Below are 44,309 nucleotides of genomic sequence, written 5' to 3' on the forward strand. Positions count from 1 at the left end.
TCCAGGACATCGGCAATGCTGCTACGGACATAAAAATCCCTGAAGAATTGTTTTCCAAAGCCTTCGCTTACTACAAGGAATAAACTTTTTATATACTTCTTTTTTACGTTTACAACTCTTTGAGTTCATCAGATTCGAAAATTCCTAGTTTAGGAACACTTTTAATAACTAACCATTATGAAACGAATTTTGATTGACTACAAAAAGTTGAGCCATGATGTGGCTGCAAAACTAATTGACTCCTATCCTGATGGTTACGGGGACAATGATATTATTACCATAAAAAAACCAAATGGGGAAGTAATCGATGCAGTGGAAGTCCAAACGGAAGACACCCTATATTTGGTGAAAATCAGTAAGAGCCTTTCTAATTTTATAGCCAGTTTCGAGGAAACTATAGAAAAGGAACTCGATAAGGAATTGATAGCTTCTGAATTTGAGCAGGATTCTTTTGAAAATTTTGAAACCACCTCAGAAGAGATGGGCGAAGATGAGGACTATTGATATCAATCCAAATAACGTTCTTGGATAATGTGAAGGTGATGTGTTTGATGCCCACATATAATAAAACCAAGGGCTCTAACACTCATTCTAGAACCACTGGCCAACCCTATTCTTTTTATGGCTTCATCGTCGAATGAGGCAAAAAGAGAAATCGTTGCTTCCCTGACCGCTTTGTACTCCTCAATTAAACTTTGCTTGGAACGGTTTGCTGCATTGGAAAAGGGCACGTAATTATCCTGATCAAAACCAGGCAAGGGTGTTTTGTCGTTCCTTGCAAAACAAAGCGCCCTGTATTGAAAAATACGTTCCGTATCGATCATATGTACCAATGCCTCCGCCAAGGACCATTTGCCCTCGGCATAGGCATAATTTAATCTTTCCTCTGGTATTTCTTCAAAAACGGACAAAAAAGTTTTTTTTCCGTTCTTTAACTCATCAAGCAATTCCACATTGCCCAGTGCCATGATATAGGTCTGGTAAAAGGGATTGTATTCAGAGGATGGAAGTTCTGATGGTACCATAAATATTGTGAGGTGCTTACAGCTCGTTGAAGATGGTGTGCATCAAACGTCTCTTATCGTTGATACTCTCTTCCAAGGAAATCATTGTTTCCGTTCTGCTTATACCTTCAATATCATCTATCTTAAAAATGATGTTTTTGGCATGTGTAGTGTCCCGTGCACGGATTTTGCAGAAAATATTGAACTTCCCTGTTGTAATGTGCGCTACGGTAACGTATGGTATTTGGCTCAATCTTTCCAAAACAAATTTTGTTTGGTGTGTTTTTTCCAAGAAAATGCCCACATAGGCGATGAATGAGTACCCTAGCTTTACGTAATCCAAGGTAAGGGAAGAGCCTTTAATGATTCCGGACTCCTCCATTTTTTTGACTCGGACATGAACCGTACCTGCAGAAATCAGCAATTTCTTTGCGATATCCGTAAAGGGTGTACGGGTGTTATCGATTAACATATCCAAAATCTGATGATCTATCTCGTCTAGTTTAACTTTGTTCATTACGTTGAATTTTGCAGCAAAAGTAGTTAAAAAAGGAAATTTACGTAATAAAAATGGTTCTTTTTTAAATAATATGCAAGAACATCCGATAAACTCCTTTTATTTATTGATTTTCAGAAGCAAATCGAGGATTTCTTTCTGGGAGGATTCAAACCCAAAATCCTTGGAATCAACACATTCTATGGTCAGGTGCCCATAAAAACCTTCCAGCGGCCCAATTTCAGCAATCTCTGGTTGAAAAATGATTTTTTTATTCTCCAACACTTCTTTATATCGAATTCCTACCGAATGTCCCTCTTCAAACTCGGAGTTCACCACTTCGGGATGCTTTACTAAAACATCAAAAAAAAGTTTGTCGTTATTTGGAATGGAGAAATAATCCCCTGTCTTAAAATCATTGATTCGGTCTTCCGAAATTATTCCAAGAACCTCTACGAGCGAGAAAAAAATAAGCTCCCTTGTTTTCTCACGTTCATAATCATCCGGATAATGCCCCGCTTCAAATAAAATGGTAGGCACACCCAACATTTGAAGGGTATCCCCTATACAATTGTCGTTGAAACCATCATCATAGCGTCCCACCTGCCCGGGAATACGGGTCTGGAGCATATGGTTCATGGCAGCAATCAATTTCATGGCCATTTCGCGGTTAGGCGTTATGTGCCGTTCCTTATTGCTAGCGGGCGATAGAAAAGATACTGTGGCCGGCTTGTTTGTTTTTCCCGCACTAAACAAGGTGCGTTGGTCATGTAGGTTAAAGCAGAAATCGGGTTGGAATGATTCGAACAATTCTCGAAAAGCAACGCTTTCAGGCTGCGTTAAATTCTTGGCATCGCGGTTAAGGTCAATATCGTTACTATTAACGCGTGTGTATGCATTGGCGCCATCAGGGTTCAGCATTGGCACTATCATAATGGCACACTCTTCCATTATATGTATTGCAGCGGGCTCATTAGAGTTTAAAAAGTTCACTAAATCCCAGACCGCTTTTGAGGTTGTGGATTCATTGCCATGCATTTGGGACCACATTAGAATCTTTTTCTCCCCCTTTCCCAATTGAAAAGCATCAATATCAACTCCATTGACAGATTTGCCAATACATTTCACAACTGATGGAATCTTAGCAAAACAAGGCCGTATGGATTCCATATTTATATATCGTCCTTGAATGGAGTTCTCTTTAAACAACGAATAGTTGAGCATAAGGTTTTCAATTGAAGTTTACAAAAGTAACCATAGTTATATTTACAAATGTGAATAGATTCAATTCGTATTTTGTATACAATTGTAATCGTTGTGATCTTGCAGATAGCCCTGGAGTTGCACAATGTAAACACTATAAAATTAATTGGTTATAATTATTTATATACCAACATTATAACGCGTATTATATGGAGAAACACATTAAACAAAAATACGAATAACGTCTTTGTTTTATGCTATATGAGATGTAATTTGGTATCTTTGATTTATAAAATTTACATTTGTGAACAAAGAAATTATCTCACGTATTGAGAGGGTTATTGAGCACCTAGAACTCTCGGTTTCTGCCTTTGCTGATTCGATTGGTGTGCAACGTTCAAGTATGTCCCATTTGCTGAATGGGAGAAATAAGCCAAGTCTTGATTTTGTCCTGAAATTGGTGGATACCTACCCCGAAGTTAAACTAGATTGGTTGTTGAAAGGAAAAGGAAATTTTCCTGAAACAGATAATATTGAAGAAGAACTTGTTGCTAATAAAGCGGATCTTGAAATTGAAAATTTAAAGATTGAGCCAATCAGAAGAGAATCTGTCACAGGACAAAAACACAACAAAGAGCCTTATAAAATAGTTATGTTTTATTCGGATGGTACTTTTGATACATTCAACGCAAAAAAGGATTGAACCTTTCCACTACATTCCGTTTCTTTGTGGTTATGATAAAACACTTCTATTTCGGTTTAATTGCGCTATTTTTTATAGCCTGCGGTCAACCCCCACAGCGCAACTGTACGGATTTTAAAACGGGCAACTTTACTTTTACCGCAATGGTAAATGGTGAAGAGAAAGAAACAACTTTTAGCCGAACATTGGATTTGGAGGTTGATGAATATGAAGGCAAGGTGGATTCCTCTTCGATTCGATGGATAAATGATTGCGAATACGTTCTTAAAAATTTAAATCCTAAGAACAAGGCTGAAGAAAAACCGATTCATATCAAAATATTGACCACAACAGAATCTTCATATACTTTTGAGTACAATGTTGTTGGTGACAATCGAAAATTTAAAGGAACGGCACACAAAATAGATTGATAATCTTCCAAGTTTTTTTGGCCGGGTACTAGTAAAACTAGTTTGGCCTTTGATAAGCGAGTTCAGGACTTGCTTCCTTATGTTTTTTGAACAATCGTTGTTGCTGTTTCACGGTAAGCGTGCTTCCATCGTGACTCCAACCTGGAGGTCCAAAAATGTACATCAATTTATGGGAAAGCTTTTTGGATTTTTTTACATCGTTCCAGATATCCTTGAACTCATGCGTAAGGATAACCATGGGGTTGTATGAGTTTGGGGCGTGGATTACACCGTATTTCACATCAATATCATCGTCCAGTTCTTTCCAGGTACCAAACATTTTATCAAAGATATTCAAGAATCCTCCGTGGTTCTTGTCCAAATACTCTACGTTTTGGGCGTGATGCACTTGGTGCATGGTATGTGTATTGAATATTTTCTCCAAAAATCCAAGTTTTGGAACATAAACGGTATGTAGTTGAAATTGCCATAAGGCTTCAATTCCCAAGCAAACTACAACCATTTCTGGAGGAAAACCAATTGCGGGCAACCACATATAAAAGAAAGGTTTATACAAAATGGTGAACCATCCATTCCTGATGGCCGTCCCTAAGTTAAAGTTGTCGGATGAGTGATGAACAATATGTGCGGCCCATAAAATGCGAACTTCATGATTTGCCCTATGGAACCAATAGTACGTGAAATCATCACCTAATTGACACAAAATCCAAACATACCAAGCGTATCCAAAGGATTCATAACCCATAATATTTGTTCTTACCCCATCCACTACTGGATTGAACAATTCATATGTCCCTTCAAAAAGAAGAATGGCAAAGGCCACCTTGAACAATGGGCCCAAGATTGCAGATCCAATCCCCATAAAACCGCTCGCAGCTAAATCCTTCCAATTGTAAAGATCATGATTATGGTCATGGTCATGGGTTTTGCTATACGTAAGTTCTAGTAAAATGAAAGCAATAAAAACTGGTACGCCATATACCAGCGGGTTTGTAAAATCCATAAAGATGTATTAAGCAATCTGTTTGGTGTGTAACTCAATTGGGGAAATTAGCTATAAAAAGCATTAAAACAAAGTAGTTTGATCAGAACTATCATTCTTTGTCCCTATATCAGTATCATCATTGTTTATTTGCTCTTCGTCGATTACCTCTATATCCTCTGGCTCTTGCTCTTCGGGTTCCTCGTAAGGAAGTGACTCCAAAACATTAATGTTCTTGACCTTATCCGGAGTCAATTGATTTCCGAGTGCCTTGATACCTTTAACCGATATAAACTCCTCTACATTAACCTCCAGATTAGGTTTGGCTTCTTTTCCTCTTGGCTTGATAAACTCAATTTCCAACATCGGCCTCCAGTCGGTAGAAACCAGCTCTAAATGAGATTTTGGGTCCTCGTCAATGACCACTTCTTCCTTATTGAGGTTTTCCACCAAAAAGCGTTTTAGGTAAAAACGTTCCTTATCGCCTACATAATGCACTACCGAAATCGGCTTGTCCGGATTCCATTTTTCAAGCACGATCATGTCGTCGTTAAAACGTGTGAGCAAATCGGGTGGAATTGTTTTTACGATTCCTTTCTGGTCAATTACCAGCAACAGGTCATCGCCCCTAAACTCCCCGAGCAATTCCCCTCTTCCGTCAACATTGAGTCTGCTTACCACATCATCGAACCAAATTTTTCTTGGCTTTAAAGTGGACACCCCTTTTTCTTTAAGCTCGATGCGCTTTACGGGATATTTAGTAACTAAATTTCCTTTGGATGTTCTTCCTTTAATGAGCACATCCGAAAAATCGATATCCCATTTCAATTTTTTGATGCTTCCGGATTGACGTAACAGTACAGTGACCACTTCGGCCTCTCCATTTGGGTTAGCTGAAAAATATAGCACTTCAGAAGATGATTTGTCCCCGCCAAGATCATAGATCTTATCCCGTGTGATGCTGGTAACATTGAACCTCTTGATATAACTAGGGCCACCCTTCATGCTCTTGTAGATCATGTTGTAGATGGTTCGCTTATCTTTCTTTTTAAAGACCGCGACATGGATTATGTTTTTTCCGACAAAGACTTTCGAATCCACTTTGGTTACCATCATCTCCCCTTTTTGGGTAAAAACGATAATGTCGTCGATGTCGCTACAATCTGTAACGTATTCATCTCTTTTTAAAGAGGTTCCGATGAAACCTTCTTCCCGGTTTACGTATAGTTTTGTATTTCTGATGACTACTTTAGTAGCTTCAATTTCATCAAAAATTCTTATTTCGGATTGGCGTTCGCGACCAGCGCCATATTTCTTTTTGAGTTCCTTGAAATAGTCGATGGCAAAATCGACCAAATGCTCCAAGTGATGCTTTGTCTGGGCGATTCTATCCTCTAAACTTTCAATGAGTTGTTGTGCTTTGTCCAAATCAAACTTTGAAATGCGCTTGATTCGAATTTCGGTCAACCTGACGATATCATCCTTGGTCACTGCTCTTTTTAAGTGGGTAATATGTGGTTTTAACCCTTTATCAATGGCCTCGATAACGCCCTCCCAGGTTTCCTCCTCTTCAATTTCACGATAAATCCTATTCTCGATAAAGATTCGCTCCAAAGATGAGAAGTGCCATTGTTCTTCCAATTCATCCAACTGAATTTGAAGTTCCGCTTTAAGTAACTCCACGGTATTGTCTGTGGATCTTTCCAGCATTTCCTTTACACCGATAAACAACGGTTTGTTGTCCTCGATGACACATCCCAAAGGGGAAATGGATGATTCGCAGGCCGTGAAGGCATAGAGTGCGTCAATGGTCTTGTCCGGAGAGATGCCGTTGGGCAAGTGCACCAGAATTTCTACCTCGGCCGCCGTGTTGTCCTCAATCTTTTTTATTTTGATTTTCCCCTTGTCGTTAGCCTTCAAGATGGAATCAATTAAAGAGGAGGTATTGGTGCCGTAAGGTATTTCATTGATGACCAAGGTATTCTTATCCAAAGTTGAAATTTTGGCCCTTACACGGATTTTTCCGCCGCGCATCCCGTCATTATAATTGGTCACATCAATAATGCCCGCTGTCGGAAAGTCTGGAACTATGGTAAATCTTTTGCCTTGTAAATGTTTTATTGATGCATCAATGAGTTCGTTAAAGTTGTGCGGAAGTATTTTTGTGGAAAGGCCTACTGCAATCCCCTCTGCACCTTGGGCTAACAACAAAGGAAACTTTACCGGTAAATTTACGGGCTCTTTCTTTCTACCATCATAAGATAGTTGCCACTCCGTAATTTTTGGACTGTACACCACTTCCAAGGCAAACTTGGACAGTCTTGCCTCAATATAACGTGGAGCAGCAGAGCCATCACCTGTTAAAATGTTTCCCCAGTTACCTTGGGTATCAATAAGGAGGTCCTTCTGCCCAATTTGAACCATGGCGTCGGCAATACTCGCGTCACCGTGCGGGTGGTACTGCATGGTATGCCCGACAACATTGGCTACTTTGTTATAGCGACCATCATCCAGCTCCTTGAGTGAATGCATAATTCTCCGTTGTACGGGCTTGAATCCGTCTTCGATAGCGGGTACGGCACGCTCCAAGATTACATAAGAAGCATAATCCAAAAACCAATCCTTGTACATCCCGGTCACCTTGACCAGGCTATCTTGGGATTCGTCTTGGTTTTCTAAACTTTCATCGTTCAGTTCTTCGTTCTCTTCCATTTAGAAAGGCGGCATTATTTGGGTTGTAGTTGGTTTTCCTCGACAAGATCAAGTTCCACTTTAAGGTTGTTAATAATGAATTCTTGTCTGTCAGGTGTATTTTTTCCCATATAAAACTTCAAAAGGGCATCAATGCTCATGGCTTTGTCCAGCATTACGGGTTCCAAACGGATATCATCACCAATGAAATTTTTGAACTCATCCGGTGAAATTTCACCCAATCCTTTAAATCGGGTAATTTCTGCTTTTCCGGTAAGTTTTTCAATGGCTTGTTTCCGTTCCTCGTCGCTGTAGCAATAAATCGTCTCTTTTTTATTGCGGACCCTGAACAGTGGGGTTTGAAGAATATATAAGTGGTTTTCTTTAATCAATTCTGGGAAAAATTGCAAGAAGAAGGTAATCAATAACAAGCGAATGTGCATTCCGTCCACATCGGCATCGGTTGCGATTACAATATTGTTGTAGCGCAGGTCCTCCATGGAATCTTCAATGTTGAGTGCTGCCTGCAACAAATTGAACTCCTCGTTCTCGTAAACGATTTTCTTGGACATGCCGTAGGAGTTCAACGGTTTTCCCCGTAAACTAAATACGGCCTGCGTGTTTACATCCCTGGATTTTGTTATGGAACCAGAAGCGGAATCCCCCTCCGTAATAAATAAGGTAGATTCCAACCTTCTATCCTTTTTCATGTCCTGAAGGTGAACCCGGCAATCACGTAATTTTTTATTGTGTAGACTTGCTTTTTTGGCTCGATCCCTCGCCAGTTTTCGGATTCCCGAGAGCTCTTTTCGCTCTTTCTCGGCCTGAACAATCTTTTTTTGGAGTGCTTCGGCCGTTTTAGGGTTTTTGTGTAGATAATTATCTAGCTGCGTCCCGATAAAATCGTTGATGTAGGTACGCACCGTGGGCAAATCCCCTCCCATATCGGTGGAACCGAGTTTGGTCTTGGTTTGACTTTCAAAAACGGGCTCCATCACTTTAATGGAAACTGCCGATATAATGGACTTGCGAACATCTGAGGCGTCGTAATTTTTTCCGTAGAAATCACGAATCGTTTTCACAACGGCTTCCCTAAATGCGGATTGGTGCGTTCCACCTTGAGTGGTGTGCTGTCCGTTTACGAAAGAATGATACTCCTCGCTGTATTGGGTTTTGCTATGGGTCATTGCGACCTCAATATCATCCCCCTTTAAATGTATGATTGGGTAAAGAAAATCCTCATCATTGTTATTGTCCTCCAATAAATCCTTCAAACCATTTTCGGAATGGAATTTTTCGCCATTGAAAACAATGGTCAATCCTGGATTTAGGTAGACGTAATTTTTGAGCATGCGTTCCACATACTCGTTTCTGTATTTATATTTTTTGAAGATGGACTCATCTGGAATAAAACTCACTTTGGTTCCCTTTCTTCTGGAGGACTCTTCCAAAAGTTCTTCGTTGACCAGATTACCTGCTTCAAATTCTGCAGATTTTGATTGCCCATCCCTGTTGGATTCAACCCTAAAATATGTGGAAAGTGCATTTACCGCTTTGGTACCTACCCCGTTCAATCCTACCGATTTTTTAAAGGCCCTGGTGTCGTACTTACCACCGGTATTCATTTTGGAAACAACATCCACAACTTTCCCGATAGGTATACCTCGACCGTAGTCGCGAACGTGGACCGTATTTTCTTTGATAGTAATCTCAATGGTCTTCCCCGCTCCCATCACAAATTCGTCGATGGAGTTGTCGAGTACTTCTTTTAAAAGAATGTAAATACCGTCATCTGCGGAGGAACCGTCTCCCAATTTTCCGATGTACATCCCCGGACGCATACGAATATGCTCCTTCCAGTCCAGCGAACGGATGTTATCCTCAGTATATTGAGTATCTGCCATGAGTTAAGGGTTAATCATTGCAATATAAAATTTAGGAGCAAAAATAAAAGGGTGAACGGTAGAAAGTAATCAACAATGAAAAACAATAATTGTTAATATATATCAGCCTTTAGCCCGCTTTTTGCCTTGGATGGACAGGTATGTCACCCCAAAAATAACAACCAACATTCCAACCAACTGCCAATATGTGAGTTTTTCGTTCAAAAACACAAACGCAAGCAAAATGGTGGAAATAGGTCCCAAGCTTCCCAAAATAGAAAAATTATTGGCTCCCAATCTTTCGATGGCAGCTGAGACCAAAAATGATGGAATCAGTGTTGCAAAAATGGCCATGGCCAAACCGTAAGCATACACCGGCCAGGGATAGTCCATAAATTGCCAATTACCGGAAACTAAATAATGAATTATAATACAGATAGTGGATACGATCATGGCGTAGCATGTGAATCGGAGTACACCAAACTTGGGAATTAACCAACCGCTGCCCACTAGATAGGAAGCATAGGTGATGGCACTCAACAACACCAAAAAACCTCCCAATAGGACTTCGTTGCCGGAAACATCCAGTTCATCCCAAAAAGTAATGAGGACACCCACGTAGGTAATCAAGATGGCAATACCTTGCACTTTGGTTATCTTCTGTTTGAAAATCAGCCAACTAAGAAAAACTACTATTGTCGGATATACGAATAGAATAATACGTTCCAAGCCAGCTTTGATGTAATTTAACCCCTCAAAATCAAAATAACTGGCCAAATAGTAACCAACGAAACCAAACAAGGCAAGCCATGCATAATCTTTGGGTGAGATTTTTGCGTTTGATGACTTTTTTCGAATCAAGAATAATATCAAAATGTAGAAAGGGAGCGAAAAAAGCATTCGGAACAGGAGCAAATCCAATGTGTCGACATCGTAGCGGTATGCCAATTTTACCATGACGGCCTTGGAGGAGAACAATACTACTCCCAAAACCCCATATAGAATTCCCAAACTTTTACTGGACATATAGCAAAGCTATTTTATGTACAGAAAACAGCAAGGCAATATTTTCTTGGATTACAATGTCCAGCGCTTACACGTTGAACCTAAAGTGCATTACATCACCATCTTTAACGATGTATTCTTTACCCTCTACACGCATGCGTCCAGCTTCTTTTACTTTGGATTCGCTTCCATATTTTACGTAATCGTCATATGCAATCACCTCTGCACGGATAAAGCCTTTTTCAAAGTCGGTATGGATGACACCTGCAGCTTGTGGCGCGGTTGCACCAACGGGAATGGTCCAAGCGCGGACTTCCTTTACCCCTGCAGTGAAATAAGTTTCCAAATCAAGTAGTTTGTATGCGCCACGAATCAATTTGGCTGAACCTGGTTCGGAAAGTCCCAAGTCTTCCAAGAACATTTGGCGTTCTTCGTAGGTCTCCAATTCGGTAATGTCGGCTTCCGTGCCAACGGCCAAAAATATGACTTCAGCATTTTCGTCGGCCACAGCCTGTTTAACTTTTTCAACATAGGCATTTCCGTCAACAGCTGCACCTTCGTCCACATTGCAAACATACATTACTGGCTTATCCGTAATTAGTTGCATGGGGCGAACAAATTCTTCACGCTCATCTTCACTCAGCGAGATGGCACGAACAGATTTACCAGCCTCCAAACCTTCTTTCAACGCGGAAAGTACGGCTTCCTCTTTCTGGGCATCTTTGTTACCGGTTTTGGCGGCACGCTTTACTTTGTCTAGCTTTTTTTCAACACTGTCCAAATCCTTCAACTGCAATTCCATATCAATGGTTTCCTTGTCCCTAATTGGGTCTACGGAACCATCTACGTGAACTACATTATCATTATCAAAACAACGAAGTACGTGGAGAATGGCATCGGTTTCACGGATATTTCCCAAAAATTGGTTTCCAAGTCCCTCACCTTTACTGGCTCCTTTTACCAGACCCGCAATGTCGACAATTTCCACAGTTGCAGGGATTACACGCTCCGGATTTACCAATTCTTCCAATTTTTCCAAACGTTGGTCGGGGACGTTTACCACGCCAATGTTGGGTTCGATGGTACAAAAAGGGAAGTTCGCACTTTGTGCCTTTGCATTGGACAAACAGTTGAAAAGTGTTGATTTTCCTACGTTTGGTAATCCTACAATACCTGCTTTCATCTAATTACTTTGTGTTTTGAGGGTGCAAATATAAGTTGAAGTTTTGGTACTCGCGGTTAATAACCTTGAATGAGCAAATAAAGTCCCATAATCATCAATCCGATGATTCCAAAGATGGCAATCAATGACAGTAGGCATCCAGCCTGCTTCCAAATACCGTTGTATGCTTTCTCTTCTTTTTGCATAAAAAACCCCGAACATTGGTCCGGGGCTAAATTAAATGTTTTTTATTGCTTAACCATCGGGGTGCATAAACTTTTGCTTGCCCAATAGTTCTTCTTCTGTTTCTTCGTGGTCTTCATCGGGAACACAACAATCCACTGGACATACAGCTGCACATTGTGGTTCTTCATGAAATCCTTTGCACTCGGTACATTTGTCTGGAACAATATAATAAAGTTCATCGCTAACAGGTTCCTGAGCCTCATCGGCATTCACCTCTTTTCCGTTAGGTAAAACTACATCACCGGAAAGGGATGTTCCTTCGTTATATCTCCATTCGTCAGCACCTTCATAAATTGCCGTGTTGGGGCATTCTGGCTCGCAAGCACCACAATTTATACATTCGTCTGTTATAATAATTGCCATAATTTTCTTTTCCTTTTGGGCTGATTCTTGTCAGCATGCTTACTTTTGACAAAAATAAACCCTAGTAATTTAGTGTACAAATTTAATGGCACCAGATAGAAATACCATAGATGCTTTTGTTAAACTTGGAAAATACCTAACGGATTTTTGTGATAAATGTTATTCCAACGACCCGGAAGTTGACCAAAACTTGAAGGAAATCGTCGCACGGGCAGGTCATCACAACGGATGGTTTACCGAGGACAACGTTCTATTTTCTTTGCAACAATGGGGAGAATTGCTCACCGAGCAATATATTAAAGACTGGTTGGACAACTATTCCTTTCAAACGGAGAACGAACCCAAGACCGTTGGCATCGTTATGGCAGGGAACATTCCATTGGTGGGCTTTCACGACTTTTTATCGGTGTTGCTTTCAGGAAACAAGGTTTTGGTCAAACTCTCGTCCAACGACAAGGTGCTTCTGCCTTATTTGTCCAATTTTTTGATAGAAGAAGAACCTTCTCTTGTGGATAAAATAGAATTTGTGGACGGAAAACTGGAAAACTTTGATGCGGTTATCGCCACAGGTAGCAACAACACCAGTCGCTATTTCGAGTACTATTTTGGTAAAAAACCGAACATCATCAGAAAAAATAGAAATTCTGTAGCCGTACTTTCCGGTAGAGAATCCGAAGAAGAGCTAAAAGCGCTTGGAGAGGATATTTTTAGATACTATGGGTTGGGTTGTCGGAATGTGTCCAAAATCTATGTGCCCAAGGAGTATAATTTTGATGGTTTGTTCAATGCGTTGTTCCATTATAAGGATATCATCAATCAACATAAATACGCCAATAATTACGATTATAACAAGGCCGTGTATTTGATGAGCGAGTTCAAGATTCTGGATAACGGATTTTTGATTTTAAAAGAGGATGACTCCCTTACCTCCCCTATTTCCGCTTTGTTCTATTCCTATTATGATGATGAATCTACCTTGAGAAAGAAATTGCAAGAGATGGAAGAACAAATACAATGTGTGGTTTCAAGTGATGCAAAGGGGAACGATGTGAATTTTGGGGATACCCAAAAACCGAGTTTAAACGACTATGCGGACGGAATCGACACCTTGGAATTCCTATTAAAACTTTAAGATAATCCTAACCACAGGAAACGTTTTAAGATCCAACAATTTTTAAGACCTTTACCGCTTAAACCTAGTCAATGAAAAAGCACAATTTTAGCGCAGGCCCCTGCATTCTACCGGCAGAGGTTATGCAAAAAGCATCCCAAGCTGTACTGGAACTGGACGGCATTGGACTTTCACTTATCGAGATATCGCACCGTAGCAAAGAGTTTGTTGCCATTATGGAAAATGCCCGTTCCTTGGCACTGGAACTTTTGGGACTGGAAGGCAAGGGGTATCAGGCCCTTTTCTTGCAAGGAGGGGCGAGCATGCAGTTTTTGATGACCGCGTTTAATCTTTTGGATAAAAAGGCGGGATACGTAAATACAGGGACTTGGAGTCAAAAAGCAATCAAAGAGGCCCGTTTGTTCGGAGATATTGTAGAGGTGGCTTCATCACAAGAAGATAATTTCAAACATATCCCGAAGGGCTATGCCATCCCATCCGACCTTGATTATTTACATCTTACATCAAACAATACCATTTATGGAACACAGATTAAGGAATTTCCAAAAACGGATGTTCCTCTGGTCTGCGACATGAGCTCGGATATCTTTTCTCGTCAATTGGATTTTTCACAATTTGATTTGATCTATGCAGGTGCGCAAAAAAATATGGGACCTGCAGGAGCCACACTTGTAGTTGTAAAAGAAGATATTTTGGGAAAAGTTTCCCGAAAGATTCCTTCCATGATGGATTATTCGGTTCATGTGGCCAAAGAAAGCATGTTCAATACTCCACCTGTTTTTGCCGTGTACGTTTCTATGTTGACCATGCAATGGTTAAAAGATTTGGGTGGGATCGCAGCCATAGAGGAAATCAACGAGCGTAAAGCCAACCTGATCTATTCGGAAATTGAGTTGAACCCCGTTTTCTATGGAATTGCCGCAAAAGAGGACCGTTCAATTATGAACGCCACATTCAATATCACCGATGATGAATTAAAGGATGTATTTGATGATATGTGCAAAGAAGCAGGAATAAACGGTATCAACGGACACCGTTCCGTTGGCGGCTACCGTGCCTCAATGTACAACGCCCTTCCAATGGAAAGTGTGGGTGTATTGGTCGACATAATGAGCGAATTGGAAAAGAAAGGATAGTTTTAATGGTAAAAATTTTAGCCAACGACGGAATTGCCCAAGAAGGAATAGATCTCCTTGAAAAAGAAGGTTTTGAAGTTAAAAATACACGTGTTGCCGAAGGACAATTGGCAAACTATATCAACAAGAACAATATTGAAGGATTATTGGTGCGCAGCGCTACCAAAGTCGATAAAAAACTGATTGATGATTGCCCTGCCCTAAAGTTGATTGGTCGTGGCGGGGTAGGTCTGGACAATATTGATGTAAAATATGCCGAATCTAAAGGAATTCAGGTTTTCAACACTCCGGAAGCATCCTCGGAATCCGTAGCAGAACTGGTTTTTGCCCACTTGCTCAATGGGGTTCGTTTTTTGCACGACTCCAATCGCAATATGCCTTTGGATGGCGACAGTCAATTTAAACAACTCAAAAAAAGTTATGCAGCCGGTGTTGAACTCCGCGGTAAAACTTTAGGGATTGTTGGGTTTGGCAGAATTGGTCAGGCTACTGCAAGAATGGCGCTTGCTCTGGGCATGGAAGTTTTATTTACGGACCACTTGACCAAAGAAGCAACCCTGTCCCTTTCATTTTTTGATGGGCAGTCCGTTGACTTTACCTTAAAGAGTAGCGAACTAAAGGAAGTTTTGGCTAACTCCGATTTTGTGAGCTTACACGTTCCGTCACAAGATACGTATTTGATCGGGGAAAAGGAACTTGGGCTAATGAAACCTGGTTCGGGAATCATCAATACCTCCCGCGGGGGCGTTTTGGATGAAGTTGCCTTGGTTGAGGCCTTAGATTCCGGACACTTGGCTTTCGCGGGACTTGATGTTTACGAATCCGAGCCCAATCCAGAAATAAAAATACTGATGAACCCCAAAATTTCCCTGAGTCCACATATTGGTGGTTCTACCCTAGAAGCACAGGAACGCATAGGCATTGAATTGGCGGATAAGGTTATTAAATTGCTAAAAAAGTAGGTTTTTCAAGGGTGAATACCACATTCAATACCTTGTTTTTTGTACATTGTCATTCTAAACCTTAACACTAACACAATGTCAGGATTATTGGATTTGATTAACAGCCCAGTGGGCAAGCAGTTGGTCAGCGGAGTTGCTGGACAAACCGGACAGCCCGAAAATAAAACAGCAGAAGTTTTGAGTATGGCCATGCCCCTATTAATGGGAGCCATGAAAAGGAATGCTTCCACTCCGGGTGGAGCGCAAGGATTGATGGATGCACTTTCCTCAAAACATGATGGTGGAATTTTAGATGACCTCGGTGGCCTTTTTGGTGGCGGTGTGGACCAAAATGTGATGAACGACGGTGCTGGAATATTGGGCCATGTATTAGGTTCCAAACAATCACAAGTAGAAAACGCGCTTAGTGCGAAATCAGGTATTGATACCGGTTCCATTGCACAAATCCTAAAAATTGCAGCTCCTATTTTATTAGGGTATTTGGGGAGACAAACAAGACAACAGAATGTAAGCAGTCCTGAGGGACTAACAGGCTTGTTGGGAGGTTTAATGGGAGGAACCAAAACTGCCAATAAACAGCAATCCTTAATTGAGACTTTTCTGGATAGTGACGGTGACGGTAGTGTTATAGATGATTTGGCCGGAATGGTTTTAAATGGAGGCAATCAAAAAAAGAGCGGTCTCGGCGGAGTACTTGGCGGACTTTTTGGAAAGTAGCATACTTCACTTAACAATAATTAACGAAGCCGCTTGAATTTCCAAGCGGCTTTTTTTGTACATTATGTTTATGAAAAAGAAAGCTACACCCTTTATTTTGTTTGGTTTGATGCTAAGCATTGCCCTTAATTCTTGTACCTCACAAAAATCAACGTTAGATGTATCAAGTGAAGAAAAGGCCCTTTTTGATTCCAATGACGAAGAACCTGTTGAAATCGCAAACGACGAAACAGAGTATGAAATCATAATTATAGAGCCTGGTTTTAACACATGGCTCAATTCCATAGCTCGACCAGAAGGCTATTACTCACAATCCTTTTTGGAAAACAGAAACGCCGTAATGGTAATCAATTGGAACCAACGGGTACTCAACCCTATGCGATGGAACCCCAATCTATACGAAATGCAAATTAACTATGACCCAAGCATAGATTACGGTTATGAGGTCAACTACAAGCTATACAATTACTTTATTTATTTTCAACGGAAATATAATCAAAGGTTAGGTCCTTTCATTCCAAGGATTTAAAGTATTATTTTTGCATTGATTATAGCTTTAGTCTTCAATGCAAAAAATAAAACAACGTTGGGAAATCCAGAAGAACTGGCAAATCCTTTTCCCTACCCTTGGTACAATTCTCAATCTGCTTGCCGCTTACCTTGTTTCAAGAAGCTTATTACATGCTTTTGGCCTTAACAATACGGTGTTTGAATGGCCCTTCACCATAGGTGTCATGCTGATTATCCATTTTGTATTGATCAAGTTTTTTCTTTGGTGCTTCAAAAAGTTGGAGAACAAATGGAAAGTGGACTATAAATGGGAGATGATAGCTATTTTTATTGTTTTTGCCATTACCGGAAGTTTATCTGGAAAACTGGCCGCCCCTCTGGTCCATTGGATTGGTTTTGATAACGAAAATACTCATGGTGCCATCTATTGGACTCTTCGTATTCTTTTAATCTTTCCTATTTACCAGATTCTTTTGGTTGGTATTGGCTGGTTGTTCGGGCAGTATCAATTTTTCTGGAATTTTGAGAAAAAAATGCTGAAACGTATGGGTTTAGGAGTATTCCTTAGATAGTTTATGTTTTTTTTAACATAAAAACAGGTGTGGGCTTGGTTACTTTGCCAAAGTATGATGACCAACCTCCACAAACGCATACTCATATTAAGTTCCCTATTGATGGTGGCGGCAATTTTGGCTCCCTCCATTATAAAACTAGGGCACACTTTATACGGGCACAATCAAGAAAAACATTGTGTGGAGTATGGAACAAATCATATACACGATGGCAATCTGGAATGTGATTTTAATGATTTCACACTTGCCAATAAAGTACTTTTCAGCCTAGCTTTCACTTATACTCCGGTCGACATACCCGAAATCAAGTATGAGACCATAAATTATTCATTTTTTTACGAGCCGTGTAAAGCTTCCTTTCAGGCTCTTCGGGCTCCCCCATCAGTTTCGTAGTAAGATTTTTCGAGATTCGTAAACCTTTTATCATTTTACAATGAAACAATTTTGTACAACGATGCTATTGGCATTGTTACCCTTTTTATCATATACCCAGAACACATTGTCAGGAAACGTGGCCGACTCCGAAACCGGTGCCCCACTAGAACAGGTTTCCGTTTATATTCCGCAGTTGGAAAACGGAACAGTAACCGATGAAAACGGGGATTTCCTATTAAAAAACTTACCGGAAGGAAATTACAAACTAGTGATATCCTACATTGGATTTGAAACATATTCAACTTCTTTGGAAATAAATACAGGAAGTAATCAATTTGATTACCAAATGACTCCATCCGCCATAGAAATGGATGAGGTGGTACTATCCACTCCTTTTCACAAACTCCAACGTGAAAATGTGATGAAAGTGGAGCAAAAATCTATGGAGGAACTCAAACAACAAGGGGGAATCACACTTTCCGAAGGAATCACCAATATCCCTGGAGTTTCCTCCGTTTCAACAGGGGTCGGAATCGGAAAGCCCGTCATCCGTGGTTTGAGCTTTAACCGTGTATTGGTATATACCCAAGGGGTTCGACTTGAAAACCAACAATACGGTGGTGAACACGGATTGGGAATAAACGATGCAGGAATCTCTAGTGTAGAGGTTATCAAAGGCCCTGCGTCCTTATTATATGGTTCTGATGCTTTGGGGGGTGTACTTTATCTTAATCCCGAAAAATTCGAGACAGCTGGTGAGACTTCCGGTGATGTGAATATGAGATACTTCACGAATACCCTTGGTTACAATGCAAATGCAGGGTTCAAAACTTCTGGGGAAAAACTTAAATTTTTGGTCAGGGGCGCTTATGCTTCAAATGCCGATTATGAAACAGGAGATGGCGCCAGTGTCACCAACTCTAGGTTCAACGAAGCAGATTTAAAAACAGGTCTTGCTTATCAGGCTTCCAAATTTAAAACAGAGCTTAGATACAATTATAATGGTTCGGAACTGGGAATTCCAGAAGAGATCGGCGTACAAAACAATGATCGTGACCCATTGATGCCCTATCAAGAGCTATCGACCCACATTATTAGTTCCAAGAACAACTTCTTTTTCAAAAAATCGAGCCTTGAGGCCACCTTTGGCTATACCGTGAACAATAGAAAGGAGTTCGAAGAGCACCACCATGAACATGAAGACGAGCACGAACATGAGGAGGGCGAGGAACACGCCGAAGAAGAAGAACATGAAGAACATGAGGGTGAGGAACATGAGGAAGAAGGTCATGAAGGTGCGGCCCTTGATATGCGCTTGAGTACTTTTAACTATAACATACAATTTAACCCTCAATGGGGTAAAATGACCACAATCTTTGGGGTGCAGGGGATGCATCAGACCAATGAAAACTTTGGAGAAGAGGTTTTGGTGCCTAATGCTACTACAAACGATTTTGGGATTCTGGCAACCTCACATATCCATTTTGATAAAAGTGATCTTCAGATTGGATTACGTTACGACCTTAGATCTATCAACGGAGAAGCTAGTGGTGTAGAGGGAGACGAAGAGTACATTCCATCGTTGGACAAAAACTTCAATAGTTTCAATGCTGCTGTGGGTTATCGAATGGATTTGACCCAAAATATTTTGGGCCGTTTAAATCTCGCCACAGGATTTAGGGCTCCCAACTTATCCGAATTGGCTTCCAATGGCTTGCACAGTGGTGCAAATAGGGTAGAAATCGGTAATCAAGATTTGGACAGCGAGCAAAATTTTCAAGTGGATTTGGCACTGGAATATGGCAACAAACACCTTGAGGCCTATATCAATTCATTCTACAATATCGTGAACGATTATATTTATTTGGAGCCAACAGGTGAATTCCGTGAGGCAGACCCTGTGTATGACTTTCAACAGCAAAATGCCATTTTGTATGGTGGAGAGTTTGGGTTCCATTTGCACCCCCACCCTGTGGATTGGTTACATCTGGAAAGTAGTTACGATATAGTTTACGGACAGTTGGAGGACAAATCAAATCTTCCTTTGATTCCTGCCAACCGCTGGACCAATACGTTCCGGGTTGAGTGGAAAAAACGAAATCAAGATTATAAATGCTACGCTTTTGTGACCTTACAAACCAATTTTGACCAAAACAAAGTGGCAGATTTTGAAACGCCCACCGGCAGATACAATTTATTTAATATTGGTTTGGGTGGAGATATGAGAATTTTTGATCAAAAGGTGGGATATTCCATAACAGCGAACAACTTGTTTGATGAGAATTACATTTCTCACTTATCAAGATTAAAAGCAGATGGCATTGCCAACATTGGCAGAAATATCTCTTTTAGCTTAAGCGTTCCGCTTTAAAAAAAATACTTTTTAAAGAATGAATTAAAGGTCGACCTGTTTGGGTTGGCCTTTTTTCTTGCTCAACACATAAGTGTAAATCCATGTCAATGTAAAGGTCGGAATCACATCCAGTCCAGGTACCAACTCCTCTACAAAAGTAACCACACCGGCCGCCTGACCTATTTTTCCTTTATACAAGCGGGTCATGAGCCAACCTGCCACTGGGGCCCAAATTACATCGGAAAACTCTCCTATGCCTGGTATAACAAAGGATAGCATTCCAATGGCATCGAACAATAATCCTAAAAATAGGTTACGGTACTTTTTGTCTTTTTCTTCTGCCATATGGGAAAAATAGCAATTCCCATCTAATTGGAAAAGCGGATTATGACAAATCGGCGCTGATCAGCTTTAAAAACTCGTTTCGGGTCTCTATTTTTTCGAACTGTCCCCTGAATCCAGAGGTCGTGGTTACCGAGTTCTGTTTTTGCACCCCGCGCATCATCATGCACATATGGGATGCCTCAATTACCACCGCAACTCCTTTAGGTTTTAAGGTATTGTTGATACATTCCAGAATATCGTGCGTTAGGCGTTCTTGCACCTGTAATCTACGGGCAAACACGTCCACAACACGTGGAATTTTGCTCAAACCAACTATATGGCCGTTGGGAATATACGCCACATGTGCTTTGCCAAAAAAGGGCAGCATATGGTGCTCACAAAGAGAATATAATTCAATATCTTTAATGATCACCATATCATCATAATCTTCGGCAAACATGGCTCCCTTTAGTATTTCTTCTGCGTTTTGCTGATATCCCTGAGTAAGGAACAGCATTGCTTTTGCCGCCCTTTCAGGTGTTTTTATCAACCCTTCGCGAGTTGCATCTTCCCCAATATCGTCCACAATCTTGGAGAAATGATCTTTTACCTCATTGGTAATTTCAATATTGTACTCTTCGAGGTTCCTATATGGTGCCATTCTTTAGCTTTTTTGAAAAATAATTGTTTAGTTTTTTGATCTTGGGATCAATTATGATTTGACAATAAGGTTGTTGCCTGTGATCGTTATAATAATTATGATGCTCTTCTTCCGCCAAATAAAAAGGCTTTTCCTCTGAGATAGCAGTAACTATCGGTGATTCAAAAATATTTTCCTTTTCCAGTAATTTGATGAAATCCTCTGCCAATTGCTTCTGCTCGTTGGAAGTATAAAAAATTTCACTACGGTACTGGGTGCCTTTATCATTACCTTGCCTATTCAGCGTTGTGGGGTCGTGCGTGGCAAAAAATACTTCCAACAATTCGGCATACGATATTTTGGAGGAATCAAAAGTGATTTTCACTGCTTCGGCATGTCCGGTTCGCCCGGTACAGATTTCCCGATACGCCGGATTCTTGATATTACCACCCGTATATCCAGAAACTACTTCCTCTACTCCATCAAGCCGTTGAAAAACAGCTTCTGTACACCAGAAACAGCCCCCAGCAAAAATTGCAATATCTAATTGAGTGTCTTTTTGTTTATCCATTTTAAATCAAAGTTAAACAATATTTGTTCTTACAACTGATTTCTAACAAATATTTATGTATCTATTGGTCGAAGGTATAACCATAAACTTAATCCCGTGTTTCAAATGAAAAAGACTTTTGCCCAAACAGTAAAGCCCCCAATTACGCTTAAAACTTTAAAAGTTATGGAAATCGACTTAAAACGATCATCTTTGCGATACAACGGTAATGATTATCTTCGACCAGCGAAGTTGTACTTATGATAAAGGCCACAAATATTCAAAAAAGTTACGGAGATCTCAAAGTTCTGCAAGGCGTTGATCTCGAAATCAAGAAAGGTGAAGTTGTATCGATTGTCGGTGCTTCGGGAGCAGGAAAAACGACCCTACTGCAAATTTTGGGAACTTTGGATACCCCGACCAACAAGGGTGAAAGCACATTGTTGATCAATGATACGGACGTAAACCAACTCAACGACAAGAATTTGGCCAAATTCAGAAATGAACATATCGGTTTCATTTTTCAGTTCCACCAGTTATTGCCCGAGTTTACGGCACTGGAAAATGTATGCATACCAGCTTTCATCAAAAAAACACCCAAAGTTGAAGCTGAAAAACGAGCCAAAGAGTTGTTGGACTTTCTGGGATTGAAAGATCGCTATGACCATAAACCTAACGCACTTTCTGGCGGTGAACAGCAACGTGTGGCCGTGGCCCGTTCCTTAATGAACAATCCTTCCGTTGTTTTTGCCGACGAGCCCAGTGGAAATTTGGACTCAGAAAGTGCTGAGAATCTTCACAAATTGTTTTTTAGATTACGTGATGAGTTTGGACAGACCTTTGTTTTGGTGACCCACAACTTGGATTTGGCCGATATGGCGGACCGTAAGCTCACCATGGTAGATGGTTTGATTGTTTCCAAAGATTGATATGACCAAAGCGGAACTCAAAGAATTTCTGGATGCCAAGGTATTGGAATACAACCATCCCAAATTTTTAGAGGATGATCCTTTACAGATTCCACATATATTCAGTCGGAAGGAAGATATTGAGATCAGTGCATTTTTAACGGCTACCATTGCTTGGGGAAACCGAAAGAGTATTATTAACAATGCAACAAGGTTAATGGATTTGATGGGGCACACACCTTACGATTTTGTAATGAACCATTCCGAAGAAGATTTGGAGCGCCTCTCCCCTTTTGTTCACCGCACTTTTAACGGCATCGACCTTGTTTATTTTGTTGCGAGTCTTCAAAACATTTATAAGAATCATGGTGGTCTGGAGACCATTTTCACACAACACCAGACCAAGGATTCCATGCAGCCCGCCATTTCCAAGTTCAAGGAAGTTTTTTTTGAGCTGCCACATCAGAGTCGAACGCAAAAGCATGTTTCGGACCCAAATAAAGGTTCTGCAGCCAAGCGTATCAATATGTTTTTGCGATGGATGGTCCGCGATAACAGCACGGGAGTGGATTTTAGTTTATGGAAAGGTATTGACCCGGCCAAACTCTCCTGTCCCTTGGATGTACATTCCGGCAATGTAGCGCGTAAACTAAAATTGCTCAAACGTAAACAGAACGATGCCAGAGCATTACAGGAGTTGGACAAAAATCTAAGAAAACTGGACGCCACAGATCCCGTAAAGTACGATTTTGCATTGTTTGGGTTAGGGGTTTTTGAGCGGTTTTAATCCTCACCAAACCCATACCCAGGCTCAAAATCCAAGGCAATGGTCTCTCCTCCGTTAGCAATGGATTTGTAAATAGCCTCTACGATCATCATATCGCGTTTACCCATTTCACCTGGGGCCTTGTTGGGCTCATCAAATAAAACGTGTCGTGCAAAATCGTCCATTTGTAATTTCTGCTGACTTTCGTGCGGGAACTTGATTTCATCCCCATTTGAAGTAACACCGCTCAAAGGCCCATAATTATTGGCAGGTTGCAACCTAAACCAGCCATTGGTTCCAGAAACGTACATTGCATTGGCGTTAAAGTTGTGTGATGTGGTAATATTGCCAACGGCTCCGCTCGGAAACTTAAATTGGGCAGTGATGGTCTCGTCGGTATCTTTAAAATAGTCCGGTCTTGTACTAAATTCCTGTGCCGCTACCGAAATTGGATTCTCACCCGTACCATAAATTGTACTCTGCACCGCATATACGCCCATATTCATTAAAGCACCACCTCCTGACATTTGTTTATTCAAGCGCCACTGGTCGGGATTGCCTGTAGCACGGTAGGATGCATCCGCCGATACAAAAAGGATATCTCCAAAGGTTTTTTCCTTTACAAATTCCTTTACCTGTTGTGTGTAGGGTTCGGAATGCAAACGATAGCCCATACCCAACTTTACACCGGCTTTATTACAGGCGTCGATTATGGCATCACATTCGGCAACGCTGATTCCCATAGGTTTTTCACAAATAACGTGTTTGCCGGCCTGCGCGGCCCGGATACTAAATTCGGCATGCATGCTGTTGGGGAGCACCACGTACACCACATCAATATCCTCATTATTGGCGATATCATCAAAATTTTGATAGTTGTAGATATTCTTTTCAGGTATACCATACTTATCCGCCCACTCCTTTTCCTTAGCAGGGGTTCCCGTAACAATTCCTGCCAAATAACAATGTTGGGTGTCCTGCAAAGCAGGTGCCAACTGGTAGGTACTATATCCCCCAAGTCCTACGAGTGCAACACCCAATTTTTCCTTCTCTTGATTGGCGCCCATGGCACATGCAAAAGGTGCTGAGGACAGGAGTGCAGCTCCACCAATTCCTTTTGCGGTGAGACTACTAAAATTTCTACGGGTGATGGTTTTCATGAAAATAGATTTAGTATGGATACTAAAATTAAGAATTATAGCTGAATTCTAGTATTTACGATTGTTTTAACAAGGTAAGAACTTTCAAAATTCTTATTTTTATGGACTAGACTAATTCAACCAAATAATAATGAAAAAACTCTTACTACTAGGTATGGCGGTGTGCTCGTCATTCGCCTTTGCCCAAGAACGCAAACTTCCTGTAGACACAACAGTGACTACGCAACATGCCGTAACTATTGGCGGAAATCGTATCAACTACACTGCAACCACAGGGACACAACCTGTTTGGGACGAAATGGGCGAGCCCATCGCTGCCCTTCACTACACGTACTACACAAAAAATGATGTTAAGGACAGAGCTTCACGACCTCTTTTGATTTCTTTTAACGGTGGACCAGGTTCTGGCTCCGTATGGATGCACTTGGCCTATACCGGCCCCCGCATCCTTAAAATTGATGATGAAGGATACCCTGTTCAGCCTTATGGTGTTAAGGAGAACCCTTATTCTGTATTGGATGTAACCGATATTGTTTATGTAAACCCGGTGAACACTGGTTACTCTCGTACCATTCCTGAAACAGGAAAAGAAGTGGACCGTAGCAAATTTTTCGGGATCAATGCAGATACCAAGTATTTGGCCGAATGGTTGAATACCTTCGTATCCAGAAACAATCGTTGGAACTCACCAAAATATATTGTGGGTGAAAGCTACGGAGGCACCCGTGTTATGGGCCTTTCGTTAGCATTACAAAATCAACAATGGATGTATTTGAACGGCGTGATCATGGTTTCACCTGCCGATTATAAGGTGTTCCGTGACAACGACCCTGTTTCAAGTGCACTCAATATGCCATACTTTGCAGCAACTGCATGGCACCACAAAGCGTTGCCTTCGGACTTGCAAAGCAAAGATCTTTTGGAGGTATTGCCAGAGGTAGAGGAATTTACCATTAACGAACTATTGCCAGCCATTGCAAAAGGTGGATTTATCGAAGATTCAGAACGTAAATCCATTGCCAATAAAATGGCACGCTACTCAGGGTTGGACGTTCAAGATATTCTTGACCATAATTTAGATGTGCCGACCCAGTTCTTCTGGAAAGCATTGTTGAGAGAAAAAGGCGGATATACCATTGGACGTTTGGACAGCCGTTACTTGGGAATCGATAAGATGTTGGCCGGAACACGACCAGATTATTCTCCTGAATTGACTTCTTGGTTGCATAGTTTTACTCCTGCTATCAATTATTACTTGCAGGAAGAATTGGGTTTTAAAACCGACATTAAATACAATATGTTCGGGCCTGTTCACCCTTGGAACAATGATGATGATAGTGTTCGTGATGACTTGCGCCAAGCAATGGCCCAGAACCCTTACTTGAACGTTTTGGTTCAATCTGGATATTATGATGGCGCTTGTACTTATTTTGCTGCCAAATACACCATGTCTCAAGTGGACCCTAGTGGTAAAATGAAGGATAGATTCGATTGGAAAGGGTATCGCTCCGGACACATGATGTATTTGAGAAAAGAAGACCTAAAAACAGCCAATGATGACATCAGGGATTTTATCGTTAGGACACAGGCCAACGGAAAAAGTGCGAAATATTAATTCGTAGTGTTTAAAATAATTAAAGCGGTATGACCTAACGCGTTGTACCGCTTTTTTATTTGGTGCAATTTAATTTGAAATTTTCTATTTTTATCCAAAACCGCACATAGTGAAAAAACAAACTGTACTTTGGCTCATGATATCGTTTCTAGGATTATCTATCACCACAAAGACAAACGCTCAAGATTGGCCCAATTTGGAAAAGTATAAAACAGCAAATACCGAACTGGAAGCTCCCGCAGATAGTGAAAACCGTGTAGTTTTCATGGGTAACTCCATCACCGAAATGTGGAAAGATGCCCACCCAGAGTTTTTTACCGATAACCCTTATGTAAATCGTGGAATCGGCGGACAGACCACGCCACAGATGTTGTTGCGTTTTCGCCAGGATGTGATCGGCCTTAATCCCAAAGTGGTCGTTATTTTGGCCGGCACCAACGATATTGCTGGGAATACCGGCCCAATGACATTGGAGCAGATTCATGACAATATTTTATCAATGGTAGAATTGGCAAAAGCAAACGGAATAAAACCCATTGTTTGTTCGGTTCTCCCTGCCTATGATTACCCATGGCGCCCAGGATTGAACCCCAATATTAAAATTCCAAAGCTCAACGCATTGCTCAAGGATATGGCCAAGGCGCAAGACGTAATGTACCTAGATTATTTTTCCGAAATGGCCGATGATAGAAATGGAATGCCTTCGGAATTGACCACGGACGAGGTACATGTGACCAAAGCTGGATATGATGTTATGGAAAAGATGGTCAATAAAGCTATTGCGAACGCCTTAAAAAGTTAATTTGGTTACTCTTCGTAGTTCTAAATTATTAGCTTGAATTAATTTGTGACATGCAAAATGGCAAGGTCAGTATCATTATCCCCTTTAAAAACACGGCACATTTTTTACCGGAATGTCTGGACTCCATTGTAAATCAAACTTACAGGGAATGGGAGGTTTTAGCGGTTAACGATCACTCCACAGATAAAAGTTCTGAGCTCCTTACCTCCTACTCCCAAAAAGATGACCGTATCAAGGTATTCCAAAACAAGGGAAATGGAATAATCCCGGCGCTGCAAACCGCCTATGCACACAGTAGCGGACAATTTGTGACACGGATGGATTCGGATGACATAATGGAGCCTCATCGATTGGAAGTGATGGTGAAATCTTTGATAGAAAACGGACAGGGACATGTTGCCGTAGGTCAGGTGAAATACTTTTCGAATAGAGGTATCAGCAATGGCTATGAACGATACGAAAAGTGGCTGAACCGATTGACATCCGAAGGAAATAACTTTGACGAAATCTACAAAGAATGTGTGATTCCATCGCCATGCTGGATGACACATCGCGCTGACTTTGAACAATGTGATGGGTTTAATCCCAAGCGCTACCCAGAGGATTACGACCTTACCTTTCGATTTTACGAGCACGGATTCAAGATTGTTCCCTGCAACCAAATACTGCATCTTTGGCGCGATTACGACACCCGAACGTCACGTACCCACGAGCATTATGCCCAAAATTATTTTTTGGACATCAAGCTGCATTATTTTTTAAAACTGGACTGTGATATGAGTCGACCCTTGGTGGTATGGGGCGCAGGTTTTAAAGGAAAAAAGATTGCGAAGGGATTAAAAAAGCAAGATTTGAAATTTACTTGGCTGTGCGATAATCCCAAGAAAATTGGAAAAAAAATCTACGGAAAAGAACTTGTCCATTTTGATGAACTACAAAATTTAGAAAATCCACAGAGCATCATCACTGTAGCCAATGAAGATGCCCAAAAGGAAATCCGGAGGTATTTTACAGAGCTGAATCAAAGTCCAATGCAGGATTATTTCTTTTTTTGTTGATTCATATAGAGTTATCGGCAGAACTCCAATACCGGTGCAGTGGCGATTGTGTATTGGTCATTGATAATTGCAAACCGAAGTTTGAAATCAGAATGTTTTAATGCCTATCTTTGACCAAGCAATGTTGGGAATGCAGTTTAAACATCCAGAACTTCTTTGGGCACTTTTTCTTCTAATCATACCCATTTTAATCCATTTATTTCAGTTACGACGCTTTACCAAAACCCCGTTTACCAATGTGGCCATGCTGCAAAAGGTAGTTTCGGAATCGAGAAAAAGCAATACATTAAAAAAATGGTTGTTGCTGATTACCCGATTATTCTTGCTTGCCGCTATCATTATAGCTTTTGCACAGCCATTCACCTCTACCAATACTGCACTTCAAGAAAAGGAAACAGTGGTGTATCTGGACGATTCCTTTAGCATGCAGGCGAAGAACAATGGTATTTCTCTTCTAGAAAAAGCCGTGCAGGATTTTATTAAAAATATTGGAACCGAGACGGAATTCAGTCTATTTACCAACGAACAAACGTTCAGCAATGTTCGGGTCACCGATATCCAGAACTCATTGTTGTCTCTTCCGTTTTCCCATAAACAACTGAACCTTAATGAAATTGGTCTTAAGGCCAAAAGTTTATTTTCTCAAAATACAGAAACCGTAAAAAACCTAATTGTGGTTTCTGATTTTCAAGAAAGAATTGCAGCAGGAAACAGCGAATTGGATACCTTGTTGCAAGTTCATTTTGTACCCATGCAGGCGCGTGAGCTTCAAAATATATCCATTGATTCTGTTTTTGTGGATGAAAGTTTGAACGACCAAGCCACATTAAAAGTATTCCTATCTGGAGGGAAAGCAGATGAGGCCATGCCCATCTCACTCTATAATGATGATGAATTGATTGCCAAAACAGCAGCAAAATTTAAGGCAAACAAAAGTGCTACCGTAGATTTTACAATTCCGGCCAATGAGAAATTAAATGGACAACTTACCATAGTCGACAACGTTTTGGGGTACGATAATCGATTCTATTTCAACATCAACCCTAGAGAAAAAATAAAGGTTTTAGCCATTAGTGCTTCGGACGGTGATTACCTAAATCGCCTATTTCGGGGAGATGAGTTCAATTTTGAAAAATATAGATTGAACCAATTGGATTATAGTAGTTTAGGAAATCAGAACGTTGTGATTCTGGATGGACAATTGTCGATTCCCAGTAGTCTTCAAAATATATTGCGAACCTTTAGGAATGATGGGGGTACCTTAATTATTGTTCCGTCCAAAAACAGCGAAGTGTCATCATACAATGGCTTATTATCCAGTTTATCTACCACTCAGTTTTCAGAAAAAGTGGTTTCGGAGGTACAATTAACCACCATAAGCTTTGACCATCCATTGTACCGCAATGTTTTTGAGCAAGAGGTCACCAATTTTCAGTATCCATCTGTTAAGGAATATTTTAAAATACAGACCAGTCTACCTACGGCGTTGTCCATGGGCGGAGGCGATTCATTTTTAGTGGGGGAAAATGGATTGTACGTGTTTACGGTACCATTGGAATTGGAAAATTCCAATTTCATCAACTCCCCTTTGATTGTGCCCACTTTTTACAATATGGCACAATCCAGCCTACAATCCCCACGAACGTATCAAACTCTTGGTAAATTAAATACGTTGGACATCACAGCGGAAATCGGAAACGATGACATCTTGAAGGTAGCTAAAGATGGTTATGAGTTTATCCCTCTTCAGCAGACATTCCCGAATCGGGTTCGTCTTTCATTTGATCAAAACCCCACGGAAGATGGAATTTACTCCGTACTCCAGAATCAACAGGTTCTACAAAATATAAGTTTTAATTATCCCCGGGCTGAAAGCGACCTCAAATATCTGGATATCGGTTCGTTGGAAAATGTAAACGCCATGGATACCATTCCGGAGCTGTTCGATTATCTAGAAGCTGAAAACAACATTACGGCTTATTGGAAATGGTTTGTTATTTTAGCGTTGCTTCTGGCGCTGATAGAGGTACTCATTCAAAAATTTGTTACATGAACATTCTGCTGAAGTCTGCAAAAATTGTATGCCCAGAGAACAAGGGCCTACACTTGAAAAAGCGTGATATCCTAATAAAAAAGGGGGTAATTGAAAAAATTGGTGCCACTGTGGAAGCCCCTGCCAACACCAAGTTGGTTGAAAAAGATAATCTGCATGTTTCTTTGGGATGGTTTGATAGCAGCGTGAGTTTTGGCGAGCCCGGATTTGAAGAACGAGAGACCATTGCCAATGGATTGTTTACGGCCGGAAAAAGCGGTTTTACCGATATTGTGCTGAACCCAAATACGCATCCCGTGCCCGATACGAGCTCTGACGTGGTCTTTTTAAAAGAACGTGGACAGGGCAAGGCGACCAAGGTCCATCCGTTGGGAACTCTGACCAAAAATGCCGAAGGTATTGACCTGGCCGAGCTTTTTGATATGAGAAATGCTGGCGCAGTCGCTTTTTTTGATTTCAAAAAGCAAATCTCCAATCCCAATTTGCTCAAGATAGCTTTACTGTATGCCCAAAATTTTGATGGGCTGGTATACTCATTTCCGCAAGATGGCGATATCAAAGGAAAAGGTGTTGCCAATGAAGGGGAAGTGTCAACAAAACTTGGTTTAAAGGGAATTCCGGCATTGTCCGAAGAACTACAAATTGCAAGGGACTTGTTTATCTTGGAATACACCGGTGGAAAACTGCATATTCCGACAATATCATCGGCAGGCTCGGTAAAGCTGATTGCCGAAGCGAAGAAAAAAGGATTGGACGTGTCCTGTAGTGTGGCCGTTCACAACCTTTTCTATTCAGATGAAACTTTGGTTGGATTTGATACCAATTTCAAAGTCTCTCCTCCCCTGCGCACAAAGTCAGATTGCAAAGCTTTGATCAAAGGGGTGAAAAACGGGACCATAGATTTTGTGACATCGGACCACATTCCTATGGATGTTGAACATAAACGCGTGGAATTTGACAATGCAAAAAATGGTACCCTAGGTCTTGAGTCTTCATTTGGTTGTTTGAACACCATTTTTGAACTGGACGAAACCATCACATTGCTGACCAAGGGAAGGGCTCGATATCAAATAGAGTCTCCAAAACTGGAAGAAGGCGCCAAGGCGTGCTTAACCCTTTTTAATCCGGAAGAAGAACATCTTTTTGAAACAGGTGATATTCTTTCGACATCAAAAAACAGCATGTTCGTAGGTGCTACCTTAAAAGGTAAGGTTTACGGAATTATCAATAACGACCTTAGTATTTTATAATGACTGACCCATCTGCCCCAGGGAAAACTACTGCCGTAGTAGCCTATATTACAATTGTTGGCTGCTTAATTGCCATCACCATGAACATTGAAGAAAAAAATGAATATGCCCGTTTCCATATTAGGCAGGCCTTTGGCATACATGTCCTTTTTCATGCCCTGGCCATTTTAATGACCTATGCGGGCTACGCATATCTGGCCATTCCCATCTATCTCTTTTATTTTGTGATTTGGATTTTTGGCTTTTTGCAAGCACTCAATGGCAGCATGAAATCTTTGCCGCTAGTGGGCAAGTATTTTCAAAAATGGTTCACCTTCATATCTTAAACCTTTAATATGTCCCTTAAAACCTTATCTCTAGAATATTTGCTAAGACCTTCTTCCAAAGATTCAGGTAAGATTCCTGCACTTTTTATGTTCCATGGCTATGGTAGTAACGAAGAGGATCTATTCTCTTTCGCTTCTGAACTTCCAGAGGAATTAATAGTGATTTCGGTTAGGGCACCATATAGCCTTGAACCTTTTGGACACGCGTGGTATGCTATCAATTTTGATGCTGAACAGGGTAAGTGGAGCGATGATGAACAGGCCAAAGAATCTAGGGAAAAGATTGTTGCGTTTATAGATGAGGCCATTGAAGCTTACAACCTTGATAAAGAAAATATTACCCTTTTAGGGTTCAGTCAAGGAACCATTCTGAGTTATTCCGTAGCATTGTCTTACCCTGAAAAAGTGAAGAATGTTATCGCATTGAGCGGATATATCAATGAAAACATTTTGGTTGATGATTATGCCCAAAAAGACCATAGCAAGCTAAATTTCTATGCTTCACATGGGCAAGTAGACCAGGTCATTCCTTTGGAATGGGCCCAAAAGTCGCCAGATTTCTTGGAAAAACTGAACATTCCAACGATATATGAGGAGTTTCCTGTGGGGCATGGTGTTTCCCAACAGAATTTTTTCTCGTTCAAAAAATGGTTGGAGAAACATATTTAATTAAACTACAATCTCTATTCAGCTTTTACCACCCTTTACCTTTTACCTATTATTTAATACTCCTGCGGGGCATAGAGCAAATGTTCCACCAGTGTAAAGTCAACGCTAAGATTATCCTTTAGTTCATACTTTATGATTAGGTCGCCCCAATATTTACCATCGGAAAAATCGGCCAGAATCCATTTGTGGTTCAATACTTTGATTTTGTTGATTTTAAAATCACTCTCCATTCCCTCGTAGGGTATCAAAGGATTATCACCCTTCTGTTCGTTGGTTTCCAACAACTTATCCTGAATATATAGTGAAGGGTTATCAAGATTTAGGTGCTCGTAATATGCCAAAGCATCATCATTGTTCTCCAGGGTAAAGTATTGCATGTCCAATACCTTTAGGTGCATGGTCTGCAAAGAATCCTCCAACTGTACAACCTCTTCTTTAAGTTGCTTTACATCAGCTGTCAATGTCTTTTGCATGTTGTTTCCTGTTACAAATTGAAAAAGCGCCAATAGGGCGGCGAAAACGAATAGGTATAGGAATATATTTTTTTTCATTACATCTAAATTTTGATTCGTAGGTTATCGTAGGCCAAATGTATGTTTTTGGGGAGACTTTTTTCCACTTCTTCATGAAATCCCAACAAAGCGCTGATATGTGTAAAATAGGTTTGCTCCGCCCCTACCTTTTCTGCAAACCCCAGAGCCTCTTCCAAATTAAAATGTGAATGATGTGGTTCGATTCGCAGTGCGTTTATCACCAATACTTTGGCCCCCTTCATTTTTTTGATCTCTTCCTCCTCTACCCGTTTCACATCGGTCATATAAATAAATTCTCCGAAACGGTAACCGAAAACCTGTAATCTGTTATGGAAGGCCTCAATGGGAACCACATCCAAATTCCCTAATGGGATTTTGGTGTTTTTGTCGACTTCATAAACCTGAACAGCAGGAGCTCCGGGGTATCGGTCCTCATCGGCAAAAATATAATCGAACCTCTTTTTTAAGGATTGAATCACCCTTTGGTGCCCATAAATGGGGATATCGCCCTGTCGAAAGAAAAAAGGACGGATATCGTCCATTCCCGCAGTATGGTCCGCATGTTCGTGGGTAAACAAAATACCATCCAATTTATCTATTGGATTGGCCAACATTTGTTGCCTAAAATCAGGGCCACAATCAATCACATAATTGTAGTTGTTCCATGAAATCAATACGGAAACACGTAGTCTTTTATCCTTGGGGTCTTTGCTCAGGCAAACGGGATGATTGCTCCCGATTACAGGAATCCCCTGCGAAGTTCCCGTTCCCAAAAAAGTAATGGTCATCTGATCATCCATTAATTTCAAAATTATAACTTATTTATTTAATAGATTGATTGAAGAGTGTAACTTTGTTTCATCTTAAAAATTGGATATGCCTACCGTACCAAGCAAAGAAAATGCTTTTGAAAATATTCCTTCCATAAAGGCCAAAACCCTTAGGATAAACTTAAACCGTGATATTTACGGAACCTTTGCCGAAATTGGCGCAGGACAGGAAACCGCTAGGCATTTTTTTAGAGCCGGTGGAGCCTCTGGGACCATTGCAAAAGCGATGAGTGCTTACGATAAATCCTTTAGTGATGCTATTTATGGTATTGAGGAAGATGGTCGCTACGTTACCCAATCCCGTTTAAAGAAAATGCTGGACCACGAAATGCGATTGGTCGAGGAACGGATAAGCAGGGACAGCAACCCGGACTATCTATTTTTTAGCTACGCCAATACGGTTGCCACCATCGATTTTTCCAAAAGATATAAAGGGCATGGATGGGTTGGATTGCGTTTTCAATTGGATCCCGATCAAAAAGAGTATGATGAAATTGTGCTCCACATCCGTTTTAAGCAAAATGAAGCCAGATTACAGCAAGAAACATTGGGGATACTTGGTGTTAACCTGATTTATGGCGCATTTTTCAAGTTCCACAAACCAAGAAAGCTTTTAAAATATCTATATGACCATATCGACCACGATACGTTGGAGATTGATATGATCAACTTTACAGGACCCAATTTTGCCGATGTCGATAACCGTTTGATGAGCCTTCAGCTTATTAAAAACGATATGACGGATGCAGTGATGTTCGGGCCTGATGGCAATAACCTATTACCGGCGGCCGTACTTTACAAAAAGAACATCTTGGCGCTCCGCGGTAGTTTTAGACCGGTTACCAAGGTGAACATGGACATGTTCCAGAAATCCTACGATATTTTTGTTCGGGAGCAGACGGTGGATATGGAAAATGCCATTGTGGTGTTCGAGATAACATTATCCAACCTAAAGGCCGCAGGCGAAATTGATGAACAGGATTTTATGGACCGCGCCGAGCTACTTTGCTCTTTGGGCCACACGGTACTGATTTCCAAGTTCCAAGAGTACTACAAACTGGTAGAATACTTTAATAACTATACCAAGGCCAAGATTGGATTGACCATGGGTGTCAACAACTTGGTGGATGTATTTGATGAAAAATACTATCGTCACTTGAGTGGTGGTATTTTGGAGGCATTTGGTAAACTGTTCTTTAAGGATTTAAAGGTTTACCTATACCCCATGAAAGATCCCGAAACTGGACAAGTGCTGACCAGCAACAACGTAAAGGTTCATCCGAGGATGAAGGAATTGTACAAGTTCTTCAAGTACAATGGTAAGGTGATGGATATTATCGACTACGATCCTGATGTACTGCATATTTTCTCAAGGGATGTTCTCAAGAAAATCATCAATAAAGATGAAGGCTGGGAAAAGGAATTACCAGAGGGTATTGCTGAAACCATCAAAGAAAAGAACCTGTTCACTAGAAAAGTTCTGGAAGAGAAAGAATAAGAAAAGGCGCTAATATAGCGCCTTTTTTAGTTTATAAATGTCAGTTCGAGCGCAGTCGAGAATTTTAAATTTTTCTGTTTAAAGACATCTCGACTGCGCTCGATGTGACATATAGTTCGTTTTTTAAGCCAATATCTGTGCAGCGTGATCTTTGGTCTTTACTTTCTCTATTAGATTTTCCACTTTGCCATCGCCATCAACAACAAAAGTGGTTCGGTGTATGCCATCATATTCCCTTCCCATAAATTTTTTGGGTCCCCATACACCAAATGTGTTGATTACCGTATGGTCTTCATCGGCCAATAAAGGAAATGGAAATTCGTATTTGTTCTTGAAATTTGATTGTTTTTTTTCAGAATCAGCACTTACCCCAAGAAGTTCATAGCCTTGCGCTTGTAATTCCTTATAATTATCACGAAGATTACAGGCTTCTGCCGTACAGCCCGGGGTATTTGCCTTGGGATAGAAAAACACCACTAACTTTTTTCCTTTGTAATCACTTAGATTAATTGTGTTCCCGTCTTGGTCTTTTGCTGAAAAATCAGGTACTTTATCGCCTACTTTTAACATATTCATGTGCGTTGCTCTTGAATTAAATGTTTAATATTTATATCAACAAAGTTAAACAAATATGACCAAACAAGAAAAGGTTGAATTTACGGTCAAAACCCTGGATGAACTTTATCCCACCATACCAATTCCATTAGATCATAAAGATCCGTATACCTTATTGATTGCCGTATTGTTATCTGCCCAAAGCACTGATGTTCGGGTAAATCAAATCACACCCTTGCTTTTTGCAAAAGCAGATAACCCTTTTGATATGGTAAAACTATCGGAGGAGGAAATCAGGGAAATTATTAAGCCAGTAGGCCTTTCCCCCATGAAATCGAAGGGAATTTATGGGCTTTCCAAAATTTTGATAGAAAAATATAATGGGGAAGTCCCCAGAAATATTTCCTTATTGGAAGAATTACCTGCCGTGGGACACAAGACCGCAAGTGTCGTGGTTTCCCAAGCCTTTGGAATCCCTGCCTTTCCTGTGGACACCCATATCCATAGGTTGATGTACCGTTGGGGGTTCAGTAATGGAAAAAATGTTGTCCAAACGGAGCGCGATGCCAAACGATTGTTCCCTGAGGAAATCTGGAATAGATTGCACCTCCAAATTATTTGGTACGGCCGTGAATATTCCCCAGCCAGGGGTTGGGATTTAGAAAAGGACATTATCACCAAAACGATTGGGAGGAAAACCGTGATCAACGAATATTATAAAAACAAAAAGAGCCGCTAATTGCGGCTCTTTTCGTCAGTTTGATCCTTAAATTAATTTAATGTTACTTCAAACTGGTGTTTTTTGTAGTCAACTACATGAATCGATTTTGAAAAGCTAAGCAAGAAATCAACGGTTTTCTGGCTCGCTTTTACCGTTTTTACGGATTTTTGTTCTTCAGAGTAAATGTTTTCCATATTCTAGCGTAAGTAATTGTTTCCATAGTATAACGGCGCTAGATTGGAAATATTGCAGGCTTCGACGTAATGCTCGATTAATTCGTTAAAACGATATTCTTGCGCTCTACAATCTTTCTTAGGTTGATAAGGGCATATCGCATTCTTCCCAAAGCTGTATTAATGCTAACGTTTGTGTTTTCGGATATTTCTTTAAAGCTCATATCCTTGTAAATACGCATGATCAATACTTCTCTTTGGTCGTCTGGCAACTCATCTATCAAAAGGGTAAGGTCGCTTTCGATTTGATCTTTGATGATTTGCTTTTCAGCGTTCAACTTTTCGTCATGGATAACGGAAAAAATATTGAAGTCATCACTGCCCTCGAATTTGGGCATTCTTTTGTTCTTACGGAAGTGGTCTATCACCAAGTTGTGCGCAATACGCATCACCCAAGGTAGAAATTTACCCTCTTCGCTGTATCTTCCTTTCTTCAAAGTTTTGATAACCTTGATAAAGGTATCTTGGAAAATGTCCTCTGCGACATCTCTGTCCAAAACTTTGCTGTAAATAAAGCTGGTGATTCTTTGGTTGTGCCTGTTGATAAGAATTTCAAGAGCCTTCTCGTCTCCGTCAATGTAGTTCTTTACTAAAATCGAGTCATTAATCTGTAGCTGTTCCATACAAATTACTTTTTTTGGGTTAAAATCACAGTCCCCCCTTTACCAAGAAAGACTTTAGTTATTCAGTTTTTAATCTTTAAAAAGTAATTATTCTGTATAGGCCTATCAGGATTTTAATTACACTTCAAATATAGATAAATAGCTAGGCGATCTAAAAATCTATGTTGTGAGTTGACGATTTTTATATGTTAACTGATGCAATATACGTATTAAGTGTGGCGTATCGTATCTTTGAGACCCTAATTTTAACGAATGGCAATCAATATAAACGTAGATCCCAAGCAGAATATTATCATAAAGGGTGCCAAACTGCATAACCTTAAAGACATAGATGTGGTCATCCCAAGAAACAAGTTGGTGGTTATCACAGGTTTATCGGGTTCAGGAAAATCCAGTTTGGCTTTTGATACTTTATATGCCGAAGGCCAGCGCAGGTACGTGGAGAGCCTTTCCTCCTATGCACGCCAGTTTTTGGGCAAATTGGACAAACCAAAGGTGGACTATATTAAAGGTATAGCCCCTGCCATTGCCATTGAACAAAAAGTAAATTCCACAAATCCACGATCTACGGTCGGGACCACAACAGAAATATATGACTACCTAAAGTTGTTGTATGCAAGAATCGGGAAGACCATATCCCCTATTTCTGGCAAGGAAGTAAAGAAGCATACCGTTACCGATGTCATTAATTATATAAAAGAACTTAAGGAAAGGGACAAGCTCCTATTGTTGTCGCCTATCGTTATTTCCGAAGAACGGGAACCGCTAAAATCGTTGGAGCTCTTCTCTAAGCAAGGGTACGCGCGTATCAAATACAACGGAGAAGTTATTAGAATCGACCAAGCTCCCGAAGATATAGGAAGGGAATTCGACCTTGTTGTGGATCGTATCATTGTAAAGGATGATGAAGATTTCTACAACCGCTTGGCCAATGCCGTTGACAATGCTTTTTTTGAAGGAAAGGGACAGTGTGCCATCGAGAACCTTCAAACTAACGAGATAAAAACCTTCAGCAACCAGTTTGAGCTGGATGGAATAAAGTTTTTGGAACCGAACGTTCACCTGTTCAGTTTCAATAATCCATACGGAGCTTGCCCTAAATGTGAAGGCTACGGAGATGTTATAGGTATTGATGAAGATTTGGTGATTCCCAACACGGCTCTATCGGTCTATGAAAATGCCGTTTTTCCATGGCGTGGCGAAAGCATGAGTTGGTACCGCGACCAGTTGGTGAATTCGGCCTACAAGTTCGATTTTCCAATTCACAAGCCTTGGTTCGAACTTTCCGAGGAGCAAAAACTATTGGTCTGGGACGGAAACCAATATTTTATAGGAATCCACAAGTTCTTTGAACAACTGGAGGAGAAAAGCTATAAGATACAGAACAGGGTAATGCTTTCCCGTTACCGTGGTAAAACAAAATGTACCGTTTGTAAAGGAAGGCGATTACGCAAAGAAGCAGATTATGTGAAAGTAGGTGGCAAATCTATTTCAGATTTGATCGAACTACCTATTGATCAATTGACTCCATTCTTCGAAGAACTACAACTATCCGAACATGACGCGGCGATAGCAAACAGACTTTTAAAGGAAATTACAACACGTTTGGAATTTTTGGACAAAGTAGGTCTTAGTTATCTCACCTTGAATAGAAAGTCCAACACACTTTCCGGGGGGGAAAGCCAACGCATCAACTTGGCCACCTCGTTAGGAAGCAGCTTGGTCGGTTCTATGTATATTTTGGATGAACCCAGTATTGGATTGCACCCACGGGACACCGAAAATTTGATTGAGGTCTTAAAATCGCTTCGCGATCTCGGAAATACCGTAATAGTTGTAGAGCACGATGAAGATATTATGAAGGCGGCCGATGAAATTATTGACATTGGTCCAGAAGCAGGAACCTTGGGCGGAAAGGTAGTGGCTACCGGAGATTGGGAAGCTATCCTTAAATCGGATTCACTAACAGCATCTTACCTTAACGGAACTATGGAAATTCCAGTTCCGAAAGAGCGTAGAAATTCCAAACATTATATTCAAATTAAGGGAGCCCGCGAAAACAACCTTAAAAATATAGATGTTACCTTTCCTCTGAATGTGCTTACGGTAATCACAGGAGTATCAGGGAGCGGAAAAAGTACCTTGGTCAGAAAAATTCTGTATCCATCCATATTAAAGGAAACGGGGGGGTATGGAGAAAAAGCAGGTCAATTTTCGGCAATGGAAGGCAAGTATGCCCACATCAAACATGTGGAGTTTGTGGACCAGAATCCGATTGGCCGTTCATCACGTTCCAACCCTGTTACCTATATAAAGGCCTACGATGATATCCGAAGCTTGTTCGCTTCACAGAGATTAAGCAAACTAAGAGGTTATCAGGCCAAACATTTTTCCTTTAATGTAGATGGTGGCCGCTGCGAAAAATGTAAGGGTGAAGGCGAGATTACCGTTGAGATGCAATTTATGGCCGATGTACATTTGGAGTGTGATGCTTGTAATGGTAAACGTTTCAAAAAGGACATTCTCGAAGTACAGTTTGAAGGAAAAAATATAGATGATGTCCTAAATATGACCATTGATGATGCCGTTGAACACTTTTCAATACACCAACAAGATAAAATCGTAACCAAACTGAAGCCATTACAGGACGTTGGCCTCGGTTATGTTGCGTTGGGGCAGTCCTCCTCTACTCTTTCAGGTGGTGAGGCCCAACGTATAAAACTTGCCTCGTTTTTGGTAAAAGGGCATACTAAAGAAAAGGCATTGTTCATTTTTGATGAGCCAACGACCGGACTTCACTTCCACGACATCAAAAAATTGCTCAAGTCTTTTGATGAACTTATAGATAAAGGACATTCCGTAATTGTAATCGAACACAATATAGAACTCATCAAATGTGCTGATTACATCATCGATCTTGGTTTGGAAGGCGGTGAAAAGGGAGGTCATTTAATTATTGAAGGTACTCCCGAAGAAATCATCAAAAATACGGAATCCTACACTGCAAAATATGTGAGGGAAAAACTATAAAAGTTACCCTAACTTTAAAGAAACGCATAGTGTTTTTTACCTAAAAATGACCATTTTATACCAAGGTGTATAAAAATCGGTTAACTCATAATACCCATATATCAATTCATTTGGGGCATCCGTCAATTGACCTAATAAATAATTAGGTTGATTCCTTAATATCGTGGGTTAGAACTTAACTCATACAGCCATGCTCTTTTCCAAATCATCCCCCGTAAAGAAACAGGACTTCCTATTCATGTTTCTTATTCTAGTTGGTATTATCTCGGTTTTGTTTGATAATGCTCCCAAAAAAGACAAATTTCAAGAATCCATAGATTTTATAGTAGGCGTTTCGGATGAAAAATCTCTGAATACCATAACAAGGTCTTTGGAAGCCGAAAACGCTTTTGCCCCAGGAATTGCCATAACACTGGGAAGCAGCACCTTGACACCCAACAACGATTCTCCAGGTTGTACCACTATAAGGTATGTAATACGGGTGTTCAACACAAGTACCAACAATGAATCACTTGATGGGAATTCTTTGGTAATTGATATGGGACCCGATATTACTGTTGGACCATTAGTAAGTGGTGACACCAATAGCAACAACCAAATAGATGTAGGAGAGGTTTGGTTCTATGAGGCTTTTAAACCTATTACAGAAGCCGATTTGCTTGCCGAAACGGTGTTAAACCAAGCACATGTGGAAACAACAGTAGTTGGTCTCGGAACTACCGTTAGTGATGACTCTCACCCATCCGATATCAATTTGGACCAACCCACCACAACCAAATTAAGTTGTAGGTCCGGTGTTGATATGATTCTGACCGGTGAGCCTACGGCAAACAACGGAATTGATCCCGGTTGTAATCATATAACGCTTACCTACGAAGTACATTACACAAGTACCGTTCCCGGGGAGACCTTTGAAAGTATTGTTGTATACGGTATGGACGGTGAGCAAATGATAGCTCCCAGTGAAGGCGATAATGCTCCTATGGGCGTTTTGGATGAGGGCGAAATATGGATTTTCAAACAAGAATATATACCTACCATAGAGGAAGCAATAGCTGGTCAAGTAGTGGTTCAGGGCTATGTGGAAGCAATTTCTGTAATGGATGCAAATGTGTTGGTCTCCGATCTTTCCGACCCTGTAAATCTGAATGAAGATAATCCTACCATAATCGATTATTCTCTATGTCCTCCAATAGGCCTGATTAAAACGGCTACGCTCGTTGACCTTAATTCCGATGGCTGTAATGAGAGCATCCAATATTCATTTAGAGTGATTAATACTGGCGTAGGAGATTTGGAAATTGTTGAAGTGGTAGACCCCCTCTTTGGCGTTGACCCTTTGCCCGGGCCCATAGCAGGAACCGATATAGGAGACGATGGTATCCTTTCCATCGGTGAAATGTGGGAGTATACGGCAACATATGAAATCACACAAGCAGATATAGATTTGGGCTCGGTATCAAACCAAGCTACCGTAACAGCATTTACCACAGATACCAATGAACAGGTAATGGACCTATCGGACGATGACAGTGTCTCCGAAAATGACACAACAATTACTGCCGTTCCAAATGCACTTTGTCCACCATTAATGCCAGATCTTGGCCTTATTAAAACAGGTGTACTTGCAGACCTTGATTCTGATGGTTGTTTCGAGAGTGTCAGATATACCTTTAGGCTTAACAACACAGGCTTTAAAGATTTGGAAACCATAGAAATCGTTGACCCGCTCTTGGGACCAGATCCAATCCCAGGGCCTCTACCTGGATTTGATGTAGACAATGATGGAATACTATCCGTTGGCGAAATATGGGGCTATGAAGCCATTTATGAAATACAACAGGCAGACATCGATGTAGGCTCAGTGTCCAATCAGGCAACAGCCACAGGAAATGTTGTAAATACCGCAGAACAGGCAATGGACCTCTCGGACGATAACAGCTTTACCGAGGATGATTTTACGATCACTGCAGTTCCAAATCAAATCTGTGGACCAAATATTGGGTTAATTAAAACCTCTTCCCTCGCTGATCTCGATCTAAATGGCTGTAATGAGACCATAATATACTTATTCCAAGTCACCAATACTGGTACCAAGGACCTCGAAATTATCAATATCATAGATCCACTCATAGGACCCAACCCTATTGCAGGCCCTCTACCAGGGTACGATATAGACGATGATGGTATCCTATCTACAGGAGAAATATGGGTATATGAATCTTCATATACAATAACTCAACCAGACATAGACCTCGGCTCGGTATCAAACCAAGCTACCGTAACAGCATTTACCACAGATACCAATGAACAGATTATGGATCTTTCGGATAATGATAGTAATTCTGAAGACTCCCAAACAGATACCTTATTACCAGCAGATCAAGTCTGTATGCCAGGTCTGGCTTTAATCAAGACCGGTACGCTCATAGACCTTGATTCCGATGGCTGCGACGAGACCATCCGATACCTATTCAGGGTTATCAATACAGGTGATGAAGATCTTGAGATCATAGAGGTTTTTGATAATCTAATTGGACCCGATCCCATACTAGGGCCAATACCTGGAAGTGATATTGGCGACGATGGGGTTCTATCCCCAGGCGAATTGTGGGGCTACGAAGCTTTCTACGACATTACACAAACGGACATTGACCTTGGTTCGGTCTCCAACCAGGCCACAGTAACAGCTAATGTTACTGACACCAATCAACAAATTATGGATCTTTCGGATGATAACAGCGCCACAGAGGACGACCAAACCATTACCGCTGTTCCCAACGCGCTCTGCCCTCCTTTAGTGCCTAGCCTTGGCCTCATTAAAACAGGTGTTCTTGCAGACGTTGATTCTGATGGTTGTGATGAAAGTATCCGATATACCTTCAGGCTGACCAATAATGGCTTTAAAGATCTGGAAAACATAGAAATCATTGACCCGCTCTTGGGACCTGATCCAATACCGGGACCCCTACCAGGATTTGATGTAGACAATGATGGAATACTATCCGTTGGCGAAATATGGGGCTATGAAGCCATTTATGAAATACAACAAGTAGACATCGATTTAGGCTCAGTGTCCAATCAGGCAACAGCCACAGGAAATGTTATAAATACCGCGGAACAGGCAATGGACCTCTCGGACGATAACAGCTTTACCGAGGACGATTTTACGATTACTGCAATTCCAAATCAAATCTGTGAGCCATCCATTGAATTGATAAAGACCGGAGACCCAAGTGTGGATGTAGATTTCGACAATTGTTATGATGGTATACTCTACACCTTCACCGTTACCAACAATGGAAATGTTGACCTCCACACTATAGTGCTCACGGACGACATGGTCGGTCCACAAGTGGCACAACCACTACCAGGTGAAGATGACGGTAATGATGGAATACTCTCTATTGGAGAAGACTGGACATATCAAGCCACATATACTTTATTACAGGCGGATATCGACCTTGGGGCTGTAACTAACCAAGCAGACGTATCCGCGCTATCCGTAGGCAACAACACGCCTGTGGCGGACAACCAAAACATCCAGACTAATTTACCTGCAGAATTGTGTCTGCCAGCAGGATTGGCATTGGTCAAAGCCGGCGAGCTTATGGACCTTAACGAAGATGGCTGCGATGAGACCATACTATATTCATTTAGGGTAAGTAATACAGGGGGCATACCTATAGAAAATGTAGTACTCATTGATGACCTATTGGGGCCGAACCCCATCCCTGGTCCTATCCCTGGGGATGATTTGGGCAATGATGGCATTTTATCTGGAGCTGAAACCTGGCATTATGAGGCATATTATGCAATCACCCAAGCAGATATCGACCTTGGCTCAGTAACAAACCAAGCAATCGTAACAGGCGATGTGATTGATAGTAATAATCAAGTAATGGATTTGTCCGATGATGATGTTGATTGGGAAGACGATCAAACAATCACCATAGTCCCAAATGAACTCTGCGAACCTTTGGTTCCAAGTCTGGCATTAATAAAAACAGGTAGTTTGGCAGATCTTAATTCAGATGGTTGTGATGAGTCAATCCGTTATTCCTTCAGAGTGACCAATATTGGTGAGCTTCACCTAGAACTCATAGAGTTGGTTGATAATTTAATAATTCCAGATCCTATTGCAGGACCTATAGCTGGAACCGATATCAATGACGATGGTATTCTTTCAATAGGAGAAACATGGGATTATGAAGCCATATATGAAATAACACAGGCAGATATAGATTTTGGATCAGTTAC

Annotated in this window: 43 protein-coding genes (1 of these 43 only partly in view); 25 read left to right on the plus strand and 18 right to left on the minus strand. The window is 40.9% G+C overall.

Going from position 1 to position 44,309, the window contains the following annotated elements:
* On the plus strand, positions 1-83 hold the final stretch of the coding sequence (gene aroB / locus DCK90_RS10160; protein WP_108246102.1) for a 3-dehydroquinate synthase. The gene continues 973 nt to the left of window position 1, outside the view; only the last 83 of its 1,056 coding nucleotides appear in the window; its start codon lies beyond the left edge, outside the window; it ends in the stop codon at positions 81-83.
* A gap of 94 nt (positions 84-177) precedes the next feature.
* A complete protein-coding gene (locus DCK90_RS10165) occupies positions 178-504 on the plus strand; it encodes a hypothetical protein (protein WP_108246103.1) in 327 nt (108 codons plus the stop codon).
* 2 nt (positions 505-506) lie between these two features.
* On the opposite strand, the gene DCK90_RS10170 is transcribed toward DCK90_RS10165, so the two are convergent.
* The 3 genes from DCK90_RS10170 to DCK90_RS10180 all read right to left on the minus strand — a co-directional run bounded on the left by DCK90_RS10170 (position 507) and on the right by DCK90_RS10180 (position 2,724).
* The gene (locus DCK90_RS10170; RefSeq protein ID WP_108246104.1) at positions 507-1,025 is read right to left on the minus strand and encodes a DinB family protein; all 519 of its coding nucleotides are present in this window, start codon (positions 1,023-1,025) and stop codon (positions 507-509) included.
* A 16-nt stretch (positions 1,026-1,041) separates the two neighbouring features.
* Complete coding sequence (locus tag DCK90_RS10175; protein WP_108246105.1) at positions 1,042-1,521, minus strand: Lrp/AsnC family transcriptional regulator; 480 nt, start codon at positions 1,519-1,521, stop codon at positions 1,042-1,044.
* A gap of 99 nt (positions 1,522-1,620) precedes the next feature.
* Complete coding sequence (locus tag DCK90_RS10180) at positions 1,621-2,724, minus strand: M14 family metallopeptidase (RefSeq protein WP_108246106.1); 1,104 nt, start codon at positions 2,722-2,724, stop codon at positions 1,621-1,623.
* A 283-nt stretch (positions 2,725-3,007) separates the two neighbouring features.
* Between DCK90_RS10180 and DCK90_RS10185 the strand changes: the two genes are divergently transcribed.
* Positions 3,008-3,406 (plus strand): helix-turn-helix transcriptional regulator, encoded by a 399-nt coding sequence (locus DCK90_RS10185; protein WP_108246107.1) that lies wholly within the window; start codon positions 3,008-3,010, stop codon positions 3,404-3,406.
* A 32-nt stretch (positions 3,407-3,438) separates the two neighbouring features.
* Positions 3,439-3,816, plus strand: coding sequence for a DNA topoisomerase IV (locus DCK90_RS10190; protein WP_108246142.1), 378 nt, complete (start codon positions 3,439-3,441; stop codon positions 3,814-3,816).
* A 37-nt stretch (positions 3,817-3,853) separates the two neighbouring features.
* Here DCK90_RS10190 and DCK90_RS10195 read toward each other — a convergent pair whose 3' ends face one another.
* From DCK90_RS10195 to DCK90_RS10220, 7 genes are all read right to left on the minus strand, one after another.
* Positions 3,854-4,819: a sterol desaturase family protein gene (locus tag DCK90_RS10195; protein ID WP_108246108.1), complete on the minus strand. Its 966-nt coding sequence runs from the start codon at positions 4,817-4,819 to the stop codon at positions 3,854-3,856.
* A 63-nt stretch (positions 4,820-4,882) separates the two neighbouring features.
* A complete protein-coding gene (locus DCK90_RS10200) occupies positions 4,883-7,510 on the minus strand; it encodes a DNA gyrase/topoisomerase IV subunit A (RefSeq protein ID WP_108246109.1) in 2,628 nt (875 codons plus the stop codon).
* 14 nt (positions 7,511-7,524) lie between these two features.
* The gene (locus DCK90_RS10205; protein ID WP_108246110.1) at positions 7,525-9,393 is read right to left on the minus strand and encodes a DNA topoisomerase IV subunit B; all 1,869 of its coding nucleotides are present in this window, start codon (positions 9,391-9,393) and stop codon (positions 7,525-7,527) included.
* A 102-nt stretch (positions 9,394-9,495) separates the two neighbouring features.
* Entirely contained in the window at positions 9,496-10,398 is a 903-nt protein-coding gene (locus tag DCK90_RS10210; RefSeq protein ID WP_108246111.1) for a DMT family transporter, read from the minus strand.
* Between the two features lie 67 nt (positions 10,399-10,465).
* The gene (gene ychF, locus DCK90_RS10215) at positions 10,466-11,560 is read right to left on the minus strand and encodes a redox-regulated ATPase YchF (protein WP_108246112.1); all 1,095 of its coding nucleotides are present in this window, start codon (positions 11,558-11,560) and stop codon (positions 10,466-10,468) included.
* Positions 11,561-11,616: 56 nt separating this feature from the next.
* On the minus strand, positions 11,617-11,745 hold the full coding sequence (locus DCK90_RS17145; RefSeq protein WP_262497845.1) for a hypothetical protein: 129 nt from the start codon (positions 11,743-11,745) through the stop codon (positions 11,617-11,619).
* Positions 11,746-11,794: 49 nt separating this feature from the next.
* Positions 11,795-12,148 carry a 4Fe-4S dicluster domain-containing protein gene (locus tag DCK90_RS10220; protein ID WP_108246113.1) on the minus strand — a complete coding sequence of 118 codons (354 nt, stop codon included), beginning with the start codon at positions 12,146-12,148 and terminating at the stop codon, positions 11,795-11,797.
* Between the two features lie 85 nt (positions 12,149-12,233).
* On the opposite strand from DCK90_RS10220, the gene DCK90_RS10225 reads away from it, so the two are divergent.
* From DCK90_RS10225 to DCK90_RS10260, 8 genes are all read left to right on the plus strand, one after another.
* A complete protein-coding gene (locus tag DCK90_RS10225) occupies positions 12,234-13,280 on the plus strand; it encodes an acyl-CoA reductase (protein ID WP_108246114.1) in 1,047 nt (348 codons plus the stop codon).
* 71 nt (positions 13,281-13,351) lie between these two features.
* Complete coding sequence (gene serC / locus DCK90_RS10230) at positions 13,352-14,416, plus strand: 3-phosphoserine/phosphohydroxythreonine transaminase (protein ID WP_108246115.1); 1,065 nt, start codon at positions 13,352-13,354, stop codon at positions 14,414-14,416.
* A 5-nt stretch (positions 14,417-14,421) separates the two neighbouring features.
* Positions 14,422-15,378, plus strand: a complete 957-nt coding sequence (locus DCK90_RS10235; protein ID WP_108246116.1) for a D-2-hydroxyacid dehydrogenase — start codon at positions 14,422-14,424, stop codon at positions 15,376-15,378.
* A gap of 75 nt (positions 15,379-15,453) precedes the next feature.
* Positions 15,454-16,095 carry a DUF937 domain-containing protein gene (locus DCK90_RS10240; protein ID WP_108246117.1) on the plus strand — a complete coding sequence of 214 codons (642 nt, stop codon included), beginning with the start codon at positions 15,454-15,456 and terminating at the stop codon, positions 16,093-16,095.
* Positions 16,096-16,165: 70 nt separating this feature from the next.
* Positions 16,166-16,624, plus strand: a complete 459-nt coding sequence (locus DCK90_RS10245) for a DUF6146 family protein (RefSeq protein WP_108246143.1) — start codon at positions 16,166-16,168, stop codon at positions 16,622-16,624.
* Positions 16,625-16,661: 37 nt separating this feature from the next.
* On the plus strand, positions 16,662-17,177 hold the full coding sequence (locus DCK90_RS10250; protein WP_199912681.1) for a DUF6787 family protein: 516 nt from the start codon (positions 16,662-16,664) through the stop codon (positions 17,175-17,177).
* A 54-nt stretch (positions 17,178-17,231) separates the two neighbouring features.
* Positions 17,232-17,570: a hypothetical protein gene (locus DCK90_RS10255; protein WP_108246118.1), complete on the plus strand. Its 339-nt coding sequence runs from the start codon at positions 17,232-17,234 to the stop codon at positions 17,568-17,570.
* Between the two features lie 40 nt (positions 17,571-17,610).
* Positions 17,611-19,923 (plus strand): TonB-dependent receptor, encoded by a 2,313-nt coding sequence (locus DCK90_RS10260; RefSeq protein WP_234414718.1) that lies wholly within the window; start codon positions 17,611-17,613, stop codon positions 19,921-19,923.
* 24 nt (positions 19,924-19,947) lie between these two features.
* Here the strand turns inward: DCK90_RS10260 and DCK90_RS10265 are convergent, their stop codons facing one another.
* From DCK90_RS10265 to msrA, 3 genes are read right to left on the minus strand one after another with little or no spacing between them, the layout of a single operon-like run.
* Complete coding sequence (locus DCK90_RS10265; protein ID WP_108246120.1) at positions 19,948-20,250, minus strand: hypothetical protein; 303 nt, start codon at positions 20,248-20,250, stop codon at positions 19,948-19,950.
* A gap of 40 nt (positions 20,251-20,290) precedes the next feature.
* Positions 20,291-20,890, minus strand: a complete 600-nt coding sequence (gene folE / locus DCK90_RS10270) for a GTP cyclohydrolase I FolE (RefSeq protein ID WP_108246121.1) — start codon at positions 20,888-20,890, stop codon at positions 20,291-20,293.
* The gene (msrA, locus tag DCK90_RS10275) at positions 20,877-21,440 is read right to left on the minus strand and encodes a peptide-methionine (S)-S-oxide reductase MsrA (RefSeq protein WP_108246122.1); all 564 of its coding nucleotides are present in this window, start codon (positions 21,438-21,440) and stop codon (positions 20,877-20,879) included. The genes folE and msrA overlap by 14 nt, the downstream gene beginning before the upstream one ends.
* Before the next feature lie 239 nt (positions 21,441-21,679).
* On the opposite strand from msrA, the gene DCK90_RS10280 reads away from it, so the two are divergent.
* A complete protein-coding gene (locus DCK90_RS10280) occupies positions 21,680-22,348 on the plus strand; it encodes an ABC transporter ATP-binding protein (RefSeq protein WP_108246123.1) in 669 nt (222 codons plus the stop codon).
* Position 22,349: 1 nt separating this feature from the next.
* Positions 22,350-23,114, plus strand: a complete 765-nt coding sequence (locus DCK90_RS10285; RefSeq protein ID WP_108246124.1) for a TIGR02757 family protein — start codon at positions 22,350-22,352, stop codon at positions 23,112-23,114.
* Here the strand turns inward: DCK90_RS10285 and DCK90_RS10290 are convergent.
* Entirely contained in the window at positions 23,111-24,253 is a 1,143-nt protein-coding gene (locus DCK90_RS10290; RefSeq protein WP_108246125.1) for a Gfo/Idh/MocA family protein, read from the minus strand. The genes DCK90_RS10285 and DCK90_RS10290 overlap by 4 nt on opposite strands.
* 130 nt (positions 24,254-24,383) lie before the next feature.
* On the opposite strand from DCK90_RS10290, the gene DCK90_RS10295 reads away from it, so the two are divergent.
* From DCK90_RS10295 to DCK90_RS10325, 7 genes are all read left to right on the plus strand, one after another.
* Entirely contained in the window at positions 24,384-25,868 is a 1,485-nt protein-coding gene (locus DCK90_RS10295; protein WP_108246126.1) for a S10 family peptidase, read from the plus strand.
* Positions 25,869-25,977: 109 nt separating this feature from the next.
* Positions 25,978-26,670 carry an SGNH/GDSL hydrolase family protein gene (locus DCK90_RS10300; RefSeq protein ID WP_234414721.1) on the plus strand — a complete coding sequence of 231 codons (693 nt, stop codon included), beginning with the start codon at positions 25,978-25,980 and terminating at the stop codon, positions 26,668-26,670.
* A gap of 50 nt (positions 26,671-26,720) precedes the next feature.
* Complete coding sequence (locus DCK90_RS10305) at positions 26,721-27,728, plus strand: glycosyltransferase family 2 protein (protein ID WP_108246128.1); 1,008 nt, start codon at positions 26,721-26,723, stop codon at positions 27,726-27,728.
* A 100-nt stretch (positions 27,729-27,828) separates the two neighbouring features.
* Entirely contained in the window at positions 27,829-29,781 is a 1,953-nt protein-coding gene (locus DCK90_RS10310) for a BatA domain-containing protein (protein WP_108246129.1), read from the plus strand.
* Positions 29,778-31,031 carry a dihydroorotase gene (locus DCK90_RS10315; RefSeq protein WP_108246130.1) on the plus strand — a complete coding sequence of 418 codons (1,254 nt, stop codon included), beginning with the start codon at positions 29,778-29,780 and terminating at the stop codon, positions 31,029-31,031. The genes DCK90_RS10310 and DCK90_RS10315 overlap by 4 nt, the downstream gene beginning before the upstream one ends.
* On the plus strand, positions 31,031-31,357 hold the full coding sequence (locus tag DCK90_RS10320; RefSeq protein ID WP_108246131.1) for a hypothetical protein: 327 nt from the start codon (positions 31,031-31,033) through the stop codon (positions 31,355-31,357). The genes DCK90_RS10315 and DCK90_RS10320 overlap by 1 nt, the downstream gene beginning before the upstream one ends.
* Before the next feature lie 9 nt (positions 31,358-31,366).
* Positions 31,367-32,026, plus strand: coding sequence for an alpha/beta hydrolase (locus DCK90_RS10325; protein ID WP_108246132.1), 660 nt, complete (start codon positions 31,367-31,369; stop codon positions 32,024-32,026).
* Between the two features lie 53 nt (positions 32,027-32,079).
* Here the strand turns inward: DCK90_RS10325 and DCK90_RS10330 are convergent, their stop codons facing one another.
* Positions 32,080-32,577, minus strand: coding sequence for a hydrolase (locus DCK90_RS10330; RefSeq protein ID WP_108246133.1), 498 nt, complete (start codon positions 32,575-32,577; stop codon positions 32,080-32,082).
* Positions 32,578-32,582: 5 nt separating this feature from the next.
* Entirely contained in the window at positions 32,583-33,359 is a 777-nt protein-coding gene (locus tag DCK90_RS10335) for an MBL fold metallo-hydrolase (protein ID WP_234414724.1), read from the minus strand.
* 76 nt (positions 33,360-33,435) lie between these two features.
* Here DCK90_RS10335 and DCK90_RS10340 point away from each other — a divergent pair, with 76 nt between their 5' ends.
* Positions 33,436-34,887: a nicotinate-nucleotide adenylyltransferase gene (locus tag DCK90_RS10340; RefSeq protein ID WP_108246134.1), complete on the plus strand. Its 1,452-nt coding sequence runs from the start codon at positions 33,436-33,438 to the stop codon at positions 34,885-34,887.
* Between the two features lie 123 nt (positions 34,888-35,010).
* Here DCK90_RS10340 and bcp read toward each other — a convergent pair whose 3' ends face one another.
* A complete protein-coding gene (gene bcp, locus DCK90_RS10345; protein ID WP_108246135.1) occupies positions 35,011-35,463 on the minus strand; it encodes a thioredoxin-dependent thiol peroxidase in 453 nt (150 codons plus the stop codon).
* A gap of 55 nt (positions 35,464-35,518) precedes the next feature.
* On the opposite strand from bcp, the gene DCK90_RS10350 reads away from it, so the two are divergent.
* Positions 35,519-36,181 carry an endonuclease III domain-containing protein gene (locus DCK90_RS10350; RefSeq protein WP_108246136.1) on the plus strand — a complete coding sequence of 221 codons (663 nt, stop codon included), beginning with the start codon at positions 35,519-35,521 and terminating at the stop codon, positions 36,179-36,181.
* Between the two features lie 253 nt (positions 36,182-36,434).
* Here the strand turns inward: DCK90_RS10350 and DCK90_RS10355 are convergent, their stop codons facing one another.
* Positions 36,435-37,019, minus strand: a complete 585-nt coding sequence (locus tag DCK90_RS10355; RefSeq protein ID WP_108246137.1) for an RNA polymerase sigma factor — start codon at positions 37,017-37,019, stop codon at positions 36,435-36,437.
* Positions 37,020-37,271: 252 nt separating this feature from the next.
* Here DCK90_RS10355 and uvrA point away from each other — a divergent pair, with 252 nt between their 5' ends.
* Both uvrA and DCK90_RS10365 read left to right on the plus strand, forming a co-directional pair.
* On the plus strand, positions 37,272-40,049 hold the full coding sequence (uvrA, locus tag DCK90_RS10360; RefSeq protein ID WP_108246138.1) for an excinuclease ABC subunit UvrA: 2,778 nt from the start codon (positions 37,272-37,274) through the stop codon (positions 40,047-40,049).
* A gap of 238 nt (positions 40,050-40,287) precedes the next feature.
* On the plus strand, positions 40,288-44,309 hold a 4,022-nt coding region (locus DCK90_RS10365), incomplete at its 3' end, for a DUF7507 domain-containing protein (RefSeq protein ID WP_159075808.1).

The organism is Muricauda brasiliensis (assembly GCF_003057865.1).
Lineage (GTDB): Bacteria > Bacteroidota > Bacteroidia > Flavobacteriales > Flavobacteriaceae > Flagellimonas > Flagellimonas chongwuensis.

Coding starts and splice junctions, on each gene's coding strand:
- DCK90_RS10175 (WP_108246105.1), bottom strand. CDS start 1,521: ATGAACAAAGTTAAACTAGACGAGATAGATCATCAGATTTTGGATATG.
- DCK90_RS10330 (WP_108246133.1), bottom strand. CDS start 32,577: ATGAAAAAAAATATATTCCTATACCTATTCGTTTTCGCCGCCCTATTG.
- DCK90_RS10335 (WP_234414724.1), bottom strand. CDS start 33,359: ATGGATGATCAGATGACCATTACTTTTTTGGGAACGGGAACTTCGCAG.
- DCK90_RS10200 (WP_108246109.1), bottom strand. CDS start 7,510: ATGGAAGAGAACGAAGAACTGAACGATGAAAGTTTAGAAAACCAAGAC.
- DCK90_RS10265 (WP_108246120.1), bottom strand. CDS start 20,250: ATGGCAGAAGAAAAAGACAAAAAGTACCGTAACCTATTTTTAGGATTA.
- DCK90_RS10280 (WP_108246123.1), top strand. CDS start 21,680: ATGATAAAGGCCACAAATATTCAAAAAAGTTACGGAGATCTCAAAGTT.
- DCK90_RS10210 (WP_108246111.1), bottom strand. CDS start 10,398: ATGTCCAGTAAAAGTTTGGGAATTCTATATGGGGTTTTGGGAGTAGTA.
- uvrA (WP_108246138.1), top strand. CDS start 37,272: ATGGCAATCAATATAAACGTAGATCCCAAGCAGAATATTATCATAAAG.
- msrA (WP_108246122.1), bottom strand. CDS start 21,440: ATGGATAAACAAAAAGACACTCAATTAGATATTGCAATTTTTGCTGGG.
- bcp (WP_108246135.1), bottom strand. CDS start 35,463: ATGAATATGTTAAAAGTAGGCGATAAAGTACCTGATTTTTCAGCAAAA.
- DCK90_RS10305 (WP_108246128.1), top strand. CDS start 26,721: ATGCAAAATGGCAAGGTCAGTATCATTATCCCCTTTAAAAACACGGCA.
- DCK90_RS10315 (WP_108246130.1), top strand. CDS start 29,778: ATGAACATTCTGCTGAAGTCTGCAAAAATTGTATGCCCAGAGAACAAG.
- serC (WP_108246115.1), top strand. CDS start 13,352: ATGAAAAAGCACAATTTTAGCGCAGGCCCCTGCATTCTACCGGCAGAG.
- DCK90_RS10225 (WP_108246114.1), top strand. CDS start 12,234: ATGGCACCAGATAGAAATACCATAGATGCTTTTGTTAAACTTGGAAAA.
- folE (WP_108246121.1), bottom strand. CDS start 20,890: ATGGCACCATATAGGAACCTCGAAGAGTACAATATTGAAATTACCAAT.
- DCK90_RS10325 (WP_108246132.1), top strand. CDS start 31,367: ATGTCCCTTAAAACCTTATCTCTAGAATATTTGCTAAGACCTTCTTCC.
- DCK90_RS10180 (WP_108246106.1), bottom strand. CDS start 2,724: ATGCTCAACTATTCGTTGTTTAAAGAGAACTCCATTCAAGGACGATAT.
- ychF (WP_108246112.1), bottom strand. CDS start 11,560: ATGAAAGCAGGTATTGTAGGATTACCAAACGTAGGAAAATCAACACTT.
- DCK90_RS10290 (WP_108246125.1), bottom strand. CDS start 24,253: ATGAAAACCATCACCCGTAGAAATTTTAGTAGTCTCACCGCAAAAGGA.
- DCK90_RS10245 (WP_108246143.1), top strand. CDS start 16,166: ATGAAAAAGAAAGCTACACCCTTTATTTTGTTTGGTTTGATGCTAAGC.
- DCK90_RS10190 (WP_108246142.1), top strand. CDS start 3,439: ATGATAAAACACTTCTATTTCGGTTTAATTGCGCTATTTTTTATAGCC.
- DCK90_RS10240 (WP_108246117.1), top strand. CDS start 15,454: ATGTCAGGATTATTGGATTTGATTAACAGCCCAGTGGGCAAGCAGTTG.
- DCK90_RS10350 (WP_108246136.1), top strand. CDS start 35,519: ATGACCAAACAAGAAAAGGTTGAATTTACGGTCAAAACCCTGGATGAA.
- DCK90_RS10205 (WP_108246110.1), bottom strand. CDS start 9,393: ATGGCAGATACTCAATATACTGAGGATAACATCCGTTCGCTGGACTGG.
- DCK90_RS10285 (WP_108246124.1), top strand. CDS start 22,350: ATGACCAAAGCGGAACTCAAAGAATTTCTGGATGCCAAGGTATTGGAA.
- DCK90_RS10295 (WP_108246126.1), top strand. CDS start 24,384: ATGAAAAAACTCTTACTACTAGGTATGGCGGTGTGCTCGTCATTCGCC.
- DCK90_RS10340 (WP_108246134.1), top strand. CDS start 33,436: ATGCCTACCGTACCAAGCAAAGAAAATGCTTTTGAAAATATTCCTTCC.
- DCK90_RS10235 (WP_108246116.1), top strand. CDS start 14,422: ATGGTAAAAATTTTAGCCAACGACGGAATTGCCCAAGAAGGAATAGAT.
- DCK90_RS10310 (WP_108246129.1), top strand. CDS start 27,829: ATGCCTATCTTTGACCAAGCAATGTTGGGAATGCAGTTTAAACATCCA.
- DCK90_RS10250 (WP_199912681.1), top strand. CDS start 16,662: ATGCAAAAAATAAAACAACGTTGGGAAATCCAGAAGAACTGGCAAATC.
- DCK90_RS10255 (WP_108246118.1), top strand. CDS start 17,232: ATGATGACCAACCTCCACAAACGCATACTCATATTAAGTTCCCTATTG.
- DCK90_RS10355 (WP_108246137.1), bottom strand. CDS start 37,019: ATGGAACAGCTACAGATTAATGACTCGATTTTAGTAAAGAACTACATT.
- DCK90_RS17145 (WP_262497845.1), bottom strand. CDS start 11,745: ATGCAAAAAGAAGAGAAAGCATACAACGGTATTTGGAAGCAGGCTGGA.
- DCK90_RS10260 (WP_234414718.1), top strand. CDS start 17,611: ATGAAACAATTTTGTACAACGATGCTATTGGCATTGTTACCCTTTTTA.
- DCK90_RS10170 (WP_108246104.1), bottom strand. CDS start 1,025: ATGGTACCATCAGAACTTCCATCCTCTGAATACAATCCCTTTTACCAG.
- DCK90_RS10165 (WP_108246103.1), top strand. CDS start 178: ATGAAACGAATTTTGATTGACTACAAAAAGTTGAGCCATGATGTGGCT.
- DCK90_RS10220 (WP_108246113.1), bottom strand. CDS start 12,148: ATGGCAATTATTATAACAGACGAATGTATAAATTGTGGTGCTTGCGAG.
- DCK90_RS10195 (WP_108246108.1), bottom strand. CDS start 4,819: ATGGATTTTACAAACCCGCTGGTATATGGCGTACCAGTTTTTATTGCT.
- DCK90_RS10320 (WP_108246131.1), top strand. CDS start 31,031: ATGACTGACCCATCTGCCCCAGGGAAAACTACTGCCGTAGTAGCCTAT.